Origin of the sequence: Burkholderia sp. 28_3, from assembly GCF_003253915.1 — a bacterium.
Lineage (GTDB): Bacteria > Pseudomonadota > Gammaproteobacteria > Burkholderiales > Burkholderiaceae > Burkholderia > Burkholderia cenocepacia.
In genome coordinates this window covers 276,123-332,490 of record NZ_QKZF01000003.1, presented here as the reverse complement: position 1 = coordinate 332,490, position 56,368 = coordinate 276,123, and the positions used below count along the sequence as shown (strand labels likewise).

Sequence of the window (56,368 nt, the reverse complement as noted above, 5' to 3'; positions counted from 1 at the left end):
ACCGGATCCTCGGCGAAGTCGCGCGGCTCGTCGATGGCGGCACGCTGCGTACGACGCTCGGCGAACAGCTCGGCACGATCAATGCCGAGAACGTGCGGCGCGCGCACCGGATGCTCGAGGCCGGACGCGCGATCGGCAAGCTCGTGCTGAGCGGCTTCTGAGCGGCAGCGCGCGTAAGGTTGCGGCGCCGCGAACGCAAGCGGGGTAACACCCGATGCGTTTGCGGCGCATTGCAGCGCGCTTGGCGGTAGACTGGCAACGCATCATGCATCGAAAACCGCGCGGCACGCGCGTGCCGCCGCATTACAAGGAGGTCAGCATGAGCCAACGCAGCTTGTCAGTCGCCGCATCGTGGTCGGTCGTGTTCGCGGCGGCGTGCGTCAGCGCGAGCGTGTTCGCGGCGCCGCCGGTCAAGGGCAGCCTGAAGGGCGGCGGTACGGGACAGCTCGAATACACCGTCAAGGTCGACTCGAAGACCTTCGGCAATACGCAGGAGACCCGCAAGATCCGCTCGGGCGAGACGGACGACTTCAACTGGAAGTCGGTGCCGCCGAGCGGAGCGGTCGCGATGCCGGACGGCTGCCCGAACGCCGACAACCTGCCGCGCGACGCGAACGGCGCGATGGTGCGGCAGACCCAGGTGCGGCTCGCACCGTCGGTCGATGCGAAGGGCGTCGCCAACGTGCAGTTGAGCTTCCAGGCGGCCGCGCCGAAGGGCACGCGCAGCGTGACGGCCGGCGGCAAGTCGCTGCAGTGCCCCGACGTCGTGTCGGTGAGCCAGGTGAAGTGGGTGTCGATCTCGACCAACGGCGGGTCGAAGTCCGTGACGATGAGCGACGGTACCAAGGTGACGGTGTCGATCAAGCATTGAGCGGGCACGCGCGGGCCGGCATTTCTGTCGGTGCGCGCGCAACCGGTTCGATGGCGGAGCGAGCAGGGCCGCACGCGAGCGGGTCGTGCCGTGCCGTCGTCGCCATGCGTTTGGCCGCCTGCTTCGCGGAACGGTGCCGCGATCGTGCAATGGCGAGGCGTGACGTCATGTCGATGTCACGTTATGCTCGCCCGCATCCTCTCCTTCCGGTCACTATTTCCCGATGAAACTTCGAATGCACGCGCTGCTGTCTGCCATTGCGTTCGTTGCCGCGCACGCTCACGCGGCCGACGAATGCGGTTTCGTGAAGAAGGTCGAGCTGCCGTCGCGGCAGCAGGTGGCGGTGATATCGAGCGGCGCACTCGAACCGTGCTCGACCGGCAGCTACGCGGTGCGCGTGTATTCGACCGCGCATGCCGCCCCGGGCTTCGATACCGACGATTACGTGACGGGCACGCTGCATGCGCGCGACGGCACGATCGTCGATGCGTACACGGCCGACCTCGGCGCCCGCGCGCCGCAGGCGCTCGTCGTGACCACGCGCTCGGCCGGCAGCGGCGGCTATGTCGGCGCGCAGGCGTATGTGACGACGTCGCGCGCGGTGCGACTGATTGCTTCGGTCGACGGGCTCGCGCCCGATGCGGATATCTCGGCCGCACTCCGGCAGGCGATCGGCAAGCGACGCAGCGCGCATTGACCGCGCTGGCCGCGCCTCGCGCGCTGCAGCGACGCGTCAATGCGTGCGCTCTTCGAGTCGCGATGCGAGAAAGCGGTGATCGGCCGAGAACAGCCGGCGATAGGTCATCAGCACCGCGCCGACCGTGCCGAGCGCGGACGCCGCGGCGATCAGGAACATGATCACGATCTGGTAGCGCACGGCCTGCAGCGGCGACTGGCCGGCCAGCACCTGGCCCGTCATCATCCCCGGCAGGCTCACGACGCCGACCACCGCCATCTGGTTCAGCGTCGGCAGCATGCCCGCGCGCACGGCCTGGCGCGCGGCGTCCTGCGCGGCTTCCCAGCGCGTCGCACCGAGCGCGAGCGCGGTTTCGACGCGATCGCGGCGCGCGGTGAGCTCTTCCATCATTCGCTCGACGCCGAGCGATACGCCCGTCAGCGTATTGCCGAGAATCATCCCGAGGATCGGGATCGCGTATTGCGGCGCGAACCACGGATGGATGCGGATCACGACGAACAGCCCGACCGCCGCGACGAACCAGCTGCTGAACCAGATCGATGCGATGCTGTCGAGGCGCTGGCCGCGGTACGTGCGCTTGCCGCGCCCCGCACCGGCGAAACCGGCGATCAGCGTCATCAGCGCGGTGAGCGGCAGCACGACGTACCAGTGCGGATGGCCGAACACCCAGCCGAGCACGTAGCCGATCGCGAGCAACTGCACGACGGTGCGCACGGCCGCGAGCGCGAGCTTGCGGCCGAGGCCGAGCGACAGCGCCGCCGAGATCGCGCCGTTGACCGCGACGAGCGCGGCCGCGATGCCGACGTCGACGAGGCTCAGGTCCTGCAGTGCCGGGCTCATTGCGCAGCCTCCGTCGGGTTGGCCGCGTGCAGCACGCCGGCCTGCATCACGAGCTGCATCGTGCCGATCCGCGCGGCCTGCGCGGGATCGTGCGAGATCCACATGTAGGCCCGTGCATCGGGCGCCGCGTCGAACCACGCGCCGACGAGCGCTTCGATCGCGCGTGCCGACTCGGGGTCGAGCGCGGAGGTCGGCTCGTCGAGCAGCAGCACGTCGGGATCGAGCTGCAGCACGCGCAGCAGCGCGGTAATCTGCGCTTCGCCGCCGGACAGGTCGCTCGCGCGTTTGTCGAGAAAGTCGGCGCCGCGACCGGCCTGCGCGGCGAGCGCTTCGGCGCGCGCGCGATCGAACGCGACGTCGCGATAGATCGCGAGCGAATACGGATAGCGCAATTGCGACTCGACGGTGCCGTCCATCTGCGCGGGGCGCTGGCGGACATAGGCGACGCTGCGCCGGTAGCGCGGAATCGCACCGCGCCGGATCCGGCGGCCACGCCACAGGAGCTGGCCGCCATCGAGCGGATCGAGCAGCGCGAGCGCGCGCAGCAGCACGCTCTTGCCCGACCCGGACGGTCCCGTGATAGCAATTCGCGATCCCGCGGCGAGACTGAAATCGGTCGGGGCCAGCAAGGTCTTGCCGCTGCTGGCGTCGCACCGCGTGATGTGCCGCGCATCGATGAGGCCGGTGGGGGAGGTCATGTCACAAATGAAAAAAAGCGTTAATGGCGCCGAAAGGCCGCCACGTCGTGCGTCATAATACCGATTGAAAAGCCGCAGTTGTCGTGCGCCGTTCGTCCACGCAAGCGGCCCGGCATCGTGCGGCAACGCTTCAGAACAACAACGGAACCGCCATGACGCTAACCCGAGCCATCGGCAAATCGGCTGCATGGATCGTCGGTATCGTCGCGGTGCTCATCGCGGCGGCCGGCGTCTTTCTCTTCACGTTCGACTGGAACCGGGCGAAACCGTGGGTCAACGAACAGGTGAGTGCCGCACTCGGCCGCCCGTTCGCGATCAACGGCGACCTCAAGGTCGGCTGGCGTCGCCCCGATGGCGAGACCGGCTGGCGCGCATGGGTGCCCTGGCCGAGCTTCTCGGCCACCCAGCTCGAGATCGGCAATCCCGACTGGGCGAAGGCGCCCAAGTTCGTCACGCTCGATGCCGCACACTTCGATCTCGCGATCCTGCCGCTGCTGGCACATGAAATCGTCATCCCGTCGATCGACGTCGTGAATCCTGCCGTCGATCTCGAGCGGCGCGCGGACGGCACCAATACGTGGACCTTCCAGTTCAAGCAATCGTCGCAGCCTTCGCGGTGGAAGGTGCGGCTCGACAGCTTCGGGTTCGCGAAGGGCACCGTCACGTATCGCGACGCGATCACGAAGGCCGACCTGACCATCGCGATCGATACGCTCGGCCAGCCGATCCCGCTCGGCGACGTGCTGAAGGAGCAGGAGCAGACGTCGCGTGCGGCGTCGGCGCAGCGCGTCGGCAAGCACGGCGCCGCGCAACTGGGTGCGAAGGCCGATGCGCAGGCCGCGTCGAGCGCGTCGGCTCCGAGCGCGGCTGCGTCGTCGGGGGCGTCGGCTGCTTCGGCTGCTGCCGGTTCGGCGGGTTCATCGGGTGCGTCGGCTGCGTCGGGTGCGTCCGCCGCGTCCGCGCGTTCCGCATCGACGGCGACTGCCGCGTCCGGCGCGAGCGGGGCCGCGGCGCCCGCGAAACCGTCCGGTCCGACCTATGCATTCGGGCTGAAGGTCGACGGCCGCTACAAGAACGTGCCGATCAACGGTACCGGCAAGGTCGGCGGCGTGCTCGCGATCCAGGATACGTCGCGGCCGTTCCCGCTGCAGGCCGACGTGAAGGCCGGCGATACGCGGCTCGCGATCGTCGGCACGCTGACCGACCCGATGCATCTCGCCGCGCTCGACTTGCGGCTGTGGCTGCAGGGCACGTCGATGTCGCACCTTTACCAGCTCACCGGCATCACGCTGCCCGATACGCCGCCGTACGCGACCGAAGGGCGCTTGATCGGCAACTTCAAGCCGCATGCGAGCACCTTCCGCTACGAGAACTTCAACGGTCGCGTCGGCGGCAGCGATCTCGGCGGCACGCTCACCTGGGCGCAGCGCGAACCGCGTCCGAAGCTGTCGGGCGAACTCGTGTCGAACCTGCTGCAGTTCTCCGATCTCGCACCGGTGATCGGCGCCGATACGGCCGCGAGCAAGGCCAAGCGCGGCGACACGACGCGTCAGCCGCCCGACCGCGTGCTGCCGGTGGCGACGTTCCGTACCGAACGCTGGAGCGCGATCGACGCGGACGTGAAGTTCACCGGCCGCAAGCTGATCAAGAGCCCGCAGTTGCCGATCACCAACCTGTACACGCACATCCTGCTGCAGGACGGCGTGCTGTCGCTCGAGCCGCTGCAGTTCGGCGTCGCGGGCGGCACGCTCGCGACCAACGCGCATCTCGACGGCAGCCGCACGCCGCTCAAGGGCCGCTTCACGCTGGCCGCGCGGCATCTGAAGCTCAAGCAGCTGTTCCCGACGCAGAAGGTGATGCAGACGGCGCTCGGCGAAATCAACGGCGACGCGTCGCTGTCGGCAACGGGCAATTCGCCGGCCGCGCTCGCGGCGACGTCGACCGGCGAAGTGAAGGCGCTCATCACCAACGGCCGGATCAGCCGCTTGCTGATGGAGGCCGCGGGGTTGAACGTTGCGAACGTGGTCTACGAGAAGCTGTTCGGCAACCGCGACGTCAACATCAACTGCGCGGCGATCGATTTCGCGGCGACCGACGGCATGCTCGAACCGAAGGTGTTCGCGCTCGATACCGACGATGCGCTCATCAACGTCGACGGCCCGATCAACCTGCGCGACGAATCGCTCGACCTGAAGATCCATCCGCACACGAAGGGCTTCCGGATCTTCTCGCTGCGCTCGCCGTTGTATGCGAAGGGCACGTTCAAGAACCCGAAGGTCGGCGTCGATGCGGGCGCGCTTGCCCTGCGCGCCGGCGCGATGGTCGGCCTCGGGCTGATCAACCCGTTCGCGGCGCTGATCCCGCTGATCGCGCCGAGCAACAACCGCGACGTGCCGTGCTCCGAACTGTTCGGGCAGATGAAGGCGAAGGCGGCGCAGCAAGCGGCCAAGAAGGCCGGCAAGTGACGCGCAGCCGCGGGAGCGGCATGCGCGATGGTGCGGCATCGGTATCATGGCCGCGGCCGGCCGCGGCCGGCCGCGCGACGGCCGTGCTGCGCCCCAGGCGCGCTCAGCGGCCGGCGCGTGCCCAGACGATCACCGGCTCGACCTCCCGCCCGTCGATCCGAACCGGTCCGGCCGTGCTGAGCTGCAGCCGGTTGCCGTCCAGGCTGACGACGCGCTGCTGGACGTTACCGATCCAGTTCGGATACAGGCTGACGTCCATTTCATGGGTCAACATGCCGTCGTCGTCGACATTAAAGGGGCCTGAATACGCGATGTAGCCGCGCGCCGCGGCCGCGCGCTCCTCGACGCTGCCGCCCTGCAGGTCGCCGTCCGCGTAGGGCGGGCGGCCGGCCGCCATCAGCTGCGCGGACATGTAGCCGTCGGGCGTGTACAGGATCCAGCCGCGCGCGTCGCGGCCGAGCGGATAGGTGACGGTGCTGCCGTCGCGTGGGCGGATTTCGTAGGACACGAGGCGCCATGCGCCGACGAGTTGTTCGCGAAGCTGGCTGGCGAGCATGCGGGATTCCGGTGAGACGGCGGTGCAGCGCGTGCCGTCGTATTGACGGGCCGCCGGCGCCGGGCCTGAGGCCGGGAATACGCCGCCGGGACGGTGCGGTCGGCAGTTTCTCCGACACCTGCTAAAATACACGGTTTTCCGTCGATTTCTCTCTTAACGGGACCTGCCGTGCTTTCTACTGCCAACATCACGATGCAATTCGGGCCGAAGCCCTTGTTCGAGAATATCTCGGTCAAATTCGGCGAGGGCAACCGCTACGGTCTGATCGGCGCGAACGGCTGTGGCAAGTCGACCTTCATGAAGATCCTCGGCGGCGACCTCGAGCCGAGCGCCGGCAACGTCGCGCTGGAGCCGAACGTCCGCCTGGGCAAGCTGCGCCAGGACCAGTTTGCGTACGAAGACGTGCGCGTGCTCGACGTCGTGATGATGGGCCACACCGAGATGTGGGCCGCGATGACCGAGCGTGACGCGATCTACGCGAACCCGGAAGCCACCGACGACGACTACATGCACGCGGCCGAGCTCGAGGGCAAGTTCGCCGAATACGGCGGCTACGACGCCGAAGCGCGCGCGGGCGCGCTGCTGCTCGGCATCGGCATCGAGGAGAAGTTCCACAACGGCACGATGGCCGACGTCGCGCCGGGCTGGAAGCTGCGCGTGCTGCTCGCGCAGGCGCTGTTCTCGAAGCCGGACGTGCTGCTGCTCGACGAACCGACCAACAACCTCGACATCAACTCGATCCGTTGGCTCGAGCACACGCTCAACGAGTACAACTCGACGATGATCATCATCTCGCACGATCGTCACTTCCTGAACTCGGTGTGCACGCACATGGCCGACATGGATTTCGGCACGCTGAAGGTCTGGCCGGGCAACTACGACGACTACATGCTCGCGTCGGCCCAGGCGCGCGAGCGTCAGGCTGCGGCGAACGCGCGTGCGAAGGAGCGCGTGGCCGAACTGCAGGACTTCGTGCGCCGCTTCTCGGCGAACAAGTCGAAGGCGCGCCAGGCCACCAGCCGCGCGAAGCAGATCGACAAGATCAAGATCGAGGAATTCAAGCCGTCGTCGCGCCAGAACCCGTTCATCCGCTTCGAGTTCGAGAAGAAGCTGCACAACGTCGCGGTGGTCGCCGAAGAGATCACGAAGAAGTACGAGCGCACGATCTTCCAGAACTTCAACCTGTCGGTGCAGCCGGGCGAGCGCATCGCGATCATCGGCGAGAACGGCGCGGGCAAGACGACGCTGCTGCGCTCGCTGCTCGGCGCGCTGCCGCTCGATCACGGCACGGTGAAGTGGTCGGAGAACGCGAACGTCGGCTACATGCCGCAGGACACGTACGAGGAGTTCCCGAACGACATCACGCTGATGGACTGGATCGACCAGTACCGCAAGGACGGCGACGACGAAACGATGGTGCGCGGCACGCTGGGCCGCCTGCTGTTCTCGTCGGACGACATCAAGAAGTCGGTGAAGGTGCTGTCGGGCGGCGAGAAGGGCCGCATGATCTGGGGCAAGCTGATGCTCGGCCGCCACAACGTGCTGCTGATGGACGAGCCGACCAACCACATGGACATGGAATCGATCGAGTCGCTGCAGATCGCGCTCGAGCAGTTCGAAGGCACGCTGATTTTCGTGTCGCACGACCGTGAGTTCGTAAGCGGGCTGGCGAACCGGATCATCGAAGTGAAGACGGATGGCACGCTGTTCGACTTCGGCGGGAATTACGAGGAGTTCCTGACGAGTCAGGGGCAGGAGTAAGTGTCCTGAGGTTTTCTCCGGTCGTGGGTGCACGGTAGGCATACCGGACGGAGCGAATCGCCGGAACCGCCACAAGCCCGCATCGACAGTAATGTCGATGCGGGCTTTTTCATATCCACTGCGGTAAAACGCGACCGCATCGCGCATCCGAGTTTCCTCCGCGTAATCGACTTCAGGTAAATTACCCACCCAACGCCCCATCATTCCCCATTTCACCCCGGAGCCGCCCTCGATGCAGGACCATCCTCGCCCGCTCGATCTGTCCGGCCTTGCGCCCAGCCTGTACGCGCAGGGCACCGAGGAGGGCATCCTGGCGCGCCTGATGGAGCGGATCGCGCCGACCAACCGTTTCTGTGTCGATATCGGCGCGAGCGACGGCCTGCGCAACAGCAACACGGCGCGGTTGCTGCGTGAACACGATTGGGCCGGCGTACTCGTGGAAGGCAGCGCATACCGGTTCGGCAAGCTCACCGCCCACTACGCGGGCGTGGAACGCGTCCGCCTGCATCACGATCGCGTCCAGCCCGACACGGTCGACCGACTGCTCACCGACGCGAACGTACCGGCCGACTTCGACCTGCTGTCGATCGACATCGACGGCAACGATTACTGGGTGTGGCGTGGGCTGCAAGCGTTTGAGCCGCGCATCGTCGTGATCGAATACAACCCGTACTACACGCCGCCCGAGCGGTGGGTCATGTGCTTCAATCCGGACCACGAATGGGACGGCTCGACCTATTACGGCGCGAGCCTCGAATCGCTCGTGCATCTCGGCCGCGATAAAGGCTATGAACTCGTCTGCTGCGACGACATGGGCAATAACGCGTTTTTCGTGCGACACGACCTGTACCCGCTGCTCGGCATCGCGAACAACGATCCGTCGGTGTTGTTCCGGCCGGCGATGTACAAGCTGCGCTACGTCGGACACAACACGTTCCTGACCGGTCATCCGTATCGGCACGGGCCGGCCGAGCACATCTGAATGGATTCGCTCGCCGTCACCTTCGACGAGATTCGCGGCGCGTACGACCTCGGTCGCGGCGGGCCGCCGACGCAAGTGAGCGAACGGGTGTGGCATCTGCCGACCAGCGGCGGCGCGGGCGTGGCAGTGAAACTCTATGCGCTCGAACACCATGCGCGCGCAGTCAAGGAAACCGCCGTGCTCGCGCATCTGGAAACGCATGACGACCCCCGTTTTCATGTGCAGACGCTCGAGCGCACGACGTCCGGCGCATCGCTGTGGTCAGGGCAACATGCGCACGCGATGCTGACGCGCTGGGAAGCCGGGCAATTCAAGACCTATGATAAGTTCTCGCCAGCCGAATGGGATGCGCTCGGCGCGAGTCTGGCCGCGTTGCACGTGAGCCTCGAACGACTGCATCTGCCGTCGCTCGATACGCTCCGTGCGCGGCTGACGTCGATCGACGCGGATGCGGTACGCCGGAACCTGCTGGATGCACTCGATCGAGCCGATGCGAACGCCGCCGACGCGACGGACCTGCGCCGCTACGCCGATCTCGCGCTGCGCATGCTCGACCGCTACTATCCGGGCAGTATCGAAGCGTTTCCGGCCGACGATCCTCAGCACCCGATCCACAACGATTACAACCAGTTCAACTATCTGTTCACGGGCACGCTGCCGCCGCTGATCGTCGACTGGGAAGCGTCGATCGGCGCGCCGCGCGAATACGAGCTGGTGCGCTGCCTGAATCATTTGCCGCTGGAAGCGCCGCACCTCGCGCAAGCATTCGTGCGTGCTTACCAGCGGGTGCGGCCGGTGAACCCGGCGCACATCGCGTGGGCGGTCGATGCCGCGTGCGTGCAGCACGCGCTCAAGCTGTGGATCGTGCAAGGCTGGCTCGACGATCCGTCGCGTTTCGCGTCGCACCTGAACGGCGCGGTGACGATGGCGTCCGCGATGGTGGACGCGCGTGGCCATCTGATCGATTTCTTTCCCCGTTGCGTGGAAGCAGGAAGCTGATGTGAGTGCGAATCCGAACCAGATCCCGAATCCGCCGCGCTCCGGCGAGCGGCAACACGTGTTTCCGCCGCCGCTGGATCGCGATTACCGCGTCGAGGACGGGCGCGTGCAGACGCGCTCGCTGGAAGCGCATATCGTCGATCACTGCAACCTGACCTGCGGGGAATGCTGCTCGCTGTCGCCGCTGTTGCCCGAGTGGTACGCGAGCCCCGCATCGATCGAAGCCGATCTGCGCAAGGTTGCGAAGGTGTTGCGCCCGCGCATGTTCAAGCTGGTCGGCGGCGAGCCGTTGCTGCATCCGGCGCTCGTCGAACTCGTCGAACGCGTGCGCGGCACCGGCATCGCGCCCGTGATCTCGGTCACGACCAACGGCCTGAAACTCGGCGAGATGCCCGACGCATTCTGGCAAGCGGTGGATGCGCTGACGATCTCGCGCTATCCGAAGCCCGCGCTTTCCGCCGACCTGGTCGCGCATGTCGAGCGCCAGGCCGCGCGCTTCGACGTGCGCCTGAACTGGAAGGTGCAGGACGTGTTCACGACGATGAACCGCGCCCAGCCGGGCACGGATCGCGACGAAGCCCGACGCCTTTACCACGATTGCTGGATTCGCGAGCGCTGCCATATGATCCGCGACGGCATGTTCTACACGTGCACGCGCCCCGCGCATTTCCATACGCTGTACCAGGGCGAGAAGGATTTTCAGGCCGATGGCCTGCCGCTGCGCGACGATGCGGGCATGCTCGACGCGATGCTCGCCTATCTGCAACGCGAGACGCCGCTCGAAGCGTGCCTGCATTGTCAGGGCGGCAGCGCGCCGGTGGCGCCGCATCGCATCCTCAAACGCATTGAAGTGGACACCTTGAAGGCTCGTTATCCATGATCGTCGGCACGCGCGACCCGTTCGGTTTCGATCGTCTGCACTACCATCCGCGCAGCGGCGTGTCGGCGTCGGATATCCGCGCCGTATTGCGGGCGTCGGGGCAACCGGCCGGCGCGCCGGACGCGGCCGCCATCGCGGGCTACCTGAGCGGCGAGCGCCTCGTCGGCCGCACCGTGCTGCGCGACGTGCTCGCGGTGCCGCCCGGCCATGCACTGATCCGGTCGCCGCAGGGGCTGACGGTGCAGCCGGCGCCCGGGCGGCCGCAGCCCGCCGATCTGGGCACCGCGCTGCGCGCGTCGCTGCAGCGCGCGCTCGACAGCGGCAAGCGTGTCGCGCTGGCGCTGAGCGGCGGGCTCGATTCGGCGCTGCTGCTCGCGTTGCTGCGCGAGCTCGGCGCATTGCGGCACGTGATGGCCTACATTCTCGTGACCGACATGCCCGATTACTGCGAACGCGACGCGGCGCTCGAACTCGCCACGCAGATGCAGGCGAACGTGAAGATCGTGCGCGCGACCGAGGCCGATTTCATCGCGGCGCTGCCGAGAACGACCCATGCGGTCGAGGAGCCGATGTTCAACCTGCATCCGGTCGCGAAGCTGCTGCTGGCCGAGGCGATGGCAGCGGACGGCGTCGAGGTCGCGATAACCGGCGACGGTGCGGATCAGGTATTGCGCCGCGACCGGTCGGCCAACTATCTGCCGCTGTGTCACGTATTGTTCGACGCCGCGTCGGTGGATCTGCATCCGCCGTTCGTCGATGCCGCCGTCGTCGCGCATCTGACGAGCATCGCGCCCGATCCGAACAAGCAGTGCCTGCGCGATCTCGGGGCGCGCCTGAACCTGCCGGACCGTCTCGTGCACGGTCCCAAGCGCGGGCGGCTCGCGCCGGCGATGGATCTCGCGACGCTGCTCGATCGCGACCGCACGCATGCGCTGGCCGACACGCTCGGCGTGGCCGCTCCCGCTTTGCAGACGGATACCGAACGCGTGCTGTGGACGACGTTGATCCTGATCCTCGATCATCTCGATCGCCTTCATCCCGATGCCGTGCATCGCCCCACCTGAGCCGTTCATGAAACGCATCCTGTTCTGCGTGGTGCCCGAGAAGGGCCACGTCAATCCGTGCATCGGCCCGGCCCAGCATCTGCGCGCCGCCGGTTGCGACGTCGCGTTCTATGCGCCGGCCGACATCAGCGAACAGCTCGACGGCGCCGGCGGTTTCGCGTTCGTCGGGCCGCGCGAGATGCCCGAGCGCCACGACCTGTCGCGCGGCGCAAGCTTCGCCGCGAACATTCGCGACGCCGACTGGCTGCGGCACTGGATCCGCACGCTGCTGATCGACCTCGCGCCCGCGCAGGTGGACGGCATCCGCGCGGTGCTGCGCGAATGGCAGCCCGACGTGGTCGTGATCGATCCGCTGCTCTATGCGGCGGCGATTGCCGCGGAGCTGGAAGGGCTGCCGTGGGTGTCGATGTCGAATTCGCTGAATCCGGTGCTGCCGGACGATCTCGATTCGGAGCTGCTGCGCACGGTGCGATGGCTCGCACCGGAACGCACGCGCCTGTTCGCGCGCTACGGCCTCGACGCACGCTTTCGCGGCTGCGACGTGCTGTCGCCGCACCTGACGCTCGCGTTCGCGACCGACGCGCTGGTCGGTGCGCCGCCCGCGGGTGTCGAACTGGTCGGCCCTGCGATGCCGTCGGGCCCGCGCGGCGACGAGACGGCGTTCCCGTGGGCGCGCCTCGATGACGATCGCCCGCTCGTCTACATGTCGCTCGGCAGCCAGCTTTACTACCATCCCGACCTGTTCGCGAAGGTGATCGACGCGACGCGCGCGACGTCCGCGCAACTGGTGCTGTCGGTGGGTGAACTGGTCGATTCGGATCTGCTGCCGGCCGCTGACGCACGCGTGATCGCGGTACGTTACGCGCCGCAACTGGCGCTGCTGCGGCGCACGCACGCGTTCGTCAGCCACGGCGGCGCGAATTCGGTGATGGAGTCGCTCGCGTGCGGCGTGCCGATGCTGCTGTCGCCGTTCTGCAACGACCAGTTTCATTCGGCGCACTTCGTCGAGCGGGCCGGTGCGGGCTGCGTGCTCGATCTGCAGCAGGCGGGTGTCGCGGACATTACCGATGCGCTCGAACGCCTGTTACGCGCCGGACCGTTGCGCGAACACGCGGCGCGGATCCGCGACAGCTATGCGGCGCGCGACGGCTCCGCGCAAGCCGCGCGCCTGATCAGCGCACTCGCTTCAGGAACCCGCCTGGCGACAGCGTCATGAGCACGCGGTCCTCGATGTCGTGGTCGACTTCGAAGCGATCGTCGCGGGCGAGGAATTCGCGTGTGGCCGTGGCCGGGTTGTTGCCGCGGCCGTACGGCTTGCCGTCGAACATCGACTCGGGCAGATACTCCATGATGGTGTCCATCACGATCGCGTAGCTGCCGCGCGTCACGAATGGCGCATAGCATTCGAGTTCGCGCAGCACGTGCGCGTGCGTATGCGTGAGATCGAGGATCGCCATCACGCGCGCGCCGTCGTCGATTTGCGTACGTACCGATGCAAGCGTGTCGGGCGCGCACGATTCGCCTTCGATCAGCACCATGCGATCGGCGAGGCGGTGCGATTGCAGGCGCTGGCGGACCTCGTCGCGCAGGCGCGGCTCGATTGCGACGACGCGGCCGTGATTGCCCGCGAGTTCCAGCATCGACGCGGTGAACACCACGCCGCCGCCCGCCGCGATGCCGGTCTGGACGATGCAGTCGGGGCGCTCGCGCCAGATCAGTTCCTGCAGCGCGAGCATGTCGCCGGGCAGATGGAAGAAGCGCTCGCCGAGCCAGCGGGTCTGGAACAGGTGGCCGAATTCGGCGGCGCGCGTCAGCCATTCGATGTTGATGTCCCGCATGCGGGCCGAAGGACGCTCTGACATGGTCAATGCAACGAGTAGGAGTGACGTGAAAACGCTGGAACCGTGGCTTCACCGGTACTGGAACATCGGGCCGGCGCGCCTGCAGGCGCTGGCGTCGGGCCATACTAACAAAACGTATCTCGTCGAGGGCGATGCGGGGCGCGCGGTGCTGCGCGTGTCGTGGGCCGGCAAGCCGCTCGGGCAGATGCAGCGCGAGGCGTCGATCCTCGGCCGTCTCGGCGCGGCACGCACGACGGCGCCGCGGCTGCCCGCGCTGCCGCGGCTGCGGCCGACCGTCGACGCGCGAACCGGCGTGCGGCTGCCCGACGGACGCTGGCTGCATCTGTTCGAGCATATCGACGGCCGTCCCGGCCTGCCGGCCGACCCGCACGCGGGGGCGACCGATGCGATGCGCACGCTCGCGCATTTGCATACGGCACTGGCCGCGATACCCGCGATACCCGCGAGCGAAGCGGCGCCGCTGGCGTGGCTGTCCGCGCGGCATGCGCGCGTCGCGGCGCGCGCGATGCCGTCGCTGCCGGGCGATTTGAACGATGCCTACGACACGGTGATCCGCCGGATCGGCGCGCATCTCGATGCGGCGGCGGCGTGGCTGTCGGGGCCGGCGCATTGGCTGCACGGCGATTATCACGCGGGCAACCTGCTGTACGTCGGCAACGCGGTGAACGGCGTGCTGGATTTCGACGACGTGGGCCAGGGCGCGCCATGGCTCGAGGCGGCCTTTGCGTCGTTCGCGCTGTCGCGCGATGCGGACCGGGACGATGGCTTCGTGTTCGACCGCGGGCGATGGGTGGCCAGTCTCGACGCTTATGCGGCGACGCGTCCGGATGCGGCGCCGGCTTGGCTGCGCGACCACCACGACGCGCTGACGACGCTGTTCTGCGCGGACCAGACGCTGATCCACCTCGAAGCCGCGCAGCGCGGGTTGTGGATGCCCGGGCCCGGCATCGGATTTCTCGGCGGCTGGCGGCAGTTGCTGGATGGGGCGGTGCCCGCGGGCTAACGGGGCGTGGCGGCAGCGCGCTGCCGGTTCAGGAACAGCCGCACCGCTTCGACCGTGTGGGGCCGCGCGTCGCCGTGCCGCGATCCGTCGTGCAGGCAGAACAGCACGTCGCGATGCTGCGCCGCGCAGGCATCGGCATGCGCGCACATCGCGTCGAACAGCGCGTGCGGCGACGGCGCCGGCCGTTGCCAGTCGTCCAGTATCGCGGTCCAGCCCGTGTGTTCGCGTTGCGCGCGCGCGAGCACGGCCGCGCGACCGTCCTGCGGCATCAACCCGTATGGAAGGCGCAGCGGGATCGTGTCCGGCGCGGCAAGGCCGGCGCGACGGTACACGTCGCGAATCAGCGCGTCGGTCGTGTCGATCTCGTCGATCAGCGCGGCGTCGGCGAGCGCGCCCGGTTTCGCGTGCGAATACGTATGGTTACCGAGCCGGTGGCCGTCGCGCGCGATTCTCGTTGCGACGTCGAGCGCGCCCGCGAGATGCTTGCCGAGCACGAAGAAGGTCGCCGTGCACGATGCGTCGTGCAGCACGTCGAGCAGCGCAGGCGTCGAGGGGCCGGGGCCGTCGTCGAAACTGAGGTGAATGGTCGTCATGGCTGGCCCGGGCCGCTTATTGAACCGGCTCGATGGCCAGCGGACACCGGCCGACCGGACGCAGCCGCGAGCCGGTCCATTCGTAGAAGAACCGGGCCGCTTTCGCGTAGCCGTCGTCGCACGCATCGTTGAAGCAGCCGGCGACGATCAGCAGCGTGCTGCCGGCACGGAAGTCGACACGTTCGTCGTCATTGCCCATCACGCCCGAGATGGATTTCACGCCGGGCATCGTGTACGTCGCGCCCGTGTCCTTGTCGACGATCGCGAAATTTCGGCAATCCGTTCCGCAACCCCAGATCGCGACGCGGTAGTGACCGGCAAAATTGGCCGGTTGCGCGAATTCGTCGCGAATGACGGTGCGGTACAGGCGCGCTTCCTTGCTGGTGAGCCGAGGCGTGGCAGCCGGCTTGCGCGGCGCACGGGCGGCGGCCGGTGCCGGATAACGGTCGAACGAAGGCGACGTGCAGGCCGAAGCCGTCGTGGCTACGGGCGCCGCAGCGGCGACATCGGTGGCACCGGCGCCGGCCATGAGTGCGGCCGATGCGCCGGCGATCAGCAAAAATCGATGGGCAAGCGCCACGCGAGGGTCATTCATGTTCGAGGTGGATGTCGGATCGCAGCGGTCAGGCGGCCGACGACGATTCTATGACGCTTCGCGCGGGCCTGCGACACGGAATCGCCCGTCAAGCATTGTCAAATCGCCGCGATATCACGATGCCTGACGTTTCACGCGGCGTCGAAGGCTGTCATGCCACGGTCGATTGAGTATCCTTGGATGCGATTCGCGGTACTCACGCAATCACAACCGGGAGGCTTTACATGAATGCACGTCTTTACCGCGCGACCGTTGCCGGCGCGCTGATCGGATTGCTCGCGCCGTTTTCGGTCGCCCACGCGCAACTGGGCGACGTCCTGAAACAGGTCGGCGGGGGCGGTGATTCCGGCGGCAGCGCGGGCGGGGCGCTCGGCAACCTCGGCGGCCTCGGCGGCGCGCTGACGGGCGGCGGCGGTGCGTCGCTGATGCCGGGCAGCACGGGCAACGTCGCGGGCCTGCTGCAGTTCTGCATCCAGAACAACTATCTCGGCGGCGCGACCGGCGGCGGCGCGGCGTCGGTGAAGGACGCGCTGATCGGCAAGCTCGGCGGCAACGCGTCCGCGTCGTCCGACAGTGGCTATACGAGCGGTGCGAGCGGGATTCTCGACGCAGGCAACGGCAGCAAGCTCGACCTGAGCGGCGGCGGCCTGAAGCAGCAGGTGACCAAGCAGATCTGCGACAAGGTGCTCACGCAGGCCAAGTCGCTGCTGTAAACGCATCGGCACGCGTTGCGCGTGCCGGCGCCGGGGCGGCGCACATGCGCCGTGCCCCGGCAGTCATTCCGGCCGTGACGTTCGTCACGGCGAACAGCGCGTATCCCGTCAGGCGATGCCGCGGCCCGGGCGCGGGCACGGTCCGCGCGGCTCAATCGGCCAGCCGCTTGTCCGCGAGCGCCTTGCAGCAGTCTTCGTACACCCATTGCACGAGTTTGGCCCGATAGTCGAGATCGTCGGTATCGACGATTTCCTCGACCGCGTCGCGCGCCCACGACGCGTCGACGAACCCCGCATGCCGCTTCGCGATGTCCTGCGCGAGCGCTGCGAGCCTGGCGACCGACAGCCAGTCGGCCTGGCGGTGATGGCGGTCGAGCCAGCGGTGCGCGGCCTGCACCTGGAACGCGGCGTCCGGCCATGATTCGTTGAGGTAAAACGCGCCGAGGTTGCCGCAGGTGAGCCAGCAAAGCAGCTCCAGGCGGTCTTGCGAGCCGAGGGTATGGGATGCGTCGGACATGGCAGCGCTCACGAAGTGCGTCGATTCCGGGCGGCGCCGGCCGCAATGGGCCGATGCCGATATCAAAAACATAGCACGATGCGGGCCCGGCCGCGCACCCGGGCGGATGCTGACGTGGCGGCGACCCGACGGATGCCGCGCCGGCCGTGTGCGGCGGGCGGCGGAGCACCGGCGCGACGGGGCGACGGTCCTTTCGAATCGCTGTCATTCGTCACACCCGTCACCGAAACGCTCGCTAGAATGGCGGCTTCCCTGGAGGCGGAACACGATGAAAATCTACGACCAGTTCTACATCGACGGCGCATGGCGCAAACCGGCCGGCACCGGCACGATCGACGTGATCGACTCGGGCACCGAAGCCGTGATCGGCCGGATTCCCGAGGGCGTCGCGTCCGACGCACAGGAGGCGATCCGCGCGGCGCGCGCGGCCTTCGACGCGTGGGCGGCCACGCCGGCCGCGACGCGCGCGGGTTATCTGCGCAAGATCGTCGAGCATCTGCAGGCGCGCAGCGAGGAACTCGCGCAGTCGATCACCGGCGAAGTCGGCATGCCGATCAAGCTGTCGCGCGCGATCCAGGTCGGCGGCCCGATCTACAACTGGAAGGCGTACGCGAAGCTCGCCGAATCGTTCGAATTCGAGGCCCGGGTCGGCAATTCGCTGGTGGTGCGCGAGCCGGTCGGCGTCGTCGCGGCGATCACGCCGTGGAACTACCCGCTCAACCAGATCACGCTGAAGGTCGCGCCGGCGCTCGCGGCCGGCTGCACGGTGGTGCTGAAGTCGTCCGAAGTCGCGCCGCTCAACGCGTTCATGCTCGCCGAAGCGATCCACGAGGCCGGGCTGCCGGCCGGCGTGTTCAACCTCGTGTGCGGGTATGGCCCGGTCGTCGGCGAGGTGTTGGCGACCGACCCGGACGTCGACATGGTGTCGTTCACCGGCTCGACGCGCGCGGGCAAGCGCGTGGCCGAACTGGCGGCCGCGGGCGTCAAGCGCGTCGCGCTGGAGCTCGGCGGCAAGTCGGCATCGGTGATCCTCGACGACGCCGATTTCGCGACGGCGGTGAAGGGCACCGTCAACGCGTGCTACCTGAACGCCGGCCAGACCTGCTCCGCGCATACGCGGATGCTGGTGCCGGAAGCCCGCTACGACGAAGCGCGCGAGATCGCGAAGGCCGTGGCCGAAACGTACGTCGCGGGCGACCCGCGGCAGGAGGCGACGCGCCTCGGCGCGCTGGCGTCGGCCGTGCAGCAGCAGCGCGTGCAGGCGTACATCCAGCGCGGGATCGACGAAGGCGCGGAACTCGTGACGGGCGGCACCGGGTTGCCGGAAGGGCTCGCGAAGGGCTTCTTCGTGAAGCCGACCGTGTTCGGCCGCGTCGATCCGAAATCGACGATCGCGCAGGAAGAGATCTTCGGGCCGGTGCTGTCGATCATCACGTATCGCGATGAAGACGAAGCCGTGCGGATCGCGAACGATTCGCCGTACGGGCTCGGCGGCGCGGTGTGGGCCGGCAGCGACGAACGCGCGATGCGCGTTGCGCGCCGCATCCGCACCGGGCAGGTCGACATCAACGGCGGCACGTGGAACGGCGCCGCGCCGTTCGGCGGCTTCAAGCAGTCCGGGCACGGCCGCGAGAACGGCGTGTACGGGCTCGAAGAGTATCTCGAATACAAGTCGATGCAGTTGAAGCCGGCCAAGCCGGCCTGAGCGCCGCGCGCGGCCCGAACCGGAGACGGCACGTTCGCGTGCCGTTTTTTTATTGACGGCCGTCAAGGTGCGCGGCGGTGGATCGTCGATCATCGCGGTTCCGATGTTCCGACGAGGTTTCAGATGACCGTACGCACTTCCTTTCCGCCGCTGACGATTCGCGGCCGCACCTTGCTGCCCGTCGTGCAGGGCGGCATGGGCGTCGGCATCTCCGCGCACCGGCTGGCGGGCAGCGTCGCGCGCGAAGGCGCGGTCGGCACGATCGCGAGCATCGACCTGCGCCACCATCACGCGGATTTGCTCGAGCGTTGCCGCGCGCAACCCGATCGCGCGACGCTCGAAACGGCGAACCTCGACGCGCTCGCGCGCGAGATTCGTCTCGCGAAAACGTACAGCGAAGGGCGCGGGATGATCGCGGTCAACGTGATGAAGGCGGTGAGCGCGCATGCGGACTACGTGCGGGTCGCGTGCGACGAGGGCGCCGACGCGATCGTGATGGGCGCGGGTCTGCCGCTCGACTTGCCCGACCTCACGCACGGGCACGACATCGCGCTGATCCCGATCCTGTCGGACAGCCGCGGGATCGCGCTGGTGCTGAAGAAGTGGATGAAGAAGGGGCGCCTGCCCGACGCGATCGTGATCGAGCATCCGGCGCACGCGGGCGGCCACCTCGGCGTTACGCAGATCGACGACATGCACGACGCTCGTTTCGATTTCGCGCGCGTGCTCGACGAGACCGCGCAGGTGATGGCGTCGCTCGGCATCGCCCGCGACACGATCCCGCTGATCGTGGCCGGCGGGATCAACAGTCACGATACGGTGCGCGCGGCGTTCGCGGCGGGCGCGGACGGCGTGCAGGTCGGGACGCCGTTCGCGGTGACCGAGGAAGGCGATGCGCATCCGCATTTCAAGCGCGTGCTCGCCGATGCGACGCCCGACGACATCGTCGAATTCGTCAGCGTGACGGGGCTGCCGGCACGCGCGGTGAAGACGCCGTGGCTCGATCGTTACCTGCGCAACGAGACACGCATTCGCACCAAGCTCGGCGCGCTGAAGCAGCGCTGCCCGACCGCGCTCGAATGCCTGAGCGTATGCGGCTTGCGCGACGGCATCGAGAAATTCGGCCACTTCTGCATCGATACGCGGCTCGCGGCCGCGCTGCGCGGCGATGTCGCGAACGGGCTGTTCTTCCGCGGCCGGGAGGCGTTGCCGTTCGGCCGCGCGATCCGCAGTGTGCGCGATCTGCTCGACCTGCTGCTGACTGGCAGTGCGACCGAGCCTGCGGCAAACCGTCCCACGTTTACGCTGGCTTGACCAATATCAAGATGACGAAAAGACCCTACAGGGAGAATGGAAACCATTCTTTGGGGGTCCGTACCATGCATAAAACGATTCGAACTTGTGTCACCGCTGCCGCCGTCGCGGCCACCATCGCGATGCCGTCGCTGTCGCACGCGGCGTCGCCGGGCGACGGCATCCATCAGGGTGACGTACTGGTTCGGCTTCGCGCGATCAGCATCCAGCCGAACGAGCGCGCGAGCGATACGCTCGGCGCGATCAACACGGGCGTGAACAACGCGATCGTGCCCGAGCTCGACTTCACGTACATGATCCGCGACTACCTCGGCGTCGAGCTGATCCTCGGCACGTCGCGGCATCAGTTGACGTCGAGTCTCGGCAATCTCGGCGGCGTGGGCGTGCTGCCGCCGACACTGCTGCTGCAGTATCACTTCAACCATGCGGGCAAGGTGCGCCCGTACGTCGGCGCCGGGTTGAACTACACGTATTTCTACAACAACGGGCTCAACGTCGGCGGTGAGGGCGTGTCGATCAACAAGAGCAGCTTCGGCCCCGCGCTGCAGTTCGGCGTGGACGTGCAGCTGACGAAGAAGGTGTTCATGAACGTCGACGTGAAGAAGATCTGGATGAGCACCGATGCGACGCTGGGCGACAAGGGCATCGGCACGCTGCACATCGATCCGCTGATCGTCGGCGTGGGCGTCGGGATGAAGTTCTAGACGCGACGGAACAAGAACAGAGTTGGGGTTGGCGGCATGGCGGTCGGCATGCCGCTTTTTTTATGTGCGGGCGTCGCGGGCGGTATCGGGCTCCGGCTCCGGCTCGCAGCGCGCGTCGGCCCGCTCGTAGTAGCGCGTCGTGACGGGCGGCTGGTCCGGCAGTGCGATCGTCAGCCGACAGTGCTGGCCGTTCGGCAGCACGACGCGCAGCGGCATGCTCAACTGCGCGCCCGCGAGCAGCAGCTTGCCCGCGCTCGCGGATACGGTCACGAACCGGTCGTCGTCGTCGATGACGGTCGACAGCACCGGCAACGCCGCGCCGTTCGCTTGCGTCACGGTCAGCAACACGCGCCGCGTCGTCTCGACGGCGAATTCGACACGGCTCACCGAGCCGCGACCTGCTTCGACGGTCTGCATGCCGTTCTTCAGATCGATATTGCGCGGCAGGTCTTTCGTCCTGATCCGGATGAAGGTTTGCGCGTATGCGGGCAGCGACGCGATGACGGCCCGGCCGCGCCGATCGGTCCAGACCGGGCCGGACGGCGTCGCGAGTTCGATGCCCGGCTGTTCGCCGACGCGCGCGAGCGCGAACGTGTCGCGAATCGCATACGGCGACAGCATGCCGGCGCCATCGATCCACGCGAGCGCGCCGCGCAGGTTGACGCTGAGCATCGAGCGGCCGGCGCCGAACACGCCCACGTTGACGGTGGCGCGCGCATGGTTCGGCGTCGCGCTGACGCTCGCGCGGATCGACGGCGACCGGCTCGCGGTGTCGTAGTCGGCCGCGACGCTGTAGTGGCCGGTACGGCCGAACGTGTCGGCGTAGCGTGCGCCGGAACGCACCGCATGGCCGTCGAGGTTCGCATAGGTGCCGACGTTGCGACGGCCGATCGGCACGCTCATGTTCACGTAGACCTGGGTGCCGCCCGCGCCGCGGCTGCCGAGCGTGCGGTTCACGTTCAGCGCGACCGATGCGCGTCCGAACGGACGCGTCCACGTGCCGGACACGCGCTGCAGCGCGGGGCCGTCGAACAGCCCGACGCGCGTGTAGTCGAACGACAGCGCGCCGAGTGCGCGATCGTGCCAGCCGAGTGTGGTCGCGAACTGGGTATGCGAGGGTGGCGTGAAGGCGTCCAGCGACCGGACGGCGTCGGTCAGCTCCCGGTATCCGGGCGTGCGTCGCACGAACGACAGACTGGCGCGCAGCGCCGTGTCGAGCGTGTTCGCCAATGCGATGCGGGCCTGGGTGCCGCGTCGGGCGGCGGTGCGGCTGACGTCGATGCCGACGGCCGCACCGAGCCCGGCAAGCGGCGCGAATTCGACGCGCGCGGCGCCCGACTGCAACGGCGACGACGCGAGGATGCCGGCGCTCAGCCGCGCACGCTGCCGGATCTGCCAGCCGCGCGTGGCGGTCGCGAGCCACGGCGCTTGCGCGTATCCGTCGTTCTGCAGGCGGCCGACGGCGATCGCCAGCCCTTGCGCCGCCGCGAGCCCGGCGCCGGGCAGCGACGCGCCCGGCACGACGAAGTGCTGAACGCCGCCGGTTGCCTCGACCACCGTCACGTCGAGATCCGCGGCGCCGCTGACGAGCGGCAGGTCGCCCAGCGAAAACGGTCCGGGCGGCACCTGCGACGCGTGGATCAGCACGCCGAGCTGGCGCACCTCCACGCGTGCCTGCGTCCGAGCGATCCCGGTCACCCGGGCAGCGGCGCCGGGCGCGGCGGCCAGCGCTTCGTCGGGAAACGTCTGCACGCCGAACATCCGGCCCACCGTGAACAGCGTCGATTGCGGAACGATCTGCCCGGCCTGCAGCGTCGTGCCGCGCGCGGCGAAGGTGCGCTGCGCGTAAGCCGCCTGATGCTCGACGCCCACGCGGCCGTCCACCGATGTGACGATCTGGCTGCTGCGCACGATCCAGTCCGATGCGTTGAATCCGGCCTCGGTCGAGGCCTGCCAGTACTGCGACGTGCCGGCCTGATTGCGTGTCGTCATCGCAAGCACGTCGTAGTTGACCAGGCCGGCGAGACCGCCGCGTGCGAACGTATCCGGCGTGCGCGGGCGCGTATCGAGGGCGTCGGCCGGTACGACGAAATCGATCGCGCCGTCGGCCGGGCGCAACGTGACGATCGCCTGCGGATACGCGCGCCGGTAATCGTGGCAGGCGGTCGCGTCGCGGAACGTGTCGGGCGCGATGAGGCCGGCCGCACGCAACAGCTCGGGCGTGACGCACAGGTTGCCGTCGGTGTCGAAACGCGCATCGGCACGGCCGGCGCGCCGGCCGTTGACCGTCAGCCGGACGGCCGAGAGACCCGGCATGAAGCGCGGTGCGTGCGCGAAATAGCGGCTGGTCGTGGCGTCGATACCGTGCTCGCGCAACGCGCCTGCGTCGAATTCGAGCGCGTCGGTCGACGGGTGTGCGGGGCCGGCCGGCGCGGCGCACGGCGCGCTGCCCGCGCCGACGTACAGCCCGAGCGCGAGCAGTGCGTTTCGGCGATGAGCGGTGCGCGACATGGACGGTCCGAAAACGATGCCGTGCGGTCTACCGGTGCGAGGCCGCATCGGCCGCACGGGGCGCGAGCGCCGCGTCGTAGTGATCGACCGAGTAGCCATAGACGGTGGCCGGGAAGATTCGTACCTGTTCGAGCGTTGCGGGACGCTCGGCGAGCGCGATCCGGCGGGTTTGCCCGGCCAGCACGTACGGCGCCGGCAGCGACACGATCTGCCGGGTCGGAAGCAGCTGCACTTTCTGTTCGAGGCGTACCACGTAGCGACTGTCGTTGCGCACGACCAGTTCGCCGCCTTCGACCGACCACTTCAACAACGTCCACGGTGCGTCGTTGCGCGCGAGATCGCGCGGCTGGATCAGCACGGGCAGGTTCTGGCGGATGATCGTCCGGATCTCGTTGCGGCCCGGACGCTGCGGCGGAATGCCCGAGAACGACGCGCGGGCGAGGCGCTGTGTGGCGAGCGGTGCGTCGCTGGCGAGGACGAACCGGACGAGCTGCACCGCACCGCCTTCGACTCGCGCGATCGGCGGGGTCACGACCACGAGCACGGCGTCGTCTTCGGGAATCGGTTCGATCGTCGTATGCAGCAGCGTCGGGTGATCGTCGGTGTTCTTGACCGAGATCGTGCCTTCGCCGTCGGCTTCGTCGACGATCACGACCGACGTTTCGGGCACGACGCCCATCGCGTGAACGGCGGCCGGGCCGAGCAGGCAACCGGCGAGCAGGGCGAGCGGGAAAAACCGCGGGAAATGGAGGGCTGGGAGGGTCATGGAACCGGCTGGCTGTTGGCGCAAGCGTGTGTCGCGCCGCCGCTTCGTGAAGCGGCGGCGCGGTCGACGCCTGTCAGGCGATCGAGTCAATCAATGGCACGACGCGTACCGGCATTACAGGTACACGAGGGACACGGTGGCGAGGCCGTCGAGATTGATTTCCTGGCTGAGGTCGAGATTCGACGTCTTGTCGATCGCGGCCTGCACGTCGAGCGTGCCGGAGAACACCTTCGCCGCGACCGGCACGGTCTGGCCTTTCTTGGCCCACGATTCGTAGCCGCCGGTGTTGTCGACCACGCCGTCGGAAGCCGTCCAGGTGGTGCCCTTGGTGCTCGAATAAATCGAATCGACGGCCGCGCCGTCGGCCTGGAACGAATTCTTCCGGAAACGGAATGCAAAGCCGCCGATATTCTTGCCGCTGGCCGTGCCGAGGCCGAATTGAACATTATCCGATTTCGACATGCCGAAGAAATTGATATTGCCGGAAAGGGCGCCGGTGCCGGCGCGATTATCCTGCGCCGTCAATGCGACGCGCGCGGCGGCGTCGCAGGTGATCGTGATCGAATCCGACAGGATCGCGAGCAGCGTGGGCGCGGTCGGGCTGAGTTGGGCCGAGCCGATCAGCCCGTAATCGAACGTGCCGCCGCCGGCCAGCGTCGGCGTGCACGCGCCGGGCTTGACCGTGCCGGTGACCTTGACGTCGAACGTGTCGGCGAAAGCCGCGGTGGTGCCCCATGCGAGCAGGCCTGCAATCACGAGGCGCGAGGCCTGGTTCGTCATCTTAACGAATTTCATCTGGACGTGTTCCTGGTGGCAATCCGGAATGCCGAAAATGGATTCGGCGATCCGGGTTTGTCTGGATTAATGAAATGAAACTTGCTCGCGGTTATTTCCGATGAGCGGAGGAAATTTATCAACTCGATTTCCGAAAAGAAATCGGACTTGTACAAATTTTCGAGGATATTTTTTATGAGATTTCCAGTTTTGGTCGGGAGGGGAATTCGATTTTCGTGCGGAAAACCGGTGTTTTAATTGTTAAGAATGTCAGATTAGATATTTTTAAACTTCGGCGACGATGAAGCGATATGGAATCGACGTGCGCCGACGATGTTGACGAACGAAGTGCCCAACGGTTCGCACCGAGCGGTCGGCATTGGCGGCTCGGGACGGCGGACGCGTGACGTCATTGCGGACGTCGCGTACGTCGGCAGCGGGAAGAGCGGGGAGAGAGGGAAGGTGTCGCGTCGGTGCGCGGCGGTGTAACAGCGAAGGCGGGCAGGGAGGCTGGCCGGATGAAGTCGGCCGGGGGGCGAGCGAGCGGCGTGTGAGCGGACGGCGCTGCCCGATCGTTCGCATCGCGTCGGCCTGCGCCGACGCGGGACGCTTTACAGCTTGTCGTACTGGAAGCGCATCGCGGTGCCTTCGCGCGTGATGCGTTCCCACACCGCGCGCTTTTCGTCGTCGCTCAGGAACACCCAGTTCGACACTTCGGCGGCCGTGCGGCCGCAGCCCTTGCAGACTTCGTCGAAGAGCGTCGAGCACACGCCGATGCAGGGGCTGTCGGGGAGGTCGTGAAGATTGGAGGCCATCGGGAGGGTTCGCGCAGTTGAATCGTCAGCCGCCATTTTAATGCATCGCGGCGGCCCGGCCGGACGCTCGCGCCGGCATGCTGTCCCGGCGCGGCAGCGGGACAGTACGGCCGGGCGTTGCCTGCGGGCGCCGGGCGGGCACGCCGGGCATGCGAACGCGGGTTCGCCGCTGTCCGTTTTTCCGGGTGGACAGCCGTCGATTACCCGATAGAATTCCCCCGGAACGCCCCGCCGCGCGGGCGGCCCGACGGGCCGGCGGCGGTAATCTGTTCCGTTTGCGCGACACCGGCATGATTTTTTTGTGACGGGGCGCGAATGATGGTAGTTTTCGGGGTTTTCGAGGGGCGGCGCGCCCGAATGCGCCGCCATGACGAGGCAGACGGCAGCCGGGCAGTGCGTCCGGCCGGAGGGAGAACGGGATGAAAGCAAAGGTAGTGGGCCGGTTCGCAGCGCTCGCGCTGTGCGTGGGTGCATCGGCGGCAGCGGCGAAGGATACGCAGCTCAATGTCTATAACTGGTCGGACTACATTGCGAAGGACACGATCCCGAACTTCGAGAAGCAGACGGGCGTCAAGGTCCGCTACGACAACTACGACAGCGACGACACGCTGCAGGCGAAGCTGCTGACCGGCAGCTCGGGCTACGACATCGTCGTGCCGACCAGCAACTACGCGGGCAAGCAGATCGCCGCCGGCATCTTCGCGCCGCTCGACAAGTCGAAGCTGCCGAACCTCAAGTACCTCGATCCGCAACTGATGGCGCTCGTCGCCGGCGCGGACCCGGGCAACAAGTACTCGGTGCCCTGGGCGTACGGTACGACCGGCCTCGCATACAACCTGACGAAGGCGCAGCAGGCGCTCGGCAAGGTGCCGCTCGACAACTGGGACATCCTGTTCAAGCCGGAAAACCTCGCGAAGCTGAAGACCTGCGGCGTGTCGGTGCTCGACGCGCCCGACCAGATGTTCGCGGCGACGCTGCACTACATCGGCAAGGATCCGATGAGCACGAACCCGGCCGACTACAAGGCCGCGATGGACGTGCTGAAGAAGATCCGTCCGTACATCACGCAATTCAACTCGTCGGGCTACATCAACGACCTGGTCGGCGGCGACATCTGCTTCGCGTTCGGCTGGTCGGGCGACGTCGTGATCGCGAAGCATCGCGCGATCGAGGCGAAGAAGCCGTACAAGGTCGAGTACTACATTCCTAAGGGCGGCGCGCCGGTGTGGTTCGACGTGATGGCGATCCCGAAGGATGCGAAGAACAAGGAAGCCGCGCTGCAGTGGATCAACTACATCGAGGATCCGAAGGTGCACGCGGCGATCACCAACGCGGTGTACTACCCGAGCGCCAATGCCGAGGCACGCAAGTACGTGCGGCCCGACGTCGCGAACGACCCGGCCGTCTACCCGCCGGCCGACGTCGTGAAGACGCTGTTCCTGCTCAAGCCGCTGCCGCCTGAAATCCAGCGTCTGCAGACGCGTCTGTGGACCGAGCTGAAGTCGGGCCGCTGACGCGAGCCGAAGTGAATCAGCAGTCATGAAGCCCCTGGTGCCCCCGGGGGCTTTGTTCGTCTAACGCAGGAGAGAAGCAGCACATCATGAATAGCCAGTCGGGCGCGCCGGTCGCGGGCGCGCCGTTCTCCGTTTCCTCCTCCGGCGCCGATGCGCGCGCCGAGAACTTTGTCCAGATCGTCGACGTCGTCAAGAAATTCGGCGACACCGAAGCCGTGCGCAGCGTCAACCTGACCGTGCGCCAGGGCGAGCTGTTCGCGCTGCTCGGCAGCTCGGGCTGCGGCAAGTCGACGTTGCTGCGGATGCTCGCGGGCCTCGAGACGGTCACGTCGGGCAAGATCCTGATCGACGGCGAGGACCTCGCGCAGATGCCGCCGTACAAGCGGCCCGTGAACATGATGTTCCAGTCGTATGCGCTGTTCCCGCACATGTCGGTCGAGTCGAACGTCGCGTTCGGGCTGAAGCAGGAAGGCACGCCGAAGGCCGAGCTGAAGGCGCGCGTCGCGTCCGCGCTCGAACTCGTGCAGATGGGCAAGTATGCGAAGCGCAAGCCGCATCAACTCTCCGGCGGCCAGCAGCAGCGCGTCGCGCTCGCGCGTTCGCTGGTCAAGCGCCCGAAGCTGCTGCTGCTCGACGAGCCGATGTCCGCGCTCGACAAGCAGATCCGCCAGCGCACGCAGATCGAGCTCGTCAACATCCTGAACAAGGTCGGCGTCACCTGCATCATGGTCACGCACGATCAGGAAGAGGCGATGACGATGGCGAACCGCCTCGCGGTGATGAGCGAAGGCCAGATCGTCCAGATCGGCTCGCCGAACGAAGTGTACGAATACCCGAACAGCCGCTTCTCGGCCGAATTCATCGGCTCGACGAACCTGTTCGACGGCGTGACGGTCGAGGACGAACCCGATCACGTGTACATCGAATCGCCGGAACTGCCGAGCCGGCTGTACGTGAGCCATGGCATCTCCGGCCCGCTCGGGATGCCGGTCACGGTGTCGGTGCGCCCCGAGCGGATCGCGCTCACGCGCAAGCCGCCCGAAGGCGCGTTCAACTGGGCGCGCGGCCGGATCAGCAACGTCGCGTACATGGGCGGCTATTCGCTGTATCACGTGAAGCTCGATGGCGGCAAGACGGTGATCGCGAACGTGTCGAGCCTCGCGATTTCGGAACTCGACACGCCGGCGCTCGGCGACGAGATCTACGTGCGCTGGAGCGCGACCGCCGGCGTGGTGCTGACGTCATGAACGCGTTCAAGTCCCTGCTCGAGTGGCCGGTGCGGCGCTTCAACCTGACGGGCGCGACGGCGGTCGTCGCCGGGCCGTTCACGTGGCTCGTGCTGTTCTTCCTCGTGCCGTTCGTGCTGGTCGTGAAGATCAGCTTCGCGGAGCTGCAGCTCGGCATCCCGCCGTATACGGAGCTTGCGTCGTACGCGGACGGCGTCGTGCACATCGCGCTGAACCTGTCGCACTACGCGTTCCTGTTCACGGACAGCCTGTATTTCGCGACCTACGTGAACTCGGTGTGGGTCGCCGCGATCACGACGCTGCTGTGCCTGCTGCTCGGCTATCCGATGGCGTACTACATCGCGCGCTCGAACCCGGCCACCCGCAACCTGCTGATGATGGGCGTGATGCTGCCGTTCTGGACGTCGTTCCTGATCCGCGTGTATGCGTGGATCGGCATCCTGAAGAACAACGGCCTGCTGAACAACTTCCTGATGTGGATCGGGCTCACGCATACGCCGATCGAGCTGTACCGCACCAACTACGCCGTATACATCGGGATGGTGTATTCGTACCTGCCGTTCCTCGTGATGCCGCTCTACGCGCACCTCGTGAAGATGGACCTGCGCCTGCTCGAAGCCGCGTACGACCTCGGCGCGAAACCGTGGAAGGCGTTCGTGCAGATCACGCTGCCGCTGTCGAAGAACGGGATCATCGCGGGCTGCCTGCTGGTGTTCATCCCGGCGGTCGGCGAGTACGTGATTCCGGAGCTGCTTGGCGGCGCGAATACGCTGATGATCGGCCGCGTGATGTGGAACGAGTTCTTCAACAACGCGGACTGGCCGATGGCGTCGGCCGTGACCTGTGCGATGGTGTTGCTGCTGCTCGTGCCGATGGCGATGTTCCAGCACTTCCAGGCGAAGGAACAGGGGGGGCGTCGATGAAGCCGAATCGCTACCTGCAGTTCGCGGCGCTGTTCGTCGGCTTTGCGTTCCTGTACGTCCCGATCATCAGCCTGATCGTCTATTCGTTCAACGAGTCGAAGCTCGTCACCGTGTGGTCGGGCTTCTCGTTCCGCTGGTACGCGGCGCTCGCCGAGGACGACGAGCTGCTGACGGCCGCGTGGCTGTCGCTGAAGATCGGCGTGCTGACCGCGTTCGCGTCGGTGTTCATCGGCACGTGGGCCGGCTTCGTGCTCGCGCGGATGGGGCGCTTTCGCGGCTTCGCGCTGTTCAGCGGGATGATCAACGCGCCGCTCGTGATTCCCGAGGTGATCCAGGGGATCTCGCTGCTGCTGCTGTTCATCGAGCTCGCGAAGTGGATCGGCTGGCCGGCCGAGCGCGGCGTGTTCACGATCTGGCTCGGCCACGTGATGCTGTGCATCTCGTACGTCGCGATCATCGTGCAGTCGCGCGTGCGCGAGCTGAACCCGTCGCTGGAAGAGGCCGCGCTCGATCTCGGCGCGACGCCGCTGAAGGTGTTCTTCACGATCACGCTGCCGCTGATCTCGCAGGCGCTGATCGCCGGCTGGCTGCTGTCGTTCACGCTGTCGATCGACGACCTCGTGCTGTCGGCGTTCCTGTCGGGCCCCGGCTCGACGACGTTGCCGCTCGTCGTGTTCTCGCGCGTGCGCCTCGGGCTGAACCCGGAGATGAACGCGCTCGCGACGCTGTTCATCATCGCGGTGACGGCCGGCGTCGTGATCGCGAACTTCGTGATGCTGCGTCAGGAACGCAAGCGGATGGCGGGGTTCGCGGCCTGACGCGCCGATTGCGGCCGTTATGAAAAACGCCCGGTGCCGACGACGAGTCGGCCCGGGCGTTTCGTTTTGGCGGCGCGTGACGTCGCCTGGGTTTATCCGCCGAACGCAGCCTTGGCCAGCAGCCCGAGCGCGACGCACACGAGCACGGCCGCGAAACCGGCCTGCACGTGCCGCGCGGCGAGGTGGCGCGACGCGCCGCGGCCGGCGGCCATGCCGAGCGCGGTCGCGACGGTGAACCACAGCGTCACGTCGAGCGGCGCGCGCGTGCCGGACACGAGCGTCGCGAGCATGCCGCCCGTGCCGACCAGCGCGATCACCATCAGCGACGTCGCGACCACCCCGTGCATCGACACGTTCGTGAACTTGCGCAGCATCGGCACGATCACGAAGCCGCCGCCGACGCCGAGCAATCCCGTCATCAGGCCGGTGACCGCGCCGGTCGATGCCAGCGCGATGCCCACGGGCCACGACCACACGAGCCGGCCGGTGTCGGGGTTGATGCGGCCGACGCACAGCGGTGACGCGTCGGCATCCGCCGCGACCCGCCGCAGCGCCTGTCGCAGCAGGCGGCCGGCGACGACCAGCATCGTCAGCGCGAACAGCGTGAGCAGCAGGCGCTGCGGCAGCACGTGCGCGAGCCGCACGCCGAGGGTGGTCAGCGGCACGCCGGCCACCGCCATCAGCAACGCCGCGCGGTAGCGCACGAGCCCGCGGCGAAAGCCTTCGAGCGCACCGAGCGCGGCGCTGCCGGCCACCGCGACGAGCGCGACGGGCGTGGCCTGCTGCATCGGCCAGCTCATCCCGACGACGAGCGCGGGCACCGCGAGAATGCCGCCGCCGGCGCCGGTCAGGCCGAGCACGGCGCCCACGAAGCCGCCGAGTACGAGGGAAATCAGCATGACGTCATCGCGCTCCGGTCAACCTGCGATCGCGGGCTTCGCGAGCCATTCGCGGCCCTTGAGCATCGCCTTCCAGTAGAGCGGCGGCAGCACGCGCTCCTTGAGCAGCCACGCGAGCCGCGACGGGCGCTTGCCGTCGATCAGCCAGGCGGGGAAGGTCGGCGCGACCTTGCCGCCGTACAGGAATTCGGCGAGCACGATCTTGCCGCGCTCGACGGTGAGCGGGCACGAGCCGTAGCCGTCGTAGGCGGCGTCGCCGTGCGCGCGGCCGAGCGACGCGAGCAGATTGTGCGCGACGACGGGCGCCTGCTTGCGGGCGGCCGCGGCGGTTTTCGCATTGGTCGTGTTGGTGACGTCGCCGAGCGCATAGATGTCGGCAAACTGCTTGTGCCGCAGCGTCGCCGGATCGACGTCGATCCAGCCGGCCGCGTCGGCGAGCGGGCTCGCGCGCACGAAGTCGGGCGCCTTCTGCGGCGGCACCACGTGGATCATGTCGAACGACCGCTCGACGGTTTCCTTGCCGCCGTCCGGCAGTGCGCGCGAGAACGTCGCGCGGCGCGCGGGCCCGTCGATCGCGACGAGGTTGTGGCCGAACGACAGCGCGATGTCGTAGCTTTTCACGTACTCCATCAGCGCGGGTACGTAGTCGGCGACGCCGAACAGCGCGCCACCCGCATTCAGGAATTCGACGTTCGCGGCGTCGAGGCGCCCCGTGCGCCGCCAGTGATCGCACGACAGGTACATCGCCTTTTGCGGCGCGCCCGCGCACTTGATCGGCATCGGCGGCTGCGTGAAGAGCGCATTGCCGCCGCGGAACGCGCGCACGAGTTCCCACGTGTACGGCGCGAGATCGTAGCGGTAGTTCGACGTGACGCCGTTGCGGCCGAGCGTGTCGGCGAGGCCGTCGATCGCGTGCCAGTCGAGCTTGAGCCCCGGGCACACGACGAGCTTGCGATAGCCGATGCGCCGGCAGCCGTCGAGCACGACCGCGTGCGCGTCGGGCTCGAAGCCCGCGACCGCGGCGCGGATGCGCTGCACGCCGCGCGGCAGCACGTCGGTCATCGGCCGCGCGGTGGTCCCGGGCTGGAACACGCCCGCGCCGACCATCGTCCAGCCGGGCTGGTAATAGTGGACGTCGGCGGGATCGATCACCGCGATGTCGAGCGACGCGTCGCGCGCGAGCAGGCTCGACGCGACCGCGATGCCGGCGGCACCCGCGCCGACGATCACGATGTCGTGCCGTGCGTCCACGGCGGGCGTGCTCTGGCGGCTGTCCTGCGCGATACGCGATGCAAGGGCGCTCAGGTCGTAGCCGGCCGCGCCGGCGGTGGCGACGAGGTCGTCCAGCGGGCGCAGCCCCGCCTGCGACAGCGCCCACAGCGTGGCCGAGCGCGTGCCGCTGCGGCAGTACGCGAGCACGGGCCCGTCGAGCGACGCGACCAGCGCGCCGAATTGCGCGGCCTGGTCGTCGGTCACCTTGCCGGTATCGACCGGCAGGTAATGCACGTCGATGCCGAGCGGCGCGGCGGCCGCGCGGATCTCTGTGACGGTCGGCTGGTCGGCGCCTTCGCCGTCGGGCCGGTTGCAGATGATCGCGCGGATGCCCGCCGCGTGAAGCGCGGGCAGGTCGGCCGCCGCGATCTGCGGCGAGACCGACAGCGCGTCGGTCAGCTTGCGGATGTTGGTCATGTCGGAGTTCTCGGTGGGGTGCGGGCGCTCAGATCGCGTCGAGCGGAATCTTCAGGTAGCGCACGCCGTTGTTCTCGGGCTCGGGCAGGTGGCCGGCGCGCATGTTGACCTGCACCGACGGCAGCATCAGCACGGGCATGTCGAGCGTCGCGTCGCGCGCGGTGCGCATCGCGACGAAATCGTCCTCGCTCACGCCGTCCTTCACGTGCACGTTCGCGCGGCGCTGCTCGGCGACGGTCGTCACGAACTGCACGTCGCGCCCGCCCGGCTGGTAGTCGTGGCACAGATACAGGCGCGTGTCGGGCGGCAGCGCGAGCACGCGTGCGATCGAGCGGTACAGCGTGCGCGCGTCGCCGCCGGGGAAGTCGCAGCGCGCGGTGCCGTAGTCGGGCATGAACAGCGTGTCGCCGACGAACGCCGCGCGCTGCGTCGCGTCGTCGACGCAGTAGGTCATGCAGGCGGGCGTGTGGCCCGGCGTGTGCAGCGCGCGGATCGTCAGGGCGCCGAGCGCGAGCGTGTCGCCGTCGTCGACGAGCCGGTCGAACTGGCGACCGTCTTGCGCGAAGCCCGGCCCCGCGTTGAACAGCGTGCCGAACACGTGCTGCACGCGGCGCACGTGCGAACCGATCGCGATCTGGCCGCCGACCTGTGCTTTCAGGTACGGCGCGGCCGACAGGTGGTCGGCGTGCACGTGCGTCTCCAGCAGCCAGTGCACGGTCGCGCCGAGTTCGGCGACGCGCGCGATCAGCCGGTCGGCGCTGGCGGTGCGCGTGCGGCCGGATTTCGGATCGTAGTCGAGCACGCTGTCGATCAGCGCGCACGCGCGGCTCGCCGTATCGAGCAGGAGATAGCTGACGGTGTGGGTGGCCGGGTCGAAAAAGCCTTCGACCGACAGGGCGGGGGCGTTGCTCACGGGGTGTCCTCGATCGGGTTCTGCATCTGCAATCGCGATCTTTACCTCAAGAAGCGTGCCAGCCGGCCGCGCGGCGCCGGCCGATGTGGCAGGGACTTGATTCGGCTCGGTTTTTCGGCGCGGTGGCGGCCCGGTGGACGAAACGGCGGCATCTGGTGGCAGACCAGGACTGCCATAACTGGCAGTGTCGTGGCAGAATTGGCAGTCAGCCTGGCAGTCCGTCCGGGCATCCCTTCGCCGAGCGAGCTTCCGCATGCCTCCGCACGACACCATTCCGATCGTTCCCGCACCGCGCCGCGACGCGATGCCGGACGTCCGCGCGCTCGTCGCGTATCTCGAGCAGGACCCGCAGCCGATGATCGTGGTCGATCCCGACTACCGCATCCTCGCGGCGAACGATGCGTACCGGCGCCAGTTCGGTGTAGCCGGCGTCGAGCACGTCGGCCGGCATTGCTTCCAGGTGTCGCATCACTATGACGTGCCGTGCGACCAGGCCGGCGAGCATTGCCCGATGAAGCAGGCGCTCGAGTCGCGCGGGCTGAACCGCGTGCTGCACATCCATCACACGCCGCGCGGCCCCGAACACGTCGACGTCGAGCTGCGGCCGATCTTCGACGCGGACGGCGACGTGATCGCGTACGTGGAGCGGCTGACGACGGTGCGCAGCGCGTCCGCGCAGCCGAGCGCGGAAGGGCTCGTCGGCGGCGCGGACGCGTTCAACGCGGCGCTCGGCGCGCTGCAGCGCGTCGCGCCGTCGACGCTGCCGGTGCTGCTGCTCGGCGAATCGGGCACCGGCAAGGAGCTGTTCGCACGCGCGCTGCACGAGGCGAGCGATCGCGCGATGGGGCCGTTCGTCGTCGTCGATTGCTCCGGGATCGCCGAGACGCTGTTCGAGAGCGAGCTGTTCGGCTACGAGAAGGGCGCGTTCACGGGCGCGAACCAGCGCAAGCCGGGCCTCGTCGAAACCGCGCAGGGCGGCACGCTGTTTCTCGACGAGATCGGCGACGTGCCGTTGCCGATGCAGGTGAAGCTGCTGCGGCTGATCGAATCGGGCACGTTCCGGCGCGTCGGCGGGGTCGAGGCGCTGCGCGCCGATTTCCGGCTCGTCGCGGCCACGCACAAGCCGCTGCGCGAGATGATCGACGACGGCCGGTTCCGGCAGGACCTCTATTACCGGATCAACGCGTTTCCGATTCCGCTGCCGGCACTGCGCGAACGACGGGGCGACGTCGCGCTGCTGGCCGAATCGATCCTGCGGCGGATCGCGAACGCGCGCGGCAACGCGGGCGACGCACATGCGCGGCCGTTCGTGCTGACCGAGCGCGCCCGTGCGTGCCTCGACGCATATGCATGGCCCGGCAACATCCGCGAGCTGCGCAACGTGCTGGAACGTGCGTGCCTGTTCGCCGATGACGGGACGATCCGCGTCGAGCATCTGCCGGCCGAGCTCGTCGCGGCAGCGGCGGCGCCGCAGGCGCAGGCGGCGGACGCGCGCGGCGTGTCGGATGCGGAGCTGGTCCGTATTGCGCGCACGTTCGCCGGCACGCGCAAGGCGCTGGCCGAGCAGCTCGGATTGAGCGAACGGACGCTGTACCGGCGGATGAAGGCGCTCGGCCTCGGCACGCGCGAGCGCTGAACGGGCAGGTCGCGCGCGGCGGGCAGCGGCACGCGGCCTTGCCCCACCCCGACTGGACGGTGCGCTACGACCGGGCCGGCGCTCGGTCCGTTGCGCGCGATACGGGCGGGGCGGTACGAGTCAAACACGCTTCGCGATAAAAAATCACAACGGAACAACAATTAATTATCGTTTTACGATAATTATCGACGTACAATCGACGCTCGTTCATTCGTCGTCGAGGAGACGTCATGCATTCCGATCGCATCGCCCGTATCAGCCAGCGGATGGCCACCGTCACGCTGGGATTCATCTTCTGCATGCTGGTGCTCAACGCCGCGTGCTGGCTGTTTCCGTCGCTGAGCGCGGCCTCGGGGCCCGGCTTCGTCTTCGGCCTCACGGATTCGGTGCTCTCCAACCTGCATGTGGATGTCGCCGCGTTCCCGTGGTGGCAGAAGGCGGTCGGCATCGTGCTGTCGAGCGTGCCGCTCGTCGCGCTTGCAAACGGCCTGCGGCATCTGCGCGCGCTGTTCCGCACCTATGCGCGGCGCGACTATTTCTCCGCACAGGCGGCTGGCCACCTCGGCAAGACGGGGCGGGCGATCGGCCTGTGGGTGGTGCTGAGCCTGCTGTGCGAGCCGCTGCTGAGCGTGTGGGCGACGCTGCGCGAACCGGTCGGCCATCGGGTGGTCAGCGTCGGTTTCACCCTGCCGTACGTGGTCGCGTTGTTCACCGCCGCGTGCATTGCGGTCATCGCGCACATTCTCCGGCAGGCGAGCGAGCTCGACGCCGAGCATCGGCAATTCGTCTGAGGCGCGCGATGACGATCGTAGTCAAGCTCGACGTGATGCTCGCGACGCGCAAGGTCCGCTCGAAGGATCTGGCGGCAGCCGTCGGCATCACCGAACAGAATCTGTCGCTGCTCAAGCAGGGGAAGGTCAAGGGCATCCGCTTCGCGACGCTCGAGGCGATCTGCCGTTATCTCGACTGCCAGCCGGGCGACCTGCTCGCGTTCAGCGATGACGGCGGCGGCGAGCCCGACTGACGCAGCGCGCACGCGGCGCGTCGATGCGGGCGGGCGCCGTCGGTCGCGCGTGGTTGCGCTGGCCGTCGCGGTGTCCGTATCGATCCACGTGGCCGGATGGTTCGTGCTGCAATGGGCGCCGCGGCCGGCCGGCCCGAACACCGGCGAGAAGCCGCGGATCGCGCTGCGTGTCGAGTGGATTCCCGCGCGACCGGCGCCCGCGGTGATCGCACGCGAGGTCGGGCGGGCCGGCCCGAGCCCGGGCAGGCGCGGCACCGGACAATCGGCGAAACGTTCCGCGGCGGTGGCGGATGCGCGTAGGGCGGCGCGTTCGTCTCCGGATGCGCCGGGTACGTCGCGCAGGCCAAGCGAAACCCGCGCCGGCTCAAGCGCGGCCGCACGCGATGGCCCTCCGGCCACCGCTGCAAGCGCCGATCTCGACTGGCGTCGCGATCTGGACGCGATCGGTGCACGGCAACGCGCGGCGCGCAGTCCGGCGCAGGCGGCGGTCGGCGCGTTGGGCGCATCGTCGGGCGGCGCGGCGCCGCGTCGTCGCACCGTCGATGCACAGCTGGCCGACGGGATATCGAGCGCGCGTCGTGCCGATTGCCGGCATGCGTACGCGGGTGCAGGCCTGCTCGCGTTGCCGATGCTCGCGCTGGACGCGGTTCGCGATACCGGCTGCCAATGGTGAAACGGGCGGCACACGGGAATCCATGTGCCGCCCGCGCGAATCATGCGATCAGCGCGCCGGCGCCAGCTGCGCCATCGCTTCGCGCACGAAACCGAGCAGCGTGTCGTCGGTCCACGAATCCTTCGTCAGCGCCGGCTCGTTCATCAGCGCGTGGCGGAATTTCGCATGCGTGGCCGGATCCTGGCCCGCGTAGCTGCAGAACAGCTCGAGCCAGCGCTGCGCGAGCGCGCGGCCGTGCGGCGAATCGGGCCGCGTGCCCGCATCGATCGCGTCGCGCACGTCGGCCATCAGTTGCGGCCATTCCATCGAGCGTTCGGCGTAGTGCGCGCGCATGAAGCGGATCTCGTCCGGCGTGAGGTATTTCTCGAAGAGCCGCATCTTCGTTTCCGACGAAGCGCGCAGCACATAGTCGCGCAACGCGGTCGAAATGCCGATCTTCGACTGCATCGACGGTTCGTGCTCGTGCATCAGGTTCAGCTTCGCGAGCAAGCGTGGATCGTTGTTCGTGTCGCGCACCAGCAGCGCCATCCAGCGCGCGGCGAGCGCACGGACGCGCTCGTCCTCGGCGGGCACGCCCGCATCGTGCAGCGCACGCACGTCGGCAACGAGCGCGATCCATTCCGCGTCGCCCGCCTGGCTCTTCTGGTACATCGGCAGGCGCGCGAGTTCTTCCTCGGAAAAATATTTGTCGTACACGGTCATCAACTCCAGTGTGGTGAGCCAATCGGCCAGTTCCGGCTCGGTGCCCGCCGTGAGCTGCGCATGCAGGCTCACGAGCCGTTCGCGCAGCTGCGCGGTTTGCGCGAGCTGGCGGTCGAGCGACGCGATCTGTTTCGCGACGACATCGACGAGCGGGGTGCCGGGCCGGTTCAGGTAGTCGCCGATTTCGGCGAGCGACAGTCCGAAGCGACGCAGTGCCTGGATCTGGTGGAGCCGGGCGATGTCGTCGCGGTCGTACAGCCGGTAGCCGTTGTCGGCGCGCGCCGAAGGCGTCAGCAGGCCGATTGCGTGATAGTGATGAAGCGTGCGGACGGTCAGCCCGCTGCGTTTCGCCAGTTCTCCCACTTTCAGCCGCATTCGTTCCTCCGTTCGGTGCGCACACTGGAGTCTCGAACGTTACGCTACGTGAGGGTCAAGCGGAAGATCGGCGATCGGACGCGCGTGTCGGGAATCCGTACGCGCGTCCGATCGAAGGGGCCGGTTATTGCGCCGAAGGGGCGGCCGCGGGCGTGGCGGCGCGTGCCTGCGTGCCGGCCGTGCCGTCGCCGGCCGCGTGGCCGGTTTCAGCGGACTTGTCGCCGGTGTCGGCCGGCGGCGTGCCCATCGCCTGGTACAGCCGCGCGGTATCCGCGAACCGGGCGCCGGTCGCCCGAATCTCGTCGAGCCGCGCATTGCGGTACTGCAACTCGCTCGCGCGCGCGGCCGACGGCGGCAGCGCGCCGAGCCGCACGCGAGCCGCCGCGTCGTCGTACGCGCCCCGCGCGGACAGCGCGGCGCGCGACGACGCATCGAGCGCCTCCGCGTCGTGCTCGAGCGCCGCGAGCGAATCGGCGACGTTCTGGAACGCGCCGAGCACCGCCTGCTTGTACTGGTCGACCGCGGCCTCGTAGGTCGCCTTCGCCGCGCGGCGCTGGGCGAGCAGCGCGCCGCCGTGAAAGATCGGCTGGCTCAGCGACGCGCCAACGTTCCAGATCGCGCCGGCGCCCGACAGCATCGCCGGCCAGCTGAAGCCGCCTTTGCCCATCGCCGCCGACAGCGACAGTTGCGGAAACATCTGCGCGGTCGCGAGGCCCACTTCGGCGGCGGCGGCCTTCAGCCCCGCGTCGGCGGCCTGGATGTCCGGGCGGCTTCGCAGCAGGTCCGACGGCACGACGACGGGCACCTGCTCGGGCAGGTGCAGATCGGTGAGCGCGAGATCGGCCGGCGGCCGGTCGGGCGTGCGGCCGACCAGCACCGCGAGCGCATGGCGGGCCGAGTCGCGCTGCTGGCGCAGCGCGGGCAGGCTCGCCGCGAACGTGTCGGCGCTTTGCCGGGCGTTCAGCGCGTCGCCGCGCGAGGCCGAACCGAGCGCGTGGCGGCGCTCGGCGTCGTGCGCCTGGTCGTTCGCGAGCGCGACGAGCCGCTCGGTCGTGTCGATCTGCGCATTGAGCACCGACACGGTGATCGACGCGGTGACGATGTTCGCGGCCAGCGCGCGCCGCGCGGATTCGAGCTGGAACGCGCTGACGTCGACGCGTTTCGCGAGCGCGCGGTTCGCGAAGCGCGACACGCCGAACAGGTCGACCGTATAGCTCGCCTGCAATTGCCCGACGAACGTGTCGTACAGCAGCGTCGGCGCGCCGAGCGCGGGAATCGGCACGCCGAGCGCGCGCTGGCGCGTGGCCTGGCCGCCCGCGTCGATCGACGGCAGCATCGAGCTGCCGATCTGCCCACGCAACTGTTCGCGCGCGGCATCCAGCGAATGCGACGCCGCGCTCAGCGTCGGGCTGTTGCGCAGCCCTTCGTCGACGAGCGCGTTCAGCGCGTCGGAACGGTACTGCCTCCACCAGTCCGGCACCGGCTGCGCGCCGACCTCGAACTGCTGCGCGACGCCGTGCGCGGACACGGTCTGCTGGACTTGCGGCGCGGCGCCGTAGTGCGCGGGCGCCGGCATCGCGGGCGGCTCGCCGCTCGGCGCGAACCATGCGCAGCCCGCGAGCGGGGCGGCGATGCTCGCCACCGCGAGCGCGCGTGCGGCTTTCGTTTTCAGGGTCATCGATCGATCCATGGTCAGGCTCCCGACGGCGCGGCAGGCGTGCCACCTGGCGGCGGGCCGTCCTGCGGGTCGCGTTCGTCGCGCTTCACGCGGAACCACGTCGCGTACAGCGCAGGCAGGTAGAACAGTGTCAGCACGGTCGCGCTCGTGATGCCGCCCATCAGCGCGGTCGCCATCGGCCCGAAGAAGTTCGAGCGCAGCAGCGGGATCAGCGCGAGCACCGCGGCCGCGGCCGTGAGCGTGATCGGCCGGAAGCGCCGCACGGTCGCGCCGATGATCGCGTCGACGCGACCGTGGCCGACCGCGATGTCCTGCTCGATCTGGTCGACCAGGATCACCGAGTTGCGCATGATGATCCCGAACATCGCGATCACGCCGAGCATCGCGACGAAGCCGAACGGCTGGCCGAACAGCAGCAGCGTCGCGACCACGCCGATCAGCCCGAGCGGCGCGGTCAGCACGACCATCAGCACGCGCGAGAAGCTCTGCAGCTGGATCATCAGCAGCGTGAACACGGCGATCGCCATCAGCGGCATCTGCGCGTTGATCGACTTCTGCGCCTTCGCGCTTTCCTCGACCGAGCCGCCGATGTTGATCTGATAGCCGACCGGCAACTGCGCGCGCAGCGCATTCAGCTTCGCGTCGACCGCATGCGTGACGTCGATGCCCTGCGCGCCGGCGCGCACGTCCGACTGCACGGTGATGGTCGGCTGGCGGTCGCGCTCCCACACGACGCCGTATTCGAGCGTCGGCGTGAAGCGGCCGAGCGAGCCGAGCGGCACGGGGCCGTTCGGCGTCGGCAGCGCGAGGCCCGCGAGTTTCGCCGGATCGACGCGGTCGGCCCGCGGCGCGCGCAGGTCGACGGCGATCAGCTTGTCGCGCTCGCGATACTGCGTGACCGTCGTGCCGGACAGCGTCATCGCGAGGAAGCTCGACACGTCCTGCGACGTGACGTTCAGCTCGCGCGCCTTCTTCTGGTCGAGCGCGAAGCGCACCGAGCGTTCGGCCGGTTCGTCCCAGTCGAACTGCACGTTGACCGTGCGCGCATCGCCGCGCATCGTCGCCGCGACCTTCTCGGCGATCGAGCGGACCGTCGCGATGCTGTCGCCGCTCACGCGGAACTGCACCGGATAGCCGACCGGCGGGCCGTTCTCGAGCCGCGACAGGCGCCAGCGCACGGCCGGGAACGTGTCGCGCAGCGTGGTTTCGAGCCAGGTCGCGAGCTTCTCGCGATCCTCGACCGATTTCGCGGTGATCACGAACTGCGCGAAGTTCGGCAGTTGCAACTGCTGGTCGAGCGGCAGGTAGAAGCGCGGCGCGCCGCTGCCGACGAAGTTCACCGCATGGTCGATCTCGGGACGCTTGTCGATCACTTTTTCCAGGCGCTCCGTCTCGCGCAGCGTCGCCGCGAACGACGCACCTTCGGGCAGCCGCAGGTCGACCAGCAGCTCGGGCCGGTCGGAGCTCGGGAAGAACTGCTGCGGCACCAGCGAGAAGCCCATCAGCGCGGCGACGAACAGCGCGCCCGTGATCAGCAGCACGACGAAGCGCCGCTCGATGCACCAGTCGATCCAGCCGCGCAGCCGCCGGTAGAAGCGGGTGTCGTAGATGTCGTGCTCGTGATCGTCGGGCAGGTGCGCCTCGTGCGCGTGGCGCTTGCGCTCGGGCAGCATGTGATAGCCCAGCAGCGGGATCAGCACGACGGCCGCGAACCACGATGCGATCAGCGCGATCGCCGACACCTCGAAGATCGAGCGCGTGTATTCGCCGGTGCTCGATTTCGCGAGCGCGATCGGCAGGAAGCCCGACACCGTGACGAGCGTGCCCGTCAGCATCGGGAACGCGGTGCTGGTGTACGCGAACGCGGCGGCGCGCGCGCGGCTGTAGCCCTGTTCGAGCTTCACGGCCATCATCTCGACCGCGATGATCGCGTCGTCGACGAGCAGTCCGAGCGCCAGCACGAGCGTGCCGAGCGACACCTTGTGCAACCCGATGTCGAACAGGTACATGAACAGCGCGGTGACCGCGAGCACGACCGGAATCGAGATCACGACGACCATCCCGGTACGCAGCCCGAGCGACACGAGGCTCACCACCAGCACGATCGCGACCGCTTCGGCGACGGCTTCGAGGAAGTCGTCGACCGAATGCGCGACCGCGTGCGGCATGCTCGACACCAGCGTCAGCTTCAGGCCGGCCGGCAGTTGAGCCTGCAAGTCCTTCGATTCGGCGTCGAGCGCCTTGCCGAGCCGGATCACGTCGCCGCCCGGCTGCATCGTCACGCCGATGCCGAGCACGGCATGGCCGTTGGTTCGCATCTGTGTAACCTGCGGATCGTCGTAGCCGCGTTTCACGGTCGCGAGATCGCCGAGCCGGAACGTGCGGCCGTTGATGCGGATCAGCGTGTCGGCGATCGCGGCGACGTTGTCGAACTGGCCGCTCGGCCGCACGAACACGCGATCGTCGGCGGTCGTCAGCACGCCGGTCGACGAGATGTCGTTCTGCGCGTTGATCGCCTGCCCGAGCTGCTGCGGCGAGATGCCGAGGCGCGTGAGCTGCGCGTTGTTGACCTCGATGAAGATCCGCTGGTCGGGGTCGCCGAAATAGTCGACCTTGCCGACGCCCGGCACGCGCAGCAGCACGGTGCGCAACTGGTCCGCGTAGTCGTGCAGTTGCGCGGGCGTGAAGCCGTCGCCCTCGAGCGTCCAGATGTTGGTGTAGACGTCGCCGAATTCGTCGTTGAAGAACGGGCCCTGCACGCCGGGCGGCAGCGTGTAGCCGATGTCGCCCACCTTCTTGCGGATCTGGTACCAGGTGTCGGGCACGTCCTTCACGGGCGCCGAGTCCTTCATCGTGAAGAAAATCAGCGATTCGCCGGGACGCGAATAGCTGCGCAGGAAGTCGATGGCCGGCGTTTCCTGCAGCTTGCGGCCGATCCGGTCGGTCACCTGTTCCTGCACCTGCCGCGCGCTCGCGCCGGGCCAGAAGGTCCGGATCACCATCACGCGGAACGTGAACGGCGGGTCTTCGGATTGCGCGAGCCGCGTATAGGCGAGGATGCCCGCGAGCGTCGCGAGCGCGATCAGGTAGACGACCAGCGCCTGGTGGCGCAGCGCCCATGCGGACAGGTTGAAGCGGCCTTCTTCGTGGGAGACGCTCACGATGCGAAGTCCTCCGGATGCAGCGGCGCGATCGCGCGCACCTTCTCGCCCGCGCTGACCGTATGCACGCCCTGCAGCACGACGCGCTCGCCCGGCTGCAGCCCATGCGACACGGTAACGGTGCGCTCGTTGAAGCGCGCGACGTCGACGCGGCGCAACTCGAGCGTGTCGTCCTTCGTGCGTACGACCCACACGGCCGGTTGCGCGCCGTCGTGGAACAGCGCGGTCGCGGGCAGCGTGATCGGCTGCGCGTCGCTGGCGACCGGTGCGCCGTCGAACGCGACGTCCGCGGTCATCCCGAGCCGGATCGCCGGATCGGTCGCGGCGAGCGTGAGCTTCACGCGGTAGGTGCGGCTTTGCGGATCGGCGGCCGGCGCGATTTCGCGCACCTTCGCGGCGAACTGGCGGCCCGGCAGCGACGGCAGCGTGACGCTGGCCGTGTGGCCGGGTGCGAGCGACGCGAGCGCGGCTTCGGGCACGTCGCTGACCACATCGACGTCGCCCGACCACGCGAGCTGGTAGACCGGCTGGCCCGCCGACACGTTCTGGCCGGTATCGGCCTGTTCGGCGGTGATGGTGCCCGCATGGTCGGCGACGAGCGTCGCGTAGCGGAGCTGGTTCTTCGCGAGCGCGAGCTGCTGCTGCGCCTGGTCGCGCTGCGCGAGCGCCGACGTGTAGCTGTTCTGCGTCTGTTCGAGCTGCGCGGTCGCGATCAGGTTTTCGCGGGCCTGCGCGCGATCGCGGTCGAGCTGCTGCTTCGCGAACGCGAGGCTGTGCGTCGCGGCATCGAGTTGCGCCTGCGCACTCGCGGCGTTCTTCTCGACGTCGGACGGATCGAGCAGCGCGACGACCTGGCCGACTTTCACCGTATCGCCGAGCCGCACCCGGCGCTCGATGATCTTGCCGGCGATGCGGAACGACAGCGGAGTCGCGTAGCGCGGCTGGATGTCGCCGGGCAACGTGCGCGCGGCCGCGGCGGTGTCGGCCCGCGCGGGCAGCGCGACGACGGGGCGCGGGGCGGGCGGCGCGGATTCTTTTGGATGACAGGCGGCAAGGACGAGCGCGGCGCCGATCAGCAGCGCGGCGCGGGAACCGGAGCGATTCACGAAACCCCCAGGTGAGGTGGAGCGGAACGAGGCCGGCAAGCGCGGCGGGCGCTTGCCCCAGAACGGCGCCGGCATCGGCGCACGCGGACAGACGGACAACATTTTGAGAAACTGTGGCGGATTCTAATACATACCTGTATCTGAATGCAAAAATGAATCCGAAAGGGAAAGGATGCTAGACTGCGCGCCATGAAACCACAGCGCTTAACTCGTGAGCAGAGCAGGGACCAGACGCGCGAACGTCTGCTGAAAGCCGCGCATCGCATCTTTATGAAGAAAGGCTATGTGGCCGCGAGCGTCGAGGACATTGCCGCGGCGGCCGGCTATACGCGTGGCGCGTTCTACTCGAACTTCCGCAGCAAGTCCGATTTGTTGCTGGAGCTGCTGGAGCGCGATCACGCGGCGGTGCGGGCCGACTTCGAGGTGATTTTCGAAGGCGGCGGCACGCGCGAGCAGATGGAATCGATGGCGCTCGCGTATTACCGGACGCTGTTTCGCGACGACGAGTACTCGCTGCTGTGGGGCGAGGCGAAGCTGCAGGCGGCGCGCGACGCGAAGTTCCGCGTGCGCTTCAACCAGTTCCTGCACGGCAAGCGCGTGCAGATGGCCGAATTCATCCAGCGCTTCGCCGAGCGCGCGGGTACGCCGCTGCTGTTGCCGGCCGACACGCTCGCGTTCGGGTTGATGTGCCTGTGCGACGGCGTGCAGTCGTATTACACGGCCGATCCGCAGCACGTGTCGGCCGACGTGGCCGAATCGGTGCTCGCGGGGTTCTTCGCACGGGTCGTGCTGGGGCGTGCGCCGGACTGACCGGCGCGGGCGGGGCGGGCGGTTTGGCGGCGCGCGTCAGCGTTCGCCGGTCATCCGCCGGTACGCGTCGAGCAGCGACGTCTTGTAGACGACGCCCGCGAGCGTCGGCTCGGCTTCGCTTTCGATCACCGGCAGGCGTTCGCCCTGGAACGCCATGAAGCGTTCGAGCGCGGTCGCGAGCGGCATGTCCGGCGTGAGCAGCGGAAACGGCGTGTGCGCGTAGTGCGCGGCCGTCTTGTCGGTCGTGTCGCGCTTGTCGAGCAGGTCCGACGTGATGTCCTTCAGCGCGACCGCGCCGCGGAAGCGCCCGGCGTCGTCGGTCACGTACAGGTACTTCACCGGATATTCGAGAAACACGCGGGTCATGTCGGCGACGCTCGCGGTGAGCGGCACGACCGTCTGCGCGGGCTGGATCAGCTCGCGCATCTGCGTGGTGCGCAGCCGCTGTCGCTCCTGCGCGTCCTGGTAGTGGTGCTGCGTGATTTCGTACATCGACGTCGTGCCGGTCGCGCGCGCGACGAAATACGCGAACACGCACGACACCAGCAGCGGCAGCACGACCTGATAGCTCAGCGTCATCTCGAAGATCATCAGGATCGCCATCAGCGGCGCCTGCGTGGCGCCCGCCATGAACGCGCCCATCCCGACGATCGCGTACGCGAAATACGCGGACGTATGGCCGGGCCACAGCGCGTCCATCGCGAGCCCGAATAGCGAGCCGAACACGGCGCCGACGAACAGCGTCGGCGTGAACACGCCGCCGATCGCGCCGGAGCCGGCGGTCGCGGCGGTCGCGATCACCTTGAACACGAGGACCGCGACGAGCGCTTGCCAGGTCCACGGCGCATGGAGGATGTGGTTCACGACGCTGTAGCCGTTGCCCCACACGTCCGGAATCCACACCGAGATCACCCCGACGACGAGGCCGCCGAGCGCGAGCCGCACGGGCAACGGCACCGGCAGCCGCTTGAACTGCGTCTTCGACGCGTCGAGCAGGTGCAGGAACTGCGGCGCGAGCACCCCGCACAGCGCGCCGAGCACGACGAACAGCAGCACCTCGGGGCCGGTCACGGCCGGAAACACCGGCATTTCGTACGGTGGCCGGTAGCCGGCGAATTCGCGCATCACGATGTTCGCGACGACCGACGCGACCACCATCGGCCCGAAGCTTTCCATCGCGATCGTGCCGAGCACGATCTCCGACACGAAAAAGGCGCCGGCGATCGGCGCGTTGTACGCGGACGTGATACCGGCCGCCGCGCCGCACGCGACCAGCAGGCGCAGGCGCGGCGGGTCGAAGTGCGCGAAGCGGCCGACGAGCGACGCGGCGAGCGCCGCGAGCTGCACCATCGGGCCTTCGCGGCCGATCGAGCCGCCGCTGCCGATCGTCAGCAGCGACGACACGCTGCGCCACAGGCTCTGCCGCACCGGCACGACGCCGTTGCCGAGCGCGACCGATTCCATGTAGTCGGTCTTGGCGGCCTGCTTGTCGCCGCGCGTCGCAAGCAGTAGCACGCAGCCGGCGAGGAAACCGCCCGCGGCCGGCATCCAGAACCGCACGTACCACGGCAGGCTCTTCGCCATCTGCACGAAGCTGCCGCTGTGCCCCGAGATCAGGCGCTGCATCAGGTCGATGCCTTCGCGGAACGCCATCGTGGCAAAGGCGCCGCCGACGCCGACGATGGCCGACCAGATCAGCATCGTATGGGCGTCCGACAGGCGGAACAGCGTTTGGGCGCGAGTGCGCAGCTTCAGCAGGAACGAGAGCACGGCTGAAAGGGGGCGATGGAAAACGACGCGAAGCATAGCACTGCGCCGCGCCCGCGGGACCTCCCCGGCGGGCGCGGCGCGCGAACCGTCACGGACATGCGGCTCAGCCAAGCCAGTGCTGCACGGCCCAGGTGATCCCGTAGCCGCCGGCGATCAGCCACACGTACAGGATCAGGCCGGTCATCAGCGCCCGCGGGCCGGCCGCGCGGATCTGCGCGACGCGGGTCTCGATGCCGAGCGCGGTCATGGCCATCGTGAGCGCGAAGGTGTCGAGCACGTTCAGCGTATGCGTGACGTCCGTGGGCAGCACGTTCAGCGAATTGACGATCACGAAGCCGAGGAAGCCGAGCGCGAACCACGGCACCGCCACCTTGCGCTTGCCTTGCGCGCCGCCGGCCGCGTCGTGACCCGCGCGGGCCGAGCGGGCGAGCCACCAGCCGAGCGCGAGCAGCACCGGGACCAGCAGCATCACGCGCGTCATCTTCACGATCGTCGCGACGTGCGCGACCTCCGGGCTGATGTCGCTCGCCGCGCCGACCACCTGCGCGACTTCGTGGATCGTGCCGCCGAAGAACAGGCCGAGGCCGGCCGGATCGAGGTTCAGCAGCCCGGCGTGATAGGCGAGCGGATACAGGAACATCGACAGCGTGCCGAACAGCACGACGCTGCCTACGGCCATCGCGCTCTGGTGCGGCTTCGACTGCAGCGTCGACTCGAACGCGAGCACGGCGGCCGCGCCGCAGATCGCGCTGCCGGCGGCGGTCAGCAGCGCGGCGTCGCGGTCGAGCTTCATCAGCTTCATGCCGGCCCAGGTGCCGATCACGAGCGTGCTGACGACGACCAGCACCGAGACCGTGAGGCCCGGCAGCCCGACCTGCGCGATTTCCTGCAGGCTCACGCGCAAGCCGAAGAACGCGACCGCGATGCGCAGCAGCTTGCGTGCGGAGAAATTGACGCCGGCCGCCCAGCTGGCCGGCATGCCGTCGCGCAGGCCGTTGCCGTACAGCGCACCGGCGACGATGCCGACGATGAGCGGCGACAGGCCGAGTCCCGCGATCGCGGGAAGCTGGGACAGGCTCGTGATGGCGGCGGCGAACAGCGCGACGAACAGCACGCCGTTCAACTGGCCGCGCATCGACGGCGCGGCATGGCTGAGATGGGGAGTCGGAGCAGTGGACATGGAAGCACCGTGATGGAGCGTGTTGCGATGCTGCAATCCTAATTTTGTTATATCGATATGAAAAATTGTGATTTGTGACGTAAACTATCCGGAAAGCCGATAATTTATCCCCATGACCCCGGATCAACTGATAACGTTCGCCGCCGTCGCCGAGCATCTGAACATCAGCCACGCCGCCGTGGCGCTGCACCTGTCGCAGCCGGCCGTGTCGGGCCAGTTGCGGCTGCTGCAGGACGAATTCGGCGAGCCGCTGTACCAGCGCGACGGCCGCGGCATCCGCCTGACGCCGGTCGGCGAGCAACTCGCGCAGTACGCGAAGGCGCAGCGCGACACGTTCGCGCAGGCGCGTGCGTTTCGCGATGCGGTGCGCGGACTGGAAGCCGGCACGCTGCGGATCGGCGCGAGCACGACGCCCGCGAGCTATCTGCTGCCGTACCTGATCGCGGCGTTCCAGCCGCGCGCGCCGCGCGTGTCGATCCAGACGATGAGCGGCAATACGGCCGACGTGGTCGCGGCGCTGCCGTCGCTCGACATCGCGCTGATCGAAGGGCCGCCCGGCGAGGCGCTGCCGCCGGGCACCGCCGTGCACGCGTGGCACGAGGACGAGATCGTCGCGATCGTGCCGGCCGGCCATCCGCTCGCGGCGTCCGGCTACGACGCGGGCGTGACGCTCGACGCGCTGGCCGCGCATCCGCTCGTGCTGCGCGAGGCGGGCTCCGCGGTGCGGCAACTCGTCGAGCGCGCGTTCGCGCATGGCGGCGCGCCGATGCGCGTCGCGTTCGAGATCGCCGGGGTCGAGGCCGTGAAGGAGGCCGTGCGCGCGGGGATGGGCGTCGGCTTCGTGTCCGCGATGTCGCTGCGTCACCAGGATGCGGCGCTCGTGCTGCGCTCGCTCGCGCCCGCGCCGCTCACGCGGCATTTCTCCATTCTCGTGCCGCATGGCGGCGCCCCGTCGCGGGTCGCCGCGCAATTCCTCGAAATGAGTCTCGCGCAGGATCTCGCGTAGACGGCCGACGCCGCGCCGGGAACGGGCGTTGCGCGCCGTGCGGCGCGGATTCGCGCGGTGCGCGGTCTTAGGGATTTCCTCTATGGCGTGGGCCTGACGCGAAGCGCACCATCCGTCTCAAGCAAATGGAACCGGTTCCATTCCGGTTTAAAAAGGGCAAAATGGCAGACATCGTGATCGTGGCGAGCGCATTCGGGATGGACCGGGTGCGCCAGGAGAGCCACAGTGCATTCATCGCGACCGTGGCGGCATCCGGTGCGACCGGTTTCGAGGTGCGGCGTGAACTGTTCGCGTCGGACGACGACACGGCGCCCGGCGCGCTGGCCGCGCTCGGCGCGCTGATCAGCGGCCACGGGCTGTGGTCGGTCTATTCGACACCGGACGCGCTGTATACGGACACCGGTGCGCTCGACGCAGACGCATTGCGCGACGCGCTCGCGCAAGCCGACGCGCTCGGCGCGCGCTTCGTCAAATTCCAGCTCGGCGGCTTCGCCGGCGACGCGCACGCGGCCGAAATCGTCGCGCTGTCGCGCGGCGCGCGGGCCCGCGTGGTGGTCGAGAACGGCCAGCTCGAGGTCGGCGGCGCGTTCGCGCAGTTCCGCGGGCTGTTCGACGCGCTGGCCGACGCCGGCATGCCCGACGCGCTCGGCATGACGTTCGACATCGGCAACTGGCAGTGGCGCGGCGAAGCGCCGCTCGACTGCGCGCAGGTGCTCGCGCCGCATGTGGAATACATTCATTGCAAGGCCATCGAAGGCGAGGGCGCGCGTCGTTTCGCCGCCGCGCCGGCGCCGAACGATCCGCTCGTGACCGGCGTGCTCGCGGCGCTGCCGCAGCATGCGCCGCGCGGCATCGAGTTTCCGTTCGACGCGGCCGACCTGGCCGGCGATGCCTGCCGGCGCGTCGCGTGGCTCGCGACCGCGTGACGGCAGCAGGATCCTGAGGAGTTCAGTCATGAAAGCAGCACTCGATGTCGTGACCTACGGCGAAGCGATGGCGATGTTCGTCGCGACGGAGCCGGGCCACCTCGCGCACGCCGGGCAATTCGCGAAGCGGATCGCCGGCGCCGACCTGAATGTCGCGATCGGCCTGTCGCGGCTCGGCTTCCGGGTCGGCTGGATGAGCCGGGTCGGCCGCGATTCGTTCGGCCGCTACGTGCTCGACACGCTGGCGCGCGAGGGCATCGACGCGTCGTGCGTGACCGTCGACCCGCGTTACCCGACCGGTTTCCAGCTGAAGTCGCGCAACGACGACGGCAGCGACCCGACCGTCGAATACTTCCGCAAGGGCTCGGCGGCGAGCCACCTGTCGTGCGACGACTACGTGGCCGACTACGTGCTCGGCGCGCGCCACCTGCATCTGACGGGCGTCGCGCCGGCGATCTCCGCGACCTCGTGCGAACTCGCGTTCCAGCTCGCGCGCGAGATGCGGGCGGCCGGCAAGACGATTTCGTTCGACCCGAACCTGCGCCCGACGCTGTGGCCGTCCGCCGACGTGATGGCGAAGACGCTGAACGCGCTCGCGACGCTCGCCGACTGGGTGCTGCCGGGCCTCGCCGAAGGGCGGCAACTCACCGGCCACGACACGCCGGCCGACATCGCGGGCTTCTATCTCGCGCAGGGCGCGCGCGGCGTCGTGATCAAGCTCGGCGAGCAGGGCGCGTATTTCCGCACGGCCGACGGCCGCGAGGGCACGGTCGCCGGCGAGCGCGTCGAGCGGGTCGTCGATACGGTCGGCGCCGGCGACGGCTTCGCGGTCGGCGTGGTCAGCGCGCTGCTCGAAGGGCGCGGCATCGAGCAGGCGGTCGCACGGGGCAACCGGATCGGCGCGCTCGCGATCCAGGTGATCGGCGATTCGGAAGGACTGCCGACGCGCGACGCGCTCGACCGGCTCGAAAACGTCAGCAATCGCGCCGATCGCTTAGAGGAAACCGTCACCGCGCAATGAGAGGCCGGACACGGCACAATCCGCGGATCCATTTCGTGCGCGACGCACAGTCATTTTGTTCGAGGCCGGGCCGGCGCCAGTGCGCCCACTCCGGTCCATATACGGAGACACTCTCATGGCAGCCAATCTCGCAGCGCGCCGGTGGTGGACGATCATGCCGATCGTCTTCATCACGTACAGCCTCGCTTACCTCGACCGCGCGAACTACGGGTTCGCGGCGGCGGCCGGCATCAACCAGGATCTCGGGATCAGCAAGGGCCTGTCGTCGCTGATCGGCGCGCTGTTCTTCCTCGGCTACTTCTTCTTCCAGATTCCCGGCGCGATCTACGCGGAACGCCGCAGCGTGAAGAAGCTCGTGTTCGTCAGCCTCGTGCTGTGGGGCGCGTGCGCGGCCCTGACCGGCGTGGTCAGCAACATCCCGTCGCTGATGGCGATCCGCTTCGTGCTCGGCGTCGTCGAGGCGGCCGTGATGCCGGCGATGCTGATCTACATCAGCAACTGGTTCACGAAGAACGAGCGCTCGCGGGCGAACACGTTCCTGATCCTCGGTAACCCGGTCACCGTGCTGTGGATGTCGATCGTGTCGGGTTATCTCGTGCACGAGTTCGGCTGGCGTCACATGTTCATCGCCGAAGGCGTGCCGGCCGTCATCTGGGCCGTGTGCTGGTGGTGCCTCGTGCAGGACAAGCCGGCCGATTCGCCGTGGCTCAGCGCGCAGGAAAAGCGCGACCTCGACGCCGCGCTCGCGGCCGAGCAGGCGGCGATCAAGCCGGTGCGCAACTATGGCGAGGCGTTCCGTTCGCCGGCCGTGATCAAGCTGTGCGCGCAATATTTCTGCTGGAGCATCGGCGTGTACGGCTTCGTGCTGTGGCTGCCGTCGATCGTGAAGAACGGTTCCGACCTCGGGATGGTCGCGACCGGCTGGCTGTCCGCGCTGCCGTACCTCGCGGCGACGATCGCGATGCTCGCCGCGTCGTGGGCGTCCGACAAGGTCGGCTCGCGCCGCGGTTTCGTGTGGCCGTTCCTGCTGGTCGGCGCGGCCGCGTTCGCCGCGTCGTACGCGCTCGGCTCGTCGCATTTCTGGATCTCGTATGCGCTGCTGGTCGTCGCGGGCGCCGCGATGTATGCGCCGTACGGCCCGTTCTTCGCGATCGTGCCGGAACTGCTGCCGAAGAACGTCGCCGGCGGCGCGATGGCGCTGATCAACAGCATGGGTGCGCTCGGCTCGTTCGTCGGCTCGTACTTCGTCGGCTACCTGAACGGTGCGACCGGGTCGCCCGTCGCGTCGTACGCATTCATGAGCGCCGCGCTCGTCGCCGCGGTGATCCTCACGCTGTCCGTCAAACCCCAGGCGCGCGATGCGCATCCGCTCGCCGCGCCGCTGCAAGGAAAATGAAACGATGAAGCCCCGTATCGTCGCGTACAAGCCGCTGCCCGATGACGTTCTCGCGTACCTGCGCGAGCATGCGGACGTCGTGCAGGCCGACGGCGCCGACGCGCTCGCCGCCGCGCTCGGCGACGCGGACGGCGCGATCGGCGCGAGCCTGAAGGTCACGCCGCAGATGCTCGATCGCGCGCCGCGGCTGAAGGCGTGGTCGACCATCTCGGTCGGCTACGACAACTTCGACGTCGCCGATTTCACACGTCGCGGCATCGTGCTCGCGCATACGCCGGACGTGCTGACCGAATCCACGGCCGATACGGTGTTCTCGCTGATCCTCGCCTCCGCCCGGCGCGTGGTCGAGCTGGCCGAGTGGGTGAAGGCCGGCCACTGGCACCGCAGCATCGGCCCGGACCTGTACGGCACCGACGTGCAGGGCAAGACGCTCGGCATCGTCGGGCTCGGGCGGATCGGCGGCGCGGTCGCGCGCCGCGCGGCGCTCGGCTTCCGGATGCAGGTGCTGTACGCGAACCGGTCCGCGCATGCCGAGGCGGAGACGCAGTACGGCGCACGGCGCGTGACGCTCGACGCGCTGCTCGCGCAGTCGGATTTCGTGTGCCTGCAGGTGCCGCTGTCGCCCGATACGCGCCACCTGATCGGCGCACCCGAATTCGCGAAGATGAAGCGCAGCGCGATCCTGATCAACGCGTCGCGCGGGCCCGTCGTCGACGAAGCCGCGCTGGTCGACGCGCTGCGCGCGGGGACGATCCGCGCCGCGGGGCTCGACGTGTTCGAGAAGGAGCCGCTGCCGGCCGATTCGCCGTTGCTGCAGATGAAGAACGTCGTCGCGCTGCCGCATATCGGCTCGGCGACGCACGAGACGCGCCATGCGATGGCGCGCTGCGCCGCGGAAAACCTGGTCGGCGCGCTGGCCGGCACGCTGCGCACGAATCTCGTCAATCCGGATGCGCTGGCGCACGCCTGAACCGCGTCCGGCAACGGGCCGGCGCCGTTAGAGTCGATGATCTTGGTGCCGGAGGGCTGGCTGCGTTATGATCGCCCGCTCTCGTCGCATCGACGACCGGCCACGCGGCCGGCGGCGTCGCGCGGCGGGCATCCGCGCCAGGTCCGGTGCGGCCGACTGCTGTAGCACGCGATGGGCGGGCGCTGATCGACCGCGCAGCACCGGGCCAGCGCAGGCGCCGACGCGCCGGGACAGGGAAGGCCGCCGGTTGGCTTACGTTTCCAACAACAAAGGTCCGTCTGCTCACGAAGCGGCGCGGATCGTACGTCGCGAGGCACGACAGTGACCGATTCGCAACCTTCCACGACGCGTCCGGCGACGATCAGCGACGTCGCGCGCGAGGCCGGCACGGGCAAGACCAGCGTTTCGCGCTACCTGAACGGCGAGACGCATGTGCTGTCCGTCGATCTGCGCCAGCGGATCGAGGCGGCCATCGCGCGGCTCAACTACCGGCCGAACCAGATGGCGCGCGGGCTCAAGCGCGGCCGCAACCGGCTGCTCGGCATGCTCGCGGCCGACCTGACCAATCCTTACACCGTCGAAGTGCTGCAGGGCGTCGAGGCCGCGTGCCATGCGCTCGGCTACATGCCGCTCATCTGTCACGCGGCGAACGAAGTCGAGATGGAGCGCCGCTTCCTGCAGTTGCTCACGACTTACCGCGTCGAAGGGCTGATCGTCAACGCGCTCGGCGCCGAGGAAGACGTGCTGCGGCCGCTGCGCGGCGCGGGCATTCCGGCCGTGCTCGTCGACCGCACAGTCGAGGGCTTCGAGGCCGACCTGATCGGTCTCGACAACACCGACGCGATCGAGACGGCGCTCGCGCACCTGGTCGAGCGCGGTTTCGACGCGATCCACTTCGTCGTGCAACCGTTCGAGCAGGTCAGCTCGCGGCGCGTGCGCGAGGCCGCGTTCCGCGCGGCGCTGGCCGCGCGCGGGCTGGCGGTGCCGCCGACGGTCGTGCTCGACCTGAACGAACCCGACGCGGCCGCGGCGGCGCTCGCCGACGTCGATGTCCGCATCGACGACGCGGCCCGGCGCGGCGTGCGCGCGGCGCTGTTCGCCGCGAATGCGCCGGTCGCGCTGGCGATCGCGCGCCACCTGCGCGCGCGCTTCGGCGCCGCGTGGCAACAGAAGGCGGCGCTGCTGTCGATCGACGACCCGGAATGGGCCGAACTGATCGGCATCACGACGATCCGTCAGCCGACCTACGAAATCGGCTACAAGGCCGTCGAATTCGTGCACGAGCGGATCGACGGCGCGGCGGGCGACGTGCGCGTCGCGATGCTGCCCGGCGAGCTGATTGCACGCGCGTCGACCGCAAGCTGAGTATCATTCGGGGCACGCGGCGCTTCAGGCGCGCTGCTTCGAACCAAGGAACTCCATGACTGTCGCTCCCGTCACGCTGGCGGCGCTGATCGCCGCCACGCTGATCATCGCGCTGCTGCCGCTCGTCCTCTACCGCATCCTGCGCAAGCCGCTTGCGCTCAACCGCCGCGACACGATCGTCGGCGTCGCCGTCTTCACGCTGTTCGCGATGATTCTCGAGCGCGCGTTCCACGGGCTCGTGCTGAGTCACACGCCCGAGGACGGCTGGCTGACGCAGCCGCTCGCGTTCGTCGCGTACAGCGCGCTCGCGACCGCCGTATTCGAGGAAGTCGGCCGCTATCTCGGGATGCGCGTCCTGAACCGCCGCTATGGCGCATCGGCCGGCGATGGCCGCGGGATCGGCTACGGAATCGGCCATGGCGGTGCCGAAGCGTGGTTCGTCGGCGTGCTCGTGTGGGGCCAGTGGTCGTATCTCGCGTGGCTCGCGAGCCGCGGCCAGCTCGAGACGCAGTTGTCGGACCTGCCGGTCGACACCGTGGTGCGGCTGCACATGATGCTCGCGACGCTGTCGGCCCAGTCGATCCTGCTGTTGCTGCTCGAACGCTGCGCGGCGTTCGCGGTGCAACTGGCGTTGTCGGTGCTGGTGTGGCGCGGCGTGCGTGCCGGCCGACTGGCCGTGTTGCCGCTCGCGATCGTGCTGCATGCGCTCGCGGCGACGCCGACGCTGCTGTACCAGGTGCGCGTGCTGCCGGCCGCGTGGGTCGAGGCCGCGTATTTCGCGCTGGCCGCGATCCTGGTGATCGTGCTGGTGAAGGCGTGCCGGCCGTCGCGCGCGGCGGCATGACGGGGGAAGACGCGATGGACGACTATCTGATCGAATGCCAGAGCGCGGAATTCGACGCGCTCGCGCGCGTGATCTGCGATCTCTTTCCGGAGCAGACGCGCTTTGTCGAAAACAGCGACGCGCGCGGGCGATTCCTGTCCGTGCAGTGGCTGGCGATGCGGTTCGGCGCGATGCCGAAGCGGATGACGCTCGACATCCGGATCGTGCCGGCCGCGCTCGCGCGCTACCTGGCGCTCAAGCCGATGCAGCGCGCGCGCAGCCATGCGGTGCTGCATGCGTATACGGAAGCGATGCTGGGTTCGCTCGAGGAGCGGCACGCGGCCGGCGAGGCCGTCGAGCGCGACGCGGAACTCGAACTCGACGAAGACTTTGCGTGAGCGACCGCGCCGGCCTCGTGCCGGCGCAGTGCATTACGCGTCGCGGTAGACCTGCGCGAAGCGCTGCGCCTGCACGACGCCGTAGTCGCCGGGCGCGTATTGCATGACCCAGTCGCCGGCGACGCCGCGCAGCGTGTCGCCGTTTTCCGAACGGGCGATCGTAAACGGTTCGTCCATCCGCCGCGCGAGCACGACGGCCGGCCGGTTGCGATAGGCGCCCGGCGTGCCGTGCGCGAGCGCCGGATCGGCGGGCAGGTATTTGGCGTCGAAGCGCGCGCGCGATACGACCCAGCGGTCGCCGGTCGAGCCGGTGATCAACGCGTCGCCCGCGACATAGCGGTTCGGGCCTTCGAGGCTCATCAGTTCGCCGTCGGCGTCCGCGAACGACACGGCGACGGTTTCGTCCTTGACGACGCGACGGGCCTGCGGATCGGTACGCAGATCGAGTTGCTTGAGTTCGAGCATGGCGGGGAAGGGCGGGAAAGCGGGAAAGCCGGGAGCTTATCCCGAATTCGGCGCGCCGTGTGGCGCGCCGGTCGCCGATCGCGACGCGGCGCCGTTCGGCCCGGGCGGGCCGGCACGGCGCCGGTGGGGAGGGCGTCAGGGCTGCGCGGGTGCGCTCGCGGCCGGCGCGGCGGCGGCCTTGCCTTCCTTGCCCTT

54 protein-coding genes (2 of these 54 only partly in view) are annotated in these 56,368 nt (G+C 68.5%); 32 read left to right on the top strand and 22 right to left on the bottom strand.

Annotated elements, in window-relative coordinates:
* The 3 genes from DFS13_RS09535 to DFS13_RS09525 form a co-directional block, all read left to right on the top strand.
* On the top strand, positions 1–161 hold the 3' end of the coding sequence (locus DFS13_RS09535; RefSeq protein WP_034201719.1) for a zinc-binding alcohol dehydrogenase family protein. Its footprint begins 856 nt before the window's first position; 161 of the gene's 1,017 nt are visible here — the last part of the coding sequence; its start codon lies beyond the left edge, outside the window; its stop codon occupies positions 159–161.
* 158 nt (positions 162–319) lie between these two features.
* A complete protein-coding gene (locus tag DFS13_RS09530; RefSeq protein ID WP_034178470.1) occupies positions 320–871 on the top strand; it encodes a DUF6013 family protein in 552 nt (183 codons plus the stop codon).
* A gap of 223 nt (positions 872–1,094) precedes the next feature.
* Positions 1,095–1,568, top strand: coding sequence for a PliI family lysozyme inhibitor of I-type lysozyme (locus tag DFS13_RS09525; RefSeq protein ID WP_048986479.1), 474 nt, complete (start codon positions 1,095–1,097; stop codon positions 1,566–1,568).
* A gap of 36 nt (positions 1,569–1,604) precedes the next feature.
* Here the strand turns inward: DFS13_RS09525 and DFS13_RS09520 are convergent, their stop codons facing one another.
* Positions 1,605–2,408, bottom strand: coding sequence for an ABC transporter permease (locus DFS13_RS09520; RefSeq protein ID WP_006485250.1), 804 nt, complete (start codon positions 2,406–2,408; stop codon positions 1,605–1,607).
* Entirely contained in the window at positions 2,405–3,106 is a 702-nt protein-coding gene (locus DFS13_RS09515) for an ATP-binding cassette domain-containing protein (RefSeq protein ID WP_111441677.1), read from the bottom strand. The genes DFS13_RS09520 and DFS13_RS09515 overlap by 4 nt, the downstream gene beginning before the upstream one ends.
* 152 nt (positions 3,107–3,258) lie before the next feature.
* Between DFS13_RS09515 and DFS13_RS09510 the strand changes: the two genes are divergently transcribed.
* Positions 3,259–5,571 carry an AsmA family protein gene (locus tag DFS13_RS09510; protein ID WP_111441676.1) on the top strand — a complete coding sequence of 771 codons (2,313 nt, stop codon included), beginning with the start codon at positions 3,259–3,261 and terminating at the stop codon, positions 5,569–5,571.
* Between the two features lie 103 nt (positions 5,572–5,674).
* Here the strand turns inward: DFS13_RS09510 and DFS13_RS09505 are convergent, their stop codons facing one another.
* Positions 5,675–6,127, bottom strand: a complete 453-nt coding sequence (locus DFS13_RS09505) for a lipocalin-like domain-containing protein (protein WP_034201722.1) — start codon at positions 6,125–6,127, stop codon at positions 5,675–5,677.
* Between the two features lie 168 nt (positions 6,128–6,295).
* On the opposite strand from DFS13_RS09505, the gene DFS13_RS09500 reads away from it, so the two are divergent.
* The 6 genes from DFS13_RS09500 to DFS13_RS09475 all read left to right on the top strand — a co-directional run bounded on the left by DFS13_RS09500 (position 6,296) and on the right by DFS13_RS09475 (position 13,029).
* On the top strand, positions 6,296–7,888 hold the full coding sequence (locus DFS13_RS09500; protein ID WP_006485248.1) for an ABC-F family ATPase: 1,593 nt from the start codon (positions 6,296–6,298) through the stop codon (positions 7,886–7,888).
* Positions 7,889–8,120: 232 nt separating this feature from the next.
* Positions 8,121–8,870 (top strand): FkbM family methyltransferase, encoded by a 750-nt coding sequence (locus tag DFS13_RS09495; protein ID WP_006485254.1) that lies wholly within the window; start codon positions 8,121–8,123, stop codon positions 8,868–8,870.
* Positions 8,871–9,869: a phosphotransferase enzyme family protein gene (locus DFS13_RS09490; RefSeq protein ID WP_111441675.1), complete on the top strand. Its 999-nt coding sequence runs from the start codon at positions 8,871–8,873 to the stop codon at positions 9,867–9,869.
* Between the two features lies 1 nt (position 9,870).
* Positions 9,871–10,749 (top strand): radical SAM protein, encoded by an 879-nt coding sequence (locus tag DFS13_RS09485; RefSeq protein ID WP_111441674.1) that lies wholly within the window; start codon positions 9,871–9,873, stop codon positions 10,747–10,749.
* Positions 10,746–11,813, top strand: a complete 1,068-nt coding sequence (locus DFS13_RS09480; RefSeq protein WP_111441673.1) for an asparagine synthase-related protein — start codon at positions 10,746–10,748, stop codon at positions 11,811–11,813. Before DFS13_RS09485 ends, DFS13_RS09480 begins: the two co-directional genes overlap by 4 nt.
* Before the next feature lie 7 nt (positions 11,814–11,820).
* Positions 11,821–13,029 carry a glycosyltransferase gene (locus DFS13_RS09475; RefSeq protein ID WP_111441672.1) on the top strand — a complete coding sequence of 403 codons (1,209 nt, stop codon included), beginning with the start codon at positions 11,821–11,823 and terminating at the stop codon, positions 13,027–13,029.
* Here DFS13_RS09475 and DFS13_RS09470 read toward each other — a convergent pair.
* A complete protein-coding gene (locus DFS13_RS09470; RefSeq protein ID WP_043205648.1) occupies positions 12,986–13,675 on the bottom strand; it encodes a cephalosporin hydroxylase family protein in 690 nt (229 codons plus the stop codon). The genes DFS13_RS09475 and DFS13_RS09470 overlap by 44 nt on opposite strands.
* 25 nt (positions 13,676–13,700) lie before the next feature.
* On the opposite strand from DFS13_RS09470, the gene DFS13_RS09465 reads away from it, so the two are divergent.
* Complete coding sequence (locus DFS13_RS09465) at positions 13,701–14,678, top strand: phosphotransferase (protein WP_043205650.1); 978 nt, start codon at positions 13,701–13,703, stop codon at positions 14,676–14,678.
* Here the strand turns inward: DFS13_RS09465 and DFS13_RS09460 are convergent.
* Together DFS13_RS09460 and DFS13_RS09455 are read right to left on the bottom strand one after the other, a co-directional pair.
* Complete coding sequence (locus DFS13_RS09460) at positions 14,675–15,271, bottom strand: polysaccharide deacetylase family protein (protein WP_006485231.1); 597 nt, start codon at positions 15,269–15,271, stop codon at positions 14,675–14,677. The genes DFS13_RS09465 and DFS13_RS09460 overlap by 4 nt on opposite strands.
* A gap of 16 nt (positions 15,272–15,287) precedes the next feature.
* Positions 15,288–15,851 (bottom strand): hypothetical protein, encoded by a 564-nt coding sequence (locus DFS13_RS09455; RefSeq protein ID WP_006485230.1) that lies wholly within the window; start codon positions 15,849–15,851, stop codon positions 15,288–15,290.
* Positions 15,852–16,090: 239 nt separating this feature from the next.
* On the opposite strand from DFS13_RS09455, the gene DFS13_RS09450 reads away from it, so the two are divergent.
* Entirely contained in the window at positions 16,091–16,579 is a 489-nt protein-coding gene (locus tag DFS13_RS09450; protein WP_006493163.1) for a DUF2501 domain-containing protein, read from the top strand.
* 151 nt (positions 16,580–16,730) lie between these two features.
* Here the strand turns inward: DFS13_RS09450 and DFS13_RS09445 are convergent, their stop codons facing one another.
* Complete coding sequence (locus tag DFS13_RS09445) at positions 16,731–17,096, bottom strand: hypothetical protein (protein ID WP_006488152.1); 366 nt, start codon at positions 17,094–17,096, stop codon at positions 16,731–16,733.
* Between the two features lie 268 nt (positions 17,097–17,364).
* Between DFS13_RS09445 and DFS13_RS09440 the strand changes: the two genes are divergently transcribed.
* From DFS13_RS09440 to DFS13_RS09430, 3 genes are all read left to right on the top strand, one after another.
* A complete protein-coding gene (locus DFS13_RS09440; RefSeq protein ID WP_111441671.1) occupies positions 17,365–18,801 on the top strand; it encodes an aldehyde dehydrogenase family protein in 1,437 nt (478 codons plus the stop codon).
* 123 nt (positions 18,802–18,924) lie between these two features.
* Entirely contained in the window at positions 18,925–20,115 is a 1,191-nt protein-coding gene (locus tag DFS13_RS09435; RefSeq protein WP_006497197.1) for a nitronate monooxygenase family protein, read from the top strand.
* A gap of 65 nt (positions 20,116–20,180) precedes the next feature.
* Positions 20,181–20,819: an OmpW family protein gene (locus tag DFS13_RS09430; RefSeq protein ID WP_006488120.1), complete on the top strand. Its 639-nt coding sequence runs from the start codon at positions 20,181–20,183 to the stop codon at positions 20,817–20,819.
* 60 nt (positions 20,820–20,879) lie between these two features.
* Here DFS13_RS09430 and DFS13_RS09425 read toward each other — a convergent pair whose 3' ends face one another.
* The 4 genes from DFS13_RS09425 to DFS13_RS09410 form a co-directional block, all read right to left on the bottom strand.
* Entirely contained in the window at positions 20,880–23,330 is a 2,451-nt protein-coding gene (locus DFS13_RS09425) for a fimbria/pilus outer membrane usher protein (RefSeq protein WP_111441670.1), read from the bottom strand.
* Positions 23,331–23,358: 28 nt separating this feature from the next.
* Entirely contained in the window at positions 23,359–24,096 is a 738-nt protein-coding gene (locus DFS13_RS09420) for a fimbria/pilus chaperone family protein (RefSeq protein ID WP_006488154.1), read from the bottom strand.
* Between the two features lie 114 nt (positions 24,097–24,210).
* A complete protein-coding gene (locus tag DFS13_RS09415; protein WP_006488135.1) occupies positions 24,211–24,891 on the bottom strand; it encodes a DUF1120 domain-containing protein in 681 nt (226 codons plus the stop codon).
* A gap of 590 nt (positions 24,892–25,481) precedes the next feature.
* Positions 25,482–25,685, bottom strand: a complete 204-nt coding sequence (locus DFS13_RS09410; protein WP_006493160.1) for a DUF1289 domain-containing protein — start codon at positions 25,683–25,685, stop codon at positions 25,482–25,484.
* A 419-nt stretch (positions 25,686–26,104) separates the two neighbouring features.
* Between DFS13_RS09410 and DFS13_RS09405 the strand changes: the two genes are divergently transcribed.
* From DFS13_RS09405 to DFS13_RS09390, 4 genes are all read left to right on the top strand, one after another.
* Entirely contained in the window at positions 26,105–27,199 is a 1,095-nt protein-coding gene (locus DFS13_RS09405) for a polyamine ABC transporter substrate-binding protein (RefSeq protein WP_006497200.1), read from the top strand.
* Between the two features lie 86 nt (positions 27,200–27,285).
* Positions 27,286–28,446 (top strand): ABC transporter ATP-binding protein, encoded by a 1,161-nt coding sequence (locus DFS13_RS09400; RefSeq protein ID WP_006488129.1) that lies wholly within the window; start codon positions 27,286–27,288, stop codon positions 28,444–28,446.
* The gene (locus tag DFS13_RS09395) at positions 28,443–29,369 is read left to right on the top strand and encodes an ABC transporter permease subunit (RefSeq protein ID WP_006488137.1); all 927 of its coding nucleotides are present in this window, start codon (positions 28,443–28,445) and stop codon (positions 29,367–29,369) included. Before DFS13_RS09400 ends, DFS13_RS09395 begins: the two co-directional genes overlap by 4 nt.
* Complete coding sequence (locus tag DFS13_RS09390; protein ID WP_006497202.1) at positions 29,366–30,187, top strand: ABC transporter permease subunit; 822 nt, start codon at positions 29,366–29,368, stop codon at positions 30,185–30,187. Before DFS13_RS09395 ends, DFS13_RS09390 begins: the two co-directional genes overlap by 4 nt.
* A gap of 92 nt (positions 30,188–30,279) precedes the next feature.
* Here the strand turns inward: DFS13_RS09390 and DFS13_RS09385 are convergent, their stop codons facing one another.
* From DFS13_RS09385 to DFS13_RS09375, 3 genes are read right to left on the bottom strand one after another with little or no spacing between them, the layout of a single operon-like run.
* Positions 30,280–31,086: a sulfite exporter TauE/SafE family protein gene (locus tag DFS13_RS09385; RefSeq protein ID WP_111441669.1), complete on the bottom strand. Its 807-nt coding sequence runs from the start codon at positions 31,084–31,086 to the stop codon at positions 30,280–30,282.
* Positions 31,087–31,104: 18 nt separating this feature from the next.
* The gene (locus DFS13_RS09380; protein WP_060210678.1) at positions 31,105–32,775 is read right to left on the bottom strand and encodes a bifunctional protein tyrosine phosphatase family protein/NAD(P)/FAD-dependent oxidoreductase; all 1,671 of its coding nucleotides are present in this window, start codon (positions 32,773–32,775) and stop codon (positions 31,105–31,107) included.
* A 28-nt stretch (positions 32,776–32,803) separates the two neighbouring features.
* A complete protein-coding gene (locus DFS13_RS09375) occupies positions 32,804–33,688 on the bottom strand; it encodes an MBL fold metallo-hydrolase (protein ID WP_062884505.1) in 885 nt (294 codons plus the stop codon).
* A 253-nt stretch (positions 33,689–33,941) separates the two neighbouring features.
* On the opposite strand from DFS13_RS09375, the gene DFS13_RS09370 reads away from it, so the two are divergent.
* From DFS13_RS09370 to DFS13_RS09355, 4 genes are all read left to right on the top strand, one after another.
* Positions 33,942–35,324 (top strand): sigma-54-dependent Fis family transcriptional regulator, encoded by a 1,383-nt coding sequence (locus tag DFS13_RS09370; protein WP_111441668.1) that lies wholly within the window; start codon positions 33,942–33,944, stop codon positions 35,322–35,324.
* Between the two features lie 230 nt (positions 35,325–35,554).
* On the top strand, positions 35,555–36,115 hold the full coding sequence (locus tag DFS13_RS09365; protein WP_006488126.1) for a DUF2975 domain-containing protein: 561 nt from the start codon (positions 35,555–35,557) through the stop codon (positions 36,113–36,115).
* Positions 36,116–36,123: 8 nt separating this feature from the next.
* Entirely contained in the window at positions 36,124–36,348 is a 225-nt protein-coding gene (locus DFS13_RS09360) for a helix-turn-helix transcriptional regulator (protein ID WP_006488139.1), read from the top strand.
* A 70-nt stretch (positions 36,349–36,418) separates the two neighbouring features.
* Complete coding sequence (locus tag DFS13_RS09355; RefSeq protein WP_241308601.1) at positions 36,419–37,021, top strand: hypothetical protein; 603 nt, start codon at positions 36,419–36,421, stop codon at positions 37,019–37,021.
* A gap of 48 nt (positions 37,022–37,069) precedes the next feature.
* Here the strand turns inward: DFS13_RS09355 and DFS13_RS09350 are convergent, their stop codons facing one another.
* From DFS13_RS09350 to DFS13_RS09335, 4 genes are all read right to left on the bottom strand, one after another.
* Positions 37,070–38,098 (bottom strand): MerR family transcriptional regulator, encoded by a 1,029-nt coding sequence (locus DFS13_RS09350; RefSeq protein WP_034201736.1) that lies wholly within the window; start codon positions 38,096–38,098, stop codon positions 37,070–37,072.
* A 124-nt stretch (positions 38,099–38,222) separates the two neighbouring features.
* On the bottom strand, positions 38,223–39,788 hold the full coding sequence (locus DFS13_RS09345; RefSeq protein WP_109341346.1) for an efflux transporter outer membrane subunit: 1,566 nt from the start codon (positions 39,786–39,788) through the stop codon (positions 38,223–38,225).
* Positions 39,789–39,790: 2 nt separating this feature from the next.
* Positions 39,791–42,937: an efflux RND transporter permease subunit gene (locus DFS13_RS09340; RefSeq protein ID WP_006489712.1), complete on the bottom strand. Its 3,147-nt coding sequence runs from the start codon at positions 42,935–42,937 to the stop codon at positions 39,791–39,793.
* The gene (locus tag DFS13_RS09335; protein ID WP_111441666.1) at positions 42,934–44,043 is read right to left on the bottom strand and encodes an efflux RND transporter periplasmic adaptor subunit; all 1,110 of its coding nucleotides are present in this window, start codon (positions 44,041–44,043) and stop codon (positions 42,934–42,936) included. The genes DFS13_RS09340 and DFS13_RS09335 overlap by 4 nt, the downstream gene beginning before the upstream one ends.
* 189 nt (positions 44,044–44,232) lie before the next feature.
* Between DFS13_RS09335 and DFS13_RS09330 the strand changes: the two genes are divergently transcribed.
* A complete protein-coding gene (locus DFS13_RS09330) occupies positions 44,233–44,853 on the top strand; it encodes a TetR/AcrR family transcriptional regulator (RefSeq protein WP_006491184.1) in 621 nt (206 codons plus the stop codon).
* 36 nt (positions 44,854–44,889) lie between these two features.
* On the opposite strand, the gene DFS13_RS09325 is transcribed toward DFS13_RS09330, so the two are convergent.
* Positions 44,890–46,623 (bottom strand): ClcB-like voltage-gated chloride channel protein, encoded by a 1,734-nt coding sequence (locus tag DFS13_RS09325; protein WP_006491181.1) that lies wholly within the window; start codon positions 46,621–46,623, stop codon positions 44,890–44,892.
* Positions 46,624–46,726: 103 nt separating this feature from the next.
* Entirely contained in the window at positions 46,727–47,803 is a 1,077-nt protein-coding gene (locus DFS13_RS09315) for a YeiH family protein (protein ID WP_012492639.1), read from the bottom strand.
* Positions 47,804–47,915: 112 nt separating this feature from the next.
* Between DFS13_RS09315 and DFS13_RS09310 the strand changes: the two genes are divergently transcribed.
* From DFS13_RS09310 to DFS13_RS09275, 8 genes are all read left to right on the top strand, one after another.
* A complete protein-coding gene (locus tag DFS13_RS09310; RefSeq protein WP_006491186.1) occupies positions 47,916–48,809 on the top strand; it encodes a LysR family transcriptional regulator in 894 nt (297 codons plus the stop codon).
* Between the two features lie 161 nt (positions 48,810–48,970).
* A complete protein-coding gene (locus tag DFS13_RS09305; RefSeq protein ID WP_034201740.1) occupies positions 48,971–49,735 on the top strand; it encodes a sugar phosphate isomerase/epimerase in 765 nt (254 codons plus the stop codon).
* Between the two features lie 28 nt (positions 49,736–49,763).
* Entirely contained in the window at positions 49,764–50,756 is a 993-nt protein-coding gene (locus tag DFS13_RS09300) for a sugar kinase (RefSeq protein ID WP_006491178.1), read from the top strand.
* A 115-nt stretch (positions 50,757–50,871) separates the two neighbouring features.
* A complete protein-coding gene (locus DFS13_RS09295) occupies positions 50,872–52,152 on the top strand; it encodes an MFS transporter (RefSeq protein ID WP_006493476.1) in 1,281 nt (426 codons plus the stop codon).
* A 4-nt stretch (positions 52,153–52,156) separates the two neighbouring features.
* Entirely contained in the window at positions 52,157–53,122 is a 966-nt protein-coding gene (locus tag DFS13_RS09290) for a bifunctional glyoxylate/hydroxypyruvate reductase B (protein WP_006497216.1), read from the top strand.
* A gap of 321 nt (positions 53,123–53,443) precedes the next feature.
* Positions 53,444–54,487 (top strand): LacI family DNA-binding transcriptional regulator, encoded by a 1,044-nt coding sequence (locus DFS13_RS09285; RefSeq protein ID WP_006497217.1) that lies wholly within the window; start codon positions 53,444–53,446, stop codon positions 54,485–54,487.
* Between the two features lie 55 nt (positions 54,488–54,542).
* On the top strand, positions 54,543–55,331 hold the full coding sequence (locus DFS13_RS09280) for a YhfC family intramembrane metalloprotease (RefSeq protein WP_111441665.1): 789 nt from the start codon (positions 54,543–54,545) through the stop codon (positions 55,329–55,331).
* Between the two features lie 14 nt (positions 55,332–55,345).
* Complete coding sequence (locus tag DFS13_RS09275; protein WP_111441716.1) at positions 55,346–55,708, top strand: DUF3022 domain-containing protein; 363 nt, start codon at positions 55,346–55,348, stop codon at positions 55,706–55,708.
* A 33-nt stretch (positions 55,709–55,741) separates the two neighbouring features.
* Here the strand turns inward: DFS13_RS09275 and DFS13_RS09270 are convergent, their stop codons facing one another.
* Complete coding sequence (locus DFS13_RS09270; RefSeq protein WP_006491182.1) at positions 55,742–56,173, bottom strand: PGDYG domain-containing protein; 432 nt, start codon at positions 56,171–56,173, stop codon at positions 55,742–55,744.
* 135 nt (positions 56,174–56,308) lie between these two features.
* On the bottom strand, positions 56,309–56,368 hold the end of the coding sequence (locus DFS13_RS09265) for a Spy/CpxP family protein refolding chaperone (protein WP_034201743.1). Its footprint extends 504 nt past the window's final position; only the last 60 of its 564 coding nucleotides appear in the window; the start codon falls outside the window, past its right edge; it ends in the stop codon at positions 56,309–56,311.

Coding starts and splice junctions, on each gene's coding strand:
- DFS13_RS09315 (WP_012492639.1), bottom strand. CDS start 47,803: ATGTCCACTGCTCCGACTCCCCATCTCAGCCATGCCGCGCCGTCGATG.
- DFS13_RS09300 (WP_006491178.1), top strand. CDS start 49,764: ATGAAAGCAGCACTCGATGTCGTGACCTACGGCGAAGCGATGGCGATG.
- DFS13_RS09425 (WP_111441670.1), bottom strand. CDS start 23,330: ATGTCGCGCACCGCTCATCGCCGAAACGCACTGCTCGCGCTCGGGCTG.
- DFS13_RS09470 (WP_043205648.1), bottom strand. CDS start 13,675: ATGTCAGAGCGTCCTTCGGCCCGCATGCGGGACATCAACATCGAATGG.
- DFS13_RS09460 (WP_006485231.1), bottom strand. CDS start 15,271: ATGACGACCATTCACCTCAGTTTCGACGACGGCCCCGGCCCCTCGACG.
- DFS13_RS09275 (WP_111441716.1), top strand. CDS start 55,346: ATGGACGACTATCTGATCGAATGCCAGAGCGCGGAATTCGACGCGCTC.
- DFS13_RS09410 (WP_006493160.1), bottom strand. CDS start 25,685: ATGGCCTCCAATCTTCACGACCTCCCCGACAGCCCCTGCATCGGCGTG.
- DFS13_RS09360 (WP_006488139.1), top strand. CDS start 36,124: ATGACGATCGTAGTCAAGCTCGACGTGATGCTCGCGACGCGCAAGGTC.
- DFS13_RS09490 (WP_111441675.1), top strand. CDS start 8,871: ATGGATTCGCTCGCCGTCACCTTCGACGAGATTCGCGGCGCGTACGAC.
- DFS13_RS09510 (WP_111441676.1), top strand. CDS start 3,259: ATGACGCTAACCCGAGCCATCGGCAAATCGGCTGCATGGATCGTCGGT.
- DFS13_RS09350 (WP_034201736.1), bottom strand. CDS start 38,098: ATGCGGCTGAAAGTGGGAGAACTGGCGAAACGCAGCGGGCTGACCGTC.
- DFS13_RS09475 (WP_111441672.1), top strand. CDS start 11,821: ATGAAACGCATCCTGTTCTGCGTGGTGCCCGAGAAGGGCCACGTCAAT.
- DFS13_RS09495 (WP_006485254.1), top strand. CDS start 8,121: ATGCAGGACCATCCTCGCCCGCTCGATCTGTCCGGCCTTGCGCCCAGC.
- DFS13_RS09505 (WP_034201722.1), bottom strand. CDS start 6,127: ATGCTCGCCAGCCAGCTTCGCGAACAACTCGTCGGCGCATGGCGCCTC.
- DFS13_RS09440 (WP_111441671.1), top strand. CDS start 17,365: ATGAAAATCTACGACCAGTTCTACATCGACGGCGCATGGCGCAAACCG.
- DFS13_RS09310 (WP_006491186.1), top strand. CDS start 47,916: ATGACCCCGGATCAACTGATAACGTTCGCCGCCGTCGCCGAGCATCTG.
- DFS13_RS09345 (WP_109341346.1), bottom strand. CDS start 39,788: ATGGATCGATCGATGACCCTGAAAACGAAAGCCGCACGCGCGCTCGCG.
- DFS13_RS09305 (WP_034201740.1), top strand. CDS start 48,971: ATGGCAGACATCGTGATCGTGGCGAGCGCATTCGGGATGGACCGGGTG.
- DFS13_RS09380 (WP_060210678.1), bottom strand. CDS start 32,775: ATGACCAACATCCGCAAGCTGACCGACGCGCTGTCGGTCTCGCCGCAG.
- DFS13_RS09370 (WP_111441668.1), top strand. CDS start 33,942: ATGCCTCCGCACGACACCATTCCGATCGTTCCCGCACCGCGCCGCGAC.
- DFS13_RS09445 (WP_006488152.1), bottom strand. CDS start 17,096: ATGTCCGACGCATCCCATACCCTCGGCTCGCAAGACCGCCTGGAGCTG.
- DFS13_RS09395 (WP_006488137.1), top strand. CDS start 28,443: ATGAACGCGTTCAAGTCCCTGCTCGAGTGGCCGGTGCGGCGCTTCAAC.
- DFS13_RS09525 (WP_048986479.1), top strand. CDS start 1,095: ATGAAACTTCGAATGCACGCGCTGCTGTCTGCCATTGCGTTCGTTGCC.
- DFS13_RS09415 (WP_006488135.1), bottom strand. CDS start 24,891: ATGAAATTCGTTAAGATGACGAACCAGGCCTCGCGCCTCGTGATTGCA.
- DFS13_RS09365 (WP_006488126.1), top strand. CDS start 35,555: ATGCATTCCGATCGCATCGCCCGTATCAGCCAGCGGATGGCCACCGTC.
- DFS13_RS09400 (WP_006488129.1), top strand. CDS start 27,286: ATGAATAGCCAGTCGGGCGCGCCGGTCGCGGGCGCGCCGTTCTCCGTT.
- DFS13_RS09435 (WP_006497197.1), top strand. CDS start 18,925: ATGACCGTACGCACTTCCTTTCCGCCGCTGACGATTCGCGGCCGCACC.
- DFS13_RS09385 (WP_111441669.1), bottom strand. CDS start 31,086: ATGCTGATTTCCCTCGTACTCGGCGGCTTCGTGGGCGCCGTGCTCGGC.
- DFS13_RS09290 (WP_006497216.1), top strand. CDS start 52,157: ATGAAGCCCCGTATCGTCGCGTACAAGCCGCTGCCCGATGACGTTCTC.
- DFS13_RS09420 (WP_006488154.1), bottom strand. CDS start 24,096: ATGACCCTCCCAGCCCTCCATTTCCCGCGGTTTTTCCCGCTCGCCCTG.
- DFS13_RS09405 (WP_006497200.1), top strand. CDS start 26,105: ATGAAAGCAAAGGTAGTGGGCCGGTTCGCAGCGCTCGCGCTGTGCGTG.
- DFS13_RS09280 (WP_111441665.1), top strand. CDS start 54,543: ATGACTGTCGCTCCCGTCACGCTGGCGGCGCTGATCGCCGCCACGCTG.
- DFS13_RS09270 (WP_006491182.1), bottom strand. CDS start 56,173: ATGCTCGAACTCAAGCAACTCGATCTGCGTACCGATCCGCAGGCCCGT.
- DFS13_RS09330 (WP_006491184.1), top strand. CDS start 44,233: ATGAAACCACAGCGCTTAACTCGTGAGCAGAGCAGGGACCAGACGCGC.
- DFS13_RS09515 (WP_111441677.1), bottom strand. CDS start 3,106: ATGACCTCCCCCACCGGCCTCATCGATGCGCGGCACATCACGCGGTGC.
- DFS13_RS09390 (WP_006497202.1), top strand. CDS start 29,366: ATGAAGCCGAATCGCTACCTGCAGTTCGCGGCGCTGTTCGTCGGCTTT.
- DFS13_RS09295 (WP_006493476.1), top strand. CDS start 50,872: ATGGCAGCCAATCTCGCAGCGCGCCGGTGGTGGACGATCATGCCGATC.
- DFS13_RS09520 (WP_006485250.1), bottom strand. CDS start 2,408: ATGAGCCCGGCACTGCAGGACCTGAGCCTCGTCGACGTCGGCATCGCG.
- DFS13_RS09480 (WP_111441673.1), top strand. CDS start 10,746: ATGATCGTCGGCACGCGCGACCCGTTCGGTTTCGATCGTCTGCACTAC.
- DFS13_RS09530 (WP_034178470.1), top strand. CDS start 320: ATGAGCCAACGCAGCTTGTCAGTCGCCGCATCGTGGTCGGTCGTGTTC.
- DFS13_RS09430 (WP_006488120.1), top strand. CDS start 20,181: ATGCATAAAACGATTCGAACTTGTGTCACCGCTGCCGCCGTCGCGGCC.
- DFS13_RS09450 (WP_006493163.1), top strand. CDS start 16,091: ATGAATGCACGTCTTTACCGCGCGACCGTTGCCGGCGCGCTGATCGGA.